At 51.9% G+C, this 57,671-nt stretch carries 50 protein-coding genes (1 of these 50 running past the window's edge); 34 read left to right on the top strand and 16 right to left on the bottom strand.

Annotated features, from left to right (window positions below):
* Nucleotides 1-1,269, top strand: partial view of an OFA family MFS transporter gene (locus tag P9J64_10725; protein MDG5468790.1) — the 3' portion only. The gene continues 45 nt to the left of window position 1, outside the view; the window shows 1,269 of its 1,314 coding nt (coding positions 46-1,314); its start codon lies beyond the left edge, outside the window; its stop codon occupies nucleotides 1,267-1,269.
* 236 nt (nucleotides 1,270-1,505) lie between these two features.
* A complete protein-coding gene (locus tag P9J64_10720) occupies nucleotides 1,506-2,261 on the top strand; it encodes a lipopolysaccharide kinase InaA family protein (GenBank protein MDG5468789.1) in 756 nt (251 codons plus the stop codon).
* Between the two features lie 30 nt (nucleotides 2,262-2,291).
* Here P9J64_10720 and P9J64_10715 read toward each other — a convergent pair whose 3' ends face one another.
* Nucleotides 2,292-2,654: a hypothetical protein gene (locus P9J64_10715; GenBank protein ID MDG5468788.1), complete on the bottom strand. Its 363-nt coding sequence runs from the start codon at nucleotides 2,652-2,654 to the stop codon at nucleotides 2,292-2,294.
* 119 nt (nucleotides 2,655-2,773) lie between these two features.
* Here P9J64_10715 and rlmD point away from each other — a divergent pair, with 119 nt between their 5' ends.
* From rlmD to P9J64_10695, 4 genes are all read left to right on the top strand, one after another.
* Nucleotides 2,774-4,222, top strand: a complete 1,449-nt coding sequence (gene rlmD / locus P9J64_10710) for a 23S rRNA (uracil(1939)-C(5))-methyltransferase RlmD (GenBank protein MDG5468787.1) — start codon at nucleotides 2,774-2,776, stop codon at nucleotides 4,220-4,222.
* Entirely contained in the window at nucleotides 4,219-4,839 is a 621-nt protein-coding gene (locus tag P9J64_10705) for a YigZ family protein (GenBank protein MDG5468786.1), read from the top strand. Before rlmD ends, P9J64_10705 begins: the two co-directional genes overlap by 4 nt.
* Nucleotides 4,840-5,050: 211 nt before the next feature.
* The gene (locus P9J64_10700; GenBank protein MDG5468785.1) at nucleotides 5,051-5,422 is read left to right on the top strand and encodes a hypothetical protein; all 372 of its coding nucleotides are present in this window, start codon (nucleotides 5,051-5,053) and stop codon (nucleotides 5,420-5,422) included.
* A 66-nt stretch (nucleotides 5,423-5,488) separates the two neighbouring features.
* Complete coding sequence (locus tag P9J64_10695) at nucleotides 5,489-6,106, top strand: DUF2238 domain-containing protein (GenBank protein ID MDG5468784.1); 618 nt, start codon at nucleotides 5,489-5,491, stop codon at nucleotides 6,104-6,106.
* Nucleotides 6,107-6,208: 102 nt separating this feature from the next.
* Here P9J64_10695 and P9J64_10690 read toward each other — a convergent pair whose 3' ends face one another.
* The 8 genes from P9J64_10690 to P9J64_10655 all read right to left on the bottom strand — a co-directional run bounded on the left by P9J64_10690 (nucleotide 6,209) and on the right by P9J64_10655 (nucleotide 15,096).
* Complete coding sequence (locus P9J64_10690; protein ID MDG5468783.1) at nucleotides 6,209-6,595, bottom strand: hypothetical protein; 387 nt, start codon at nucleotides 6,593-6,595, stop codon at nucleotides 6,209-6,211.
* Nucleotides 6,596-6,655: 60 nt separating this feature from the next.
* A complete protein-coding gene (locus P9J64_10685) occupies nucleotides 6,656-7,435 on the bottom strand; it encodes an acetate uptake transporter (protein ID MDG5468782.1) in 780 nt (259 codons plus the stop codon).
* A 446-nt stretch (nucleotides 7,436-7,881) separates the two neighbouring features.
* Nucleotides 7,882-9,252, bottom strand: a complete 1,371-nt coding sequence (locus tag P9J64_10680) for a sigma-54 dependent transcriptional regulator (GenBank protein MDG5468781.1) — start codon at nucleotides 9,250-9,252, stop codon at nucleotides 7,882-7,884.
* A complete protein-coding gene (locus P9J64_10675; GenBank protein ID MDG5468780.1) occupies nucleotides 9,249-11,213 on the bottom strand; it encodes a cache domain-containing protein in 1,965 nt (654 codons plus the stop codon). The genes P9J64_10680 and P9J64_10675 overlap by 4 nt, the downstream gene beginning before the upstream one ends.
* Before the next feature lie 193 nt (nucleotides 11,214-11,406).
* Nucleotides 11,407-12,528: a THUMP domain-containing protein gene (locus P9J64_10670; protein MDG5468779.1), complete on the bottom strand. Its 1,122-nt coding sequence runs from the start codon at nucleotides 12,526-12,528 to the stop codon at nucleotides 11,407-11,409.
* A 19-nt stretch (nucleotides 12,529-12,547) separates the two neighbouring features.
* Complete coding sequence (locus P9J64_10665) at nucleotides 12,548-13,681, bottom strand: AI-2E family transporter (protein MDG5468778.1); 1,134 nt, start codon at nucleotides 13,679-13,681, stop codon at nucleotides 12,548-12,550.
* Nucleotides 13,678-14,211: a cyclic nucleotide-binding domain-containing protein gene (locus P9J64_10660; GenBank protein ID MDG5468777.1), complete on the bottom strand. Its 534-nt coding sequence runs from the start codon at nucleotides 14,209-14,211 to the stop codon at nucleotides 13,678-13,680. Before P9J64_10660 ends, P9J64_10665 begins: the two co-directional genes overlap by 4 nt.
* 12 nt (nucleotides 14,212-14,223) lie before the next feature.
* Nucleotides 14,224-15,096: a hypothetical protein gene (locus tag P9J64_10655; GenBank protein MDG5468776.1), complete on the bottom strand. Its 873-nt coding sequence runs from the start codon at nucleotides 15,094-15,096 to the stop codon at nucleotides 14,224-14,226.
* Nucleotides 15,097-15,237: 141 nt separating this feature from the next.
* On the opposite strand from P9J64_10655, the gene uvrC reads away from it, so the two are divergent.
* From uvrC to P9J64_10625, 6 genes are all read left to right on the top strand, one after another.
* Nucleotides 15,238-17,064, top strand: a complete 1,827-nt coding sequence (uvrC, locus tag P9J64_10650; GenBank protein MDG5468775.1) for an excinuclease ABC subunit UvrC — start codon at nucleotides 15,238-15,240, stop codon at nucleotides 17,062-17,064.
* 202 nt (nucleotides 17,065-17,266) lie between these two features.
* On the top strand, nucleotides 17,267-18,814 hold the full coding sequence (locus P9J64_10645) for an ABC transporter substrate-binding protein (GenBank protein ID MDG5468774.1): 1,548 nt from the start codon (nucleotides 17,267-17,269) through the stop codon (nucleotides 18,812-18,814).
* 74 nt (nucleotides 18,815-18,888) lie between these two features.
* Complete coding sequence (locus P9J64_10640; protein ID MDG5468773.1) at nucleotides 18,889-19,863, top strand: ABC transporter permease; 975 nt, start codon at nucleotides 18,889-18,891, stop codon at nucleotides 19,861-19,863.
* Entirely contained in the window at nucleotides 19,864-20,781 is a 918-nt protein-coding gene (locus tag P9J64_10635) for an ABC transporter permease (protein ID MDG5468772.1), read from the top strand.
* Between the two features lie 4 nt (nucleotides 20,782-20,785).
* Nucleotides 20,786-21,778, top strand: a complete 993-nt coding sequence (locus P9J64_10630; GenBank protein MDG5468771.1) for an ABC transporter ATP-binding protein — start codon at nucleotides 20,786-20,788, stop codon at nucleotides 21,776-21,778.
* A gap of 77 nt (nucleotides 21,779-21,855) precedes the next feature.
* A complete protein-coding gene (locus P9J64_10625; protein ID MDG5468770.1) occupies nucleotides 21,856-22,866 on the top strand; it encodes an ATP-binding cassette domain-containing protein in 1,011 nt (336 codons plus the stop codon).
* 75 nt (nucleotides 22,867-22,941) lie between these two features.
* Here the strand turns inward: P9J64_10625 and P9J64_10620 are convergent, their stop codons facing one another.
* The 3 genes from P9J64_10620 to malQ form a co-directional block, all read right to left on the bottom strand.
* Nucleotides 22,942-23,532 carry a YceI family protein gene (locus P9J64_10620; protein MDG5468769.1) on the bottom strand — a complete coding sequence of 197 codons (591 nt, stop codon included), beginning with the start codon at nucleotides 23,530-23,532 and terminating at the stop codon, nucleotides 22,942-22,944.
* Nucleotides 23,533-23,889: 357 nt separating this feature from the next.
* On the bottom strand, nucleotides 23,890-24,663 hold the full coding sequence (locus P9J64_10615) for a nucleotide-binding protein (GenBank protein ID MDG5468768.1): 774 nt from the start codon (nucleotides 24,661-24,663) through the stop codon (nucleotides 23,890-23,892).
* Between the two features lie 113 nt (nucleotides 24,664-24,776).
* Nucleotides 24,777-26,267, bottom strand: a complete 1,491-nt coding sequence (gene malQ, locus P9J64_10610) for a 4-alpha-glucanotransferase (GenBank protein MDG5468767.1) — start codon at nucleotides 26,265-26,267, stop codon at nucleotides 24,777-24,779.
* A 221-nt stretch (nucleotides 26,268-26,488) separates the two neighbouring features.
* On the opposite strand from malQ, the gene P9J64_10605 reads away from it, so the two are divergent.
* The 3 genes from P9J64_10605 to asnS all read left to right on the top strand — a co-directional run bounded on the left by P9J64_10605 (nucleotide 26,489) and on the right by asnS (nucleotide 31,647).
* Entirely contained in the window at nucleotides 26,489-28,375 is a 1,887-nt protein-coding gene (locus P9J64_10605; protein MDG5468766.1) for an ATP-binding protein, read from the top strand.
* 116 nt (nucleotides 28,376-28,491) lie between these two features.
* Nucleotides 28,492-30,078: a peptide chain release factor 3 gene (locus P9J64_10600; GenBank protein MDG5468765.1), complete on the top strand. Its 1,587-nt coding sequence runs from the start codon at nucleotides 28,492-28,494 to the stop codon at nucleotides 30,076-30,078.
* A 165-nt stretch (nucleotides 30,079-30,243) separates the two neighbouring features.
* Nucleotides 30,244-31,647 (top strand): asparagine--tRNA ligase, encoded by a 1,404-nt coding sequence (asnS, locus tag P9J64_10595; protein MDG5468764.1) that lies wholly within the window; start codon nucleotides 30,244-30,246, stop codon nucleotides 31,645-31,647.
* Nucleotides 31,648-31,663: 16 nt separating this feature from the next.
* Here the strand turns inward: asnS and P9J64_10590 are convergent, their stop codons facing one another.
* Nucleotides 31,664-32,575, bottom strand: a complete 912-nt coding sequence (locus P9J64_10590; GenBank protein MDG5468763.1) for a DMT family transporter — start codon at nucleotides 32,573-32,575, stop codon at nucleotides 31,664-31,666.
* Between the two features lie 164 nt (nucleotides 32,576-32,739).
* Here P9J64_10590 and proC point away from each other — a divergent pair, with 164 nt between their 5' ends.
* The 3 genes from proC (at nucleotide 32,740) to pyrC (ending at nucleotide 35,580) form a co-directional block, all read left to right on the top strand.
* Complete coding sequence (gene proC / locus P9J64_10585; GenBank protein ID MDG5468762.1) at nucleotides 32,740-33,564, top strand: pyrroline-5-carboxylate reductase; 825 nt, start codon at nucleotides 32,740-32,742, stop codon at nucleotides 33,562-33,564.
* Between the two features lie 253 nt (nucleotides 33,565-33,817).
* The gene (locus P9J64_10580; protein ID MDG5468761.1) at nucleotides 33,818-34,516 is read left to right on the top strand and encodes a tetratricopeptide repeat protein; all 699 of its coding nucleotides are present in this window, start codon (nucleotides 33,818-33,820) and stop codon (nucleotides 34,514-34,516) included.
* A 23-nt stretch (nucleotides 34,517-34,539) separates the two neighbouring features.
* Nucleotides 34,540-35,580, top strand: a complete 1,041-nt coding sequence (gene pyrC, locus P9J64_10575) for a dihydroorotase (GenBank protein MDG5468760.1) — start codon at nucleotides 34,540-34,542, stop codon at nucleotides 35,578-35,580.
* Nucleotides 35,581-35,701: 121 nt separating this feature from the next.
* Here the strand turns inward: pyrC and P9J64_10570 are convergent, their stop codons facing one another.
* Nucleotides 35,702-36,634 (bottom strand): AEC family transporter, encoded by a 933-nt coding sequence (locus P9J64_10570; GenBank protein ID MDG5468759.1) that lies wholly within the window; start codon nucleotides 36,632-36,634, stop codon nucleotides 35,702-35,704.
* A gap of 191 nt (nucleotides 36,635-36,825) precedes the next feature.
* Here P9J64_10570 and P9J64_10565 point away from each other — a divergent pair, with 191 nt between their 5' ends.
* The 13 genes from P9J64_10565 to P9J64_10505 all read left to right on the top strand — a co-directional run bounded on the left by P9J64_10565 (nucleotide 36,826) and on the right by P9J64_10505 (nucleotide 53,774).
* A complete protein-coding gene (locus tag P9J64_10565) occupies nucleotides 36,826-38,463 on the top strand; it encodes a fatty acid--CoA ligase (protein ID MDG5468758.1) in 1,638 nt (545 codons plus the stop codon).
* A 144-nt stretch (nucleotides 38,464-38,607) separates the two neighbouring features.
* Nucleotides 38,608-38,982 carry a rhodanese-related (seleno)protein gene (locus tag P9J64_10560; GenBank protein ID MDG5468757.1) on the top strand — a complete coding sequence of 125 codons (375 nt, stop codon included), beginning with the start codon at nucleotides 38,608-38,610 and terminating at the stop codon, nucleotides 38,980-38,982.
* Nucleotides 38,983-39,236: 254 nt separating this feature from the next.
* The gene (gene leuC, locus P9J64_10555; protein ID MDG5468756.1) at nucleotides 39,237-40,646 is read left to right on the top strand and encodes a 3-isopropylmalate dehydratase large subunit; all 1,410 of its coding nucleotides are present in this window, start codon (nucleotides 39,237-39,239) and stop codon (nucleotides 40,644-40,646) included.
* A gap of 3 nt (nucleotides 40,647-40,649) precedes the next feature.
* Nucleotides 40,650-41,291, top strand: a complete 642-nt coding sequence (leuD, locus tag P9J64_10550) for a 3-isopropylmalate dehydratase small subunit (protein ID MDG5468755.1) — start codon at nucleotides 40,650-40,652, stop codon at nucleotides 41,289-41,291.
* A 247-nt stretch (nucleotides 41,292-41,538) separates the two neighbouring features.
* Entirely contained in the window at nucleotides 41,539-43,269 is a 1,731-nt protein-coding gene (ilvB, locus tag P9J64_10545) for a biosynthetic-type acetolactate synthase large subunit (GenBank protein ID MDG5468754.1), read from the top strand.
* A gap of 27 nt (nucleotides 43,270-43,296) precedes the next feature.
* A complete protein-coding gene (gene ilvN, locus P9J64_10540) occupies nucleotides 43,297-43,782 on the top strand; it encodes an acetolactate synthase small subunit (protein ID MDG5468753.1) in 486 nt (161 codons plus the stop codon).
* Nucleotides 43,783-43,790: 8 nt separating this feature from the next.
* Complete coding sequence (gene ilvD / locus P9J64_10535) at nucleotides 43,791-45,494, top strand: dihydroxy-acid dehydratase (GenBank protein ID MDG5468752.1); 1,704 nt, start codon at nucleotides 43,791-43,793, stop codon at nucleotides 45,492-45,494.
* Nucleotides 45,495-45,570: 76 nt separating this feature from the next.
* Nucleotides 45,571-45,828: a hypothetical protein gene (locus tag P9J64_10530; GenBank protein ID MDG5468751.1), complete on the top strand. Its 258-nt coding sequence runs from the start codon at nucleotides 45,571-45,573 to the stop codon at nucleotides 45,826-45,828.
* A 362-nt stretch (nucleotides 45,829-46,190) separates the two neighbouring features.
* Entirely contained in the window at nucleotides 46,191-46,799 is a 609-nt protein-coding gene (locus P9J64_10525; GenBank protein ID MDG5468750.1) for a DnaJ domain-containing protein, read from the top strand.
* Between the two features lie 357 nt (nucleotides 46,800-47,156).
* Nucleotides 47,157-49,841, top strand: coding sequence for a pyruvate dehydrogenase (acetyl-transferring), homodimeric type (aceE, locus tag P9J64_10520; GenBank protein ID MDG5468749.1), 2,685 nt, complete (start codon nucleotides 47,157-47,159; stop codon nucleotides 49,839-49,841).
* A gap of 83 nt (nucleotides 49,842-49,924) precedes the next feature.
* Nucleotides 49,925-51,271: a 2-oxo acid dehydrogenase subunit E2 gene (locus tag P9J64_10515; protein MDG5468748.1), complete on the top strand. Its 1,347-nt coding sequence runs from the start codon at nucleotides 49,925-49,927 to the stop codon at nucleotides 51,269-51,271.
* Nucleotides 51,272-51,275: 4 nt separating this feature from the next.
* Entirely contained in the window at nucleotides 51,276-52,682 is a 1,407-nt protein-coding gene (gene lpdA / locus P9J64_10510; GenBank protein ID MDG5468747.1) for a dihydrolipoyl dehydrogenase, read from the top strand.
* 90 nt (nucleotides 52,683-52,772) lie between these two features.
* Nucleotides 52,773-53,774 (top strand): 4Fe-4S binding protein, encoded by a 1,002-nt coding sequence (locus P9J64_10505; protein ID MDG5468746.1) that lies wholly within the window; start codon nucleotides 52,773-52,775, stop codon nucleotides 53,772-53,774.
* Between the two features lie 160 nt (nucleotides 53,775-53,934).
* Here P9J64_10505 and P9J64_10500 read toward each other — a convergent pair whose 3' ends face one another.
* Nucleotides 53,935-54,231, bottom strand: a complete 297-nt coding sequence (locus P9J64_10500) for a hypothetical protein (protein MDG5468745.1) — start codon at nucleotides 54,229-54,231, stop codon at nucleotides 53,935-53,937.
* Between the two features lie 461 nt (nucleotides 54,232-54,692).
* On the opposite strand from P9J64_10500, the gene P9J64_10495 reads away from it, so the two are divergent.
* Nucleotides 54,693-55,181, top strand: a complete 489-nt coding sequence (locus tag P9J64_10495) for a hypothetical protein (GenBank protein MDG5468744.1) — start codon at nucleotides 54,693-54,695, stop codon at nucleotides 55,179-55,181.
* Nucleotides 55,182-55,330: 149 nt separating this feature from the next.
* The gene (locus tag P9J64_10490; protein MDG5468743.1) at nucleotides 55,331-55,897 is read left to right on the top strand and encodes a YSC84-related protein; all 567 of its coding nucleotides are present in this window, start codon (nucleotides 55,331-55,333) and stop codon (nucleotides 55,895-55,897) included.
* Between the two features lie 109 nt (nucleotides 55,898-56,006).
* Here the strand turns inward: P9J64_10490 and P9J64_10485 are convergent, their stop codons facing one another.
* Nucleotides 56,007-56,606 (bottom strand): trimeric intracellular cation channel family protein, encoded by a 600-nt coding sequence (locus tag P9J64_10485; GenBank protein MDG5468742.1) that lies wholly within the window; start codon nucleotides 56,604-56,606, stop codon nucleotides 56,007-56,009.
* A 212-nt stretch (nucleotides 56,607-56,818) separates the two neighbouring features.
* Here P9J64_10485 and P9J64_10480 point away from each other — a divergent pair, with 212 nt between their 5' ends.
* A complete protein-coding gene (locus P9J64_10480; protein ID MDG5468741.1) occupies nucleotides 56,819-57,466 on the top strand; it encodes a hypothetical protein in 648 nt (215 codons plus the stop codon).
* Nucleotides 57,467-57,671 lie beyond the last annotated feature (205 nt).

Below are 57,671 nucleotides of genomic sequence, written 5' to 3'. Positions count from 1 at the left end.
CTGGCCGGGACCGGCATCAACCTGGCGCTGGGCATCCTTTATACCTGGAGTATCTTTAAAGGCGCTATCGCAGAGTCAATCGCTGCAGGCGGAACGGGAGCCTTTACCTGGGACAAGGCCTCAATCAACGACCCTTACGCAACGGCCTGCCTTATGTTTGCTGTGGCCATGATTGTTGCCGGTAAGGTTCAGGACAAGTTCGGTCCCCGCGTTACCTGTATCATCGGTGGCCTGATGGTTGGTACCGGATTTATGTGGATCTCGCAGACCACCGACTACTGGGCATGGATAGTCGGCTTTGGTTGCATGGCCGGTATGGGCATCGGCTTCGGCTACTCTGCTGCCACCCCGCCTGCTTTGAAATGGTTTCCTCCTGCCAAGACCGGCCTGATCGCCGGTATCGTTGTCGCCGGCTTCGGTCTCGCGTCAGTCTACATTGCTCCTCTGGCTCAGTATCTGCTCGGTGCCTACGGTCTGCAACAATCGATGCTTTACTTCGGTTTTGGTTTTGTCGCCATCACCTGTTTCTTCGGCATGTTCCTCGCCAATCCTCCCGAAGGTTATGTTGCTGATCCGAATGCTGCTAAGTCTACGGCCAAAGCGGTCGTTACAGAGGATAAAGCGCCTTCAGAAATTCTCAAAACGGCCAAATTTTATACACTCTGGACCTGTTTCTTCATCGGCGCTGGTGCCGGTCTCATGGTCATCGGTAGCGCTAAAGGCCTGGCCAAGGCCAGTATGGGCGAGATGGCCTTCCTGGTTGTGGCCATCATGTCTGTCGGTAATGCTGCCGGTCGTATCGTCGCCGGCGTGGTCTCCGACAAGATCGGTCGTGCCAACACTTTGGTTATCATGCTCGTCTTCCAGGCGGTCCTGATGTTCCTGGCTATTCCGGTGATTGATGGTACTTACAACAACCCATTGGCAATGCCTCTGCTGGTAACCTTCATGGTCTTCAACTACGGGACCAACCTGTCGCTCTTCCCGTCCTTCGCCAAGGACCTCTGGGGTGCCAAGCACTTCGGCATGAATTACGGTGTCCTCTTCTCAGCCTGGGGTGTTGGTGCCTTTGCACTGGTACGCGTCTCCGAGATGCTGCGCGTCAAGACCGGTGGCTTCACCATGTCTTTTGCTGCTGCCGGTGCTCTGCTGGTTGTCGGTGCCATGCTCGCGGGCACTTTGAAAACCCGCAAAGCCGCAGTTCCTGCACTCGAAGGTGCTCTCGAAGGCGAGGAAGATCTGGTTCTTTCGAAAGCCAGCAACGAATAATTCGTTCTCTACCGTTTGCAAACCCTCCTTCAGGATCAAACGGCCACGGCCCCGCCATTACTGGCGGGGCCGTTTTGATTTGGGCGATAAATGTCTTGTGTGAAACCAGGGGTTGTCTGGCGGTGAATTTGGTTTTCAGAGATTTCTCGAGTTGACATTCTGGTCACTGCCAAGCAAGCTAGGGCCTGAGCTTTTTCGACATCCGTGAATACCGATACAAGCAAGGCTGGTTCCCAATGATCAAAAGAAAAACCTGGACTGTAACCGAACCCTGGCGAAACACCTCAGCAGGTGAGGCCTTTTCATCATTCGATAAGGTCTTTGCCTTGTCAGGAACACCTGTTTCCCAGGATAAGGTAAGCCTTGTCTTCTGCGTCTGCATCGATGGGCAACGCTACTATGTAAAGCAATATCACTCCACCAAGGGGATCCGCAGTTGGTTTGGTCTTTCTCGTATTCGACAGGAAGCCCGCAACCAACTCTGGTTCAGTCGCATCGGCTTGCCGGCGGCACAGGTTGTGGCTTATGGAGAGGAGCATATCTTAAGCCGTACCTTTCGTGGTGGCCTGATTACGGCGTCTATCGATGACACCAGGGATCTGGCATGGATGGCGACTAACCAGCCGGACCTTTTTAAAAGTCGGCCATGGGTCAATCAGGTGATCAACCAGGTCGCCGAAATTACGCGGACTCTGCATCAGCACCACTTCTGTCATAATGACCTGAAGTGGCGCAACCTGCTGGTCTCGCAACAGTTGGAGAGCCCGCAGGTCTACCTGATCGACTGCCCGGTTGGGCAGCGCTTTTTCGGGCCTTTTTTCGACTCTCGCATCATTAAGGACCTGGCTTGCCTGGATAAAGTGGGCAGACGGGCTTTAAGCAGGACACAACGTCTCAGGTTTTACAAAGAATACCGTCAGTGTAAGGTTCTCTCCGCCAGAGACCGTGAAATCATCACAAAGGTTATCGTTTATTTCAAGGGGCGGGATTGAACGAATTCCAACGGCCTTTAATCCACTGACTCAATCCAGTACAATCCTCTTTGTTGCCCCTCCATAAGCATGCACTGAATCATGGGCTCTGACCGTGATCTGGTGAATATCGACCGGAATCTTCACTCCTGAGAGACTGCGGGTAAAGGGCTGCTCGTTGGTGTGCGGGTGAGCCAATACACGCCTGGCCAGAATCTCGCCGTCCGGAGCTATGATCTCCCATCGGTCGGCATAATGATCCCAGCCATGGGCCGCATGACTCACTGTCACATTGAAACGGTATGTTTGATTACCTGGGCTCTTGACTTCAACTGCAACGACATCTGCTTCACCACCAAAAACCGACCCGACAAAGCATAAAATAAGCAAAGCACAAAGAGTTGGATATCTCATATTTATCTCCTTGGCAGACATCTTTGCTATCATTGTAACAAATGACTCTGCACGACGCAGAGCAGCATTGACAGACCGCTGCTCTTACCGCAATATGACGGCTCTTTTCAGGAGATGCCATGACCGCCCAACCGCGACGCCCAAAATCGAAACATGTCCATAAGCCCCGCGCCGAAGAACTGACCTTGACCATTGAGCAAATTGATGAGGATGGTCTCGGCTTGGCGACCCATGAAGGGAAACGTGTGGTGGTATTCGACGCTCTCCCCGGAGAGAAGGTTGTTGCCCGAGTAGCGCATACCGGGCGGCACAGGATCATCGCCAGTACCCACCGTGTCCTGCAGCCTTCACGAGAGCGCGTGGCCAAGACATCCTGTCCGCATTATCGCTCCTGCCAGGGTTGTGCACTGTTGAGCTGGAAATATCCTGCACAATTGGAGCGCAAGTCCCAAAGAGTGGCTGACGCCCTGGCCACTTATCCCGAGCTTTATGATGTTCAGTTGGGTGAGGTCTGGGCTGCGCCCGAAACTCTTGGTTACCGGGCCAGCGCCAAGCTGGTTGTGGCCCGTAAGCGTGGTAAAGGTCAGGTTGGTATGTATCGACGTGGCAGCCACGATGTTGTCGATATTGCCGATTGTCCTTTGCATCATCCGCTGATCAACCGCGTTGCTGCTGTTGTCCGAGAAGAACTCGATCGTCGTAATATCTCCGCCTACGACGCCAACCACCGGCGTGGCCTTTTACGCTATCTGCTGGTACGGGTCAGCCCTTCTTATGATAAAGCGATGGTGACTTTTGTGACCAGTGAACGCAACTATCGTGAGGTGACCCATCTGGCCAAGTGGCTGCAGCGTAAGGTCCCGGAAGTGATCTCCGTGCATCAGAATGTGAACTCCAGCACAGGCAACGTGATTTATGGTCGGGAAACTTTCAAAGTCCTCGGCACCCCCGACCTGATTGACCAGGTCGGCGACGTGCGCTTGCGCCTTGGGCCGACTTCGTTTCTGCAGGTGCATCACGCCCAGGCTGCACGTATCTATCGACTGGTTCGTGATTGGTGCGATCTTCAGCCTGGCGAGTCGGCTCTCGACCTTTACTGCGGGGTCGGTGGTATCAGCCTGCATCTGGCCAGCCAGGCGCATCAGGTCCTGGGTATAGAGACTGTCACCGAAGCGGTTCGTCATGCTCAGGCCAACGCCACGATGAACGGCTTTAATAACTGCAAGTTTGTCGCAGGTGATGCCGAGGAAATCCTCGCTGATGATCTGCCCTTGACCGGCAAGCTCGGTGCCGTTGTTGTAAACCCGCCCCGATCAGGTTGCGCTCCACAGGTGTTGGCAGCGATTGCTGCCATGCAGCCGCGAACCCTAGTCTATGTCTCCTGTCATCCGGACAGTCTTGCCCGGGACCTCGCGCTTCTGGCTGAGCAGGGCTTTCGTGTCGAGCAGGTTCAGCCGGTCGACATGTTCCCGCAGACGCCGCATGTCGAGAATGTAGCCCGCTTGAAGTTTGTTGGCGTGAGTCAGCCTGTTAAGCGATCAGAGGCAAAACCAACAAAGAGAAAATGACACCTTCGCAAAGATATCCCATTCCCGCCGGTCGTTTCCGTAGTGAGATCGAAGTGGAGCGCAGTCGTTTTATCGCGACTGTGCAACCGGTGACTTCAACAGCTGAAGCACAAGCTTTTATTGCTTCCATCAAGACGGAATTCCCTGATGCCAACCACAACTGCTGGGCTTACCTGGTCGGCCCCCCGGAGAGCACTGATCAAGTCGGGTTGAGTGATGACGGTGAGCCGCACGGTGTTGCCGGCAAGCCGATGCTGGTTGCCCTTCAGTACAGTGGCCTCGGCGACACAGCGGTGGTTGTCAGCCGTTATTTCGGTGGTGTCAAGCTTGGCAAAGGCGGCATGGTCAAGGCCTACACGGCTGCGGTGAAGACGGCCCTGGAGCAGCTCTCCCGTGCGGAACGCGTTGCCTGGGTCAGTTTTCTGGCTACCTTTGACTATGCCCTGGTGACGCCCTTTGAGCGCCGTCTGGCAGAGTTTGAAGCAGAAGTCCTTGATATGGACTATGGCGAAAAAGTTGGCTGCCGGTTCCGCTTACCGGAAGAGAGCCGGGACGGTTTCTGCGAAATGTTCGATGATCTCAGTGCCGGCCAGGGACAGCTGAAATTGTTGGATTGATCCAAGGCCCCGATCTCGGCATGATTCGGACTCGTTTTCTGGATGGTCTGATTCTGTGGTGCGGTTCTCTTGGGAACAGAGGGCAGCGGACGTATAACCCTCTTGCACATGACCTGAAGCTCATCGGCCCAGTCGCGCTATGCAAAGAAGCTCAACCTGTTAGAATGATATTCGTTGATTCGATACTGACAATGTATTGAGGAATGTCATAATGAATTATCAAATGTCCGTCACTTTCATGGGCGGTTATGTTGAAGCGCGCTCCACAGGTGACAAGAGTTACCAGACCGCGGTGGCGCTCTGGAGCGAGATCATCAGGGTCTGTGATGAGCACGACTGCTACAAAGTCCTTGGTATAGGCGAGTCCACCAAGCCAATGTCAACCATGGACTCTATTAACCATACCAAGCTCTTCCAGGATTTTTTTATTACCCGTAAATACCAGATTGCCTGGGTCGAATTGAACCGCGAAGCTGTTGGCAGCATCAAGTTTCTGGAGACGGTTCTCCTTAATCGCGGTCTTCTCAATGGCAAATTATTTCATGACGTCGCCGAGGCAAAACGCTGGTTGCTTGCACAGTAACTTTCTGTCCTTCCGAAAACGCGATGTCTTTTATAGCAATATAATCGTTCGAGAAAGTCGATGCCCATGCGCTATCTCTGGTTGAGCCTCTTTTTTGTCACGCTGGTCTGGTCGGGCATCGGCCCCAAAGATTACCCGACCTGGGTTCTCGAGGTTTTGCCAGCGGTTATCGGCCTGGTCATTCTGGTCACAACCCGCCGCACGTTCCCCTTAACTGGTTTAACCTACGCTTTAATTCTCTTTCATTGCATCATCCTGATGGTGGGCGGGCATTACACCTATGCTGAAGTCCCTCTTTTTGACTGGCTTCGTGACGGGTTTGATCTGGAGAGGAATAACTACGACAAGGTTGGTCACTTTGTACAAGGCTTTGTGCCAGCGATCATCTCTCGCGAAATTCTGATCCGTAAGCAGGTCGTTTCCGGAGAAGGCTGGCTGGCATTTATTATTGTCTCTGTCTGTTTGGCGATCAGCGCATTTTACGAATTAATCGAGTGGTGGGTTGCACTCATTTCCGAGGCGTCTGCAGAGGCTTTTCTTGGCACCCAGGGTTATATCTGGGATACCCAGTCGGATATGATGTACGCTCTGACGGGGGCGATCATGGCATTGCTGTTGTTGTCACGATGGCATGATAAGCAATTAAAACGGTACGAGGAACGCTGGACGCGAGACGCGGTTTAAATCTAAGGAATTAACCCACAAAAAAAGCCATGAGACGATAAATGTCTACATGGCTTTTCTAGGTTATAAGGTTTCCGCGTTCCCCGTACCCCGTACCTGCTCCTAAGGCGCTATCGGCATGTCGTAATCGGTGATGACAGTATCCATCTTCAGCAGGAAACGGCCGAAATCGTTAAAGGTCATGCTGGCGGGTTTGACCAGAAAGAGGGCGACGATGCTGACGACGGCGGCCGCTGCGACCCAGTTGAGGACCAGATTACGCAATTCCCAGTTCGGCTCTTCAACCTCTTCGTTTTCAGTCTCTTCCTTCGCCGGCAGCTTCTCAGCCATCTGTTTCATGATTTTCCCGGAGCTGAGAAAAATCACCGCAGAGATCGCAAACTGGGGAAGGATCTCCAGTGAAGCGTGTCCGGTTCCCAGCACGCCGGCATAAAATGCCAGCACACCGAGCCCGAGCAGGGTCATCTGGCGGCTGAGCTTCGCGTTCATATGCTGAGAGTCTCTTTCCTTGTAGTCATGCTATAAAATTATCGACAACCTGCTTGTGTGTCAAGAACGTATCTTGTCTGATGCAACTGTGGGCTGGAACAGATGGATTGCCTCTTCCCCGATATGACGTAACCCAAGGTAGAGCCCCGGCAGGGAACTGGCCAGTCCGATCAATCCCGCGCTATGCAGGAGCGATGTGTTCTGTGTCGCGTGAGCCAACGCGAGGGTAAGCAGGAAAGCTGTCATCAGCGCGAAGACAACCCGGCTGATACGTACCAGCTGTTCCAACCCCTGGCAGATAATCAGGCTGAACATCCCCCACATGGCGAAATAACCCATCATCGGGATAGGACCAGGAACCGAGCCGTAACCTGCCCTTGGCAGGATGTCGAGCGCCAGAATTGAAAGCCAGAAGAGACCAAATCCGGTGAAGGCGATGGCACGCAGAGGATTGCTTTTCAGGGCGTTCAAGCCGGCCGAAATCTGGCCAACGGCGCCCAGCATGATAATGATTGCCAGTAAGTGAAGGTTGATTGACAGCAGTGGCAGCTTGTCTGCGGCATAGCATGCTGCCGTAACGCCATAACTGAAAAGACCGAGAACAGGAATGTTGTTGCAAATAGTCGCAGGTCTTGCCGGAGACGGCTGGTTGACAACGGGTAAAGCCGGTTCCTGCTCGATGAGACGGTCTGTTAATTCACGATATTTCTGGCAGGTGTCGAACTGGCACGAGCAGAACTTGATGATCATGCTGGCATCGTGGGATGAAATATAGCCGCAACCTACGTCGCAGGCATCCTCATCCAGATCAAAGTAGGGGCAGACCGCTGTGTCTTTCATTTTCGCCTCCTGCATCGGTTTTCATCCGATGGCATCTTGTGAAAAATTGGGCCCGGCCTTTCGGCAACACTGAAGCTCGGCCGGACCCCATTGGAGTCACGTGATCCTTAAAGAGCAAGGCGTATACCAAAATCAGCTCTGAAAAAATATTCCAGTACTAATCTAGTGATTACAGCGTGTTATGTTTGTTTTGTGTGCGAGGGATGTTTGCCGCTATGAACACTGTATTTGCAGATTTGCAAATATGATGAAATTCACTTTTGCATTTATGCAAACAGGACAACAGTGAAGCTTAAGCGCTACTTCGGGCAAGGAAAGCCCTTGTATGGTAGGTATGAAATGGTTTTACCCTCAGCCTCCAGCCTCCAGCCTCCAGCCTCCAGCCTCCAGCCTCCAGCCTCCAGCCTCCAGCCTCCAGCCTCCAGCCTCCAGCCTCCAGCTTGATGCTATTCAATGTCCTTCTTGTTGATACCGTATTTTTTGAGCTTGCGGTAGATGGTCGCCATGTTCATGCCGGCCTCAGCCGCTGCGTCCTCGACATTGCCGCCATGTTTGCGCAGCAGTCGGGTCAGGTAATCGGTTTCGAAGCTACTGAGTGCCGATGTGTAGTCTGCCTGGTCTCCCGATTGAACGGATTGATTTGTCTCTATCAGCTGTGCAAGCTCCGGCAAACCGATGTAGTTGCCGCTTGAAATGGCCATGGTTGCTTCAATGACGTTGCAGAGCTGGCGAATGTTGCCAGGCCATGCATATGAGCGTAAAGCGTCCATCGCTTCGGCGGTCAACCCTTTGAATTCGGTGCCGAATTTGACGTTCTGCTCTCGGATGAAATGGGCGGCCAGAAGTGGAATGTCATCCTTGCGCTCCCGCAATGGCGGCAAGTGGAGATTGATGACATTCAGTCGGTAGAAGAGGTCTTCACGGAAAATGCCTTGAGAGACTTCCGCGCTTAAATCAGAATTGGTTGCCGAGATAATCCGCACATCCACCTTGGTTGGGGTTGTGTCGCCCAGGCGGCAAAACTCCTGTTCTTGGAGAAAGCGCAAGAGGGTCTTCTGCATGCTCAAGGGCAGGTTGCCAACTTCATCGAGAAAGAGGGTGCCGCCATTGGCTGCGTCAAGCAGCCCTTTGCGGTTTTCCAAGGCTCCGGTAAAGGCTCCTTTGCGGTAACCAAAGAGCTCGCTTTCCAGAATGTTCTCGGGTAGGGCGCCACAATTGACGGCGATAAAGCGATGATTACGTCTGGATGAATTATGGTGTACGGCCTGGGCAATCAACTCTTTACCGGTCCCCGACTCGCCGGTGATCAAGACCGAGGTGTCGCGAACAGCTACTTTGCCCACCTTTTCCAATAACGCCCGGATGGAAGGTGCCGCACCGATAATGTTTTCAAAGGTGAATTGGCTTGAGAGATCCTCGCGCAGCCCGCGGTTTTCTTCGACAAGTTCGTGGTGTTGCAGCGCGTTTTTGACCCGGTAGATCAGCTCGTCGGGTTCGAAGGGTTTGGTCAGCATGTCGTAAGCGCCACGGCGGAGCGCCTGAATCGACATTTCTACCGTCGCATAGGCAGTGATCATGATGATCGGCACCTCCGGATCGCGATTACGAACGTGTTGCAGCACCTCAAGACCATCCATTTCCGGCATCTTGATATCGCTGATGATCAGGTCGTAATCGCCGGCAGCGAATTCTGCGACAGCCTGAACCGGTCGGGTGAAGCTCTTGACCAGGTAACCCTGGTCCTTGAGAACTGCCTCCATCATGCGACAGAGTCCTTCTTCGTTGTCGATCAACATAATGCGCTGAGGCGCCATCAGAATTCCTCCCGGAAAAGCGGCAGGCGAATAGTGACTGTCGTGCCCTGCTTCGGGCGACTGGTCATCTGGATGCTGCCGTGATGCTGTTCAATGATTTGCCTGGTGATCGCCAGGCCGAGGCCGGTTCCGCGATCTTTAGTCGTGTAGAAAGGTTCGAAAATACGCTCAAGGTCTGCTTCGTCAATGCCGCTGCCAGAGTCGGCGAAGGTCATCACGACATCGTCCTCTTCTCGATAGGTCCTTACAGTGAGTATGCCACCATCCTCCATGGCTGCTCCGGCATTGAGGATCAGGTTGATTGCCACCTGGCGAATCTGGTCACCGTCGATCAGAAGCTCTGGCAAGCCATCAGTAAATTTCCTGTCGATTTTCACGCCGTGCATATCGGTGTGGTTGGCAGCAAAGCTGACGATCTGGTCGAGTAACTGGTTGAGGTCGGTTTCAGCAAACTCAGGCTGCGGTGTCCGAGCGTAGTTAAGCAGGTCCTGAACGATCTTCTTGCAACGTTTGCTCTCACGTTTGATCTCGTGGATAAAGTGGTGATTTGGGTCTTCCGGGTCGAGTTTGTTCTCGAGGTAGCCGGCGTAGCCGAGGATGACACCGAGGGGGTTGTTGATCTCGTGTGCGACTCCCGATGAAAGGATGCCGAGAGAGGCCATCTTGCCCTGCTGAGCGAGGCTGGCTTCAAGTTCGCGGTTGCGTTGCAGGCTACTGGTCATGCGGTTAAAGGTAACGGCCAGTTCTCCAAGCTCGTCGCGGCTGGTGATCTCCATCTGGCGATGGAACTGACCACGTTTGATGTCGCGGATCACCGATGTCATGTGACGTATCGGGTCGGAGAGGATCTTGGCGGCCAGGAAAACCAGGAGAATGGCAATCGTGCCGACCAGCAGAGAGATAACTCCGAGGCTGCCGAGAATCCGGCCCTTGATCAGGTTGGTCTCACGGTAAAACTCATCTTCATAGGAACCGACGGCGACGATCCAGTCCCAGGGCTGATAGTGAAGGTAGCGGACGATTTTGCGCCGGGCCTTCTTCTCACCAGGGTTCTGCCAGGGATAACGGATCCACCCTTCGCGCTGTTTGCACATGCGTTCTATAAAGGGTGTACCGTCCGAATCCTTGGAGGCGTAAATATTTTCACCTTCGGCCTCGGGGTGGATGGTCAGCGTTCCCTTACGATCCATGCAGTAGATGTAGCCGGTCTGGCCGACCAGTTTGTCATTGATCCTGTTCTTGAGTTCTGTAAAAGCCTTTTGCTTGGCAGCGGGATTCTCGTAGGTCTCATCCAGATAGCCCCCGGTGGCGATAATCCAGTCCCAGGGCTCATAGTAACGATAGACGACCATCTTCTGACGGCCGACCTTGTCACCAAGCTCGGCATTCCGCCAGGGATAGATGATTGTCAGCAGTTTGTCTGGAGTTGTTTTCTTAGCCGCCTTGCACATGGCGCGGATGAAATGTCTGCCATCTTCATCTGTTTCGCTATAGACGTTTTCACCCTCCCGGGCAATGTGCACCGCCAGGTCACCTTTGCTGGTCATGGCGTAGATGTAGCCGGTCTCTCCAACCTGGACCCTCTTCAGGGCACTGCGAGCCGCTTGTTTGGCACTTTCGATATCAATCTCACCGTTGCGGAATTGTTTGTCCTGGGCCTCGACCATGCCGTAGGCGAGATTGGTCAGGCTGGCCAACTCCTGTTCGGTGGCGGATTTCTTGTCTTCACGGTAAACCTGGAATTGTTGATTGTGGGCATCGAGCAGGTCGATGGTGAAGGCGGCCAGATGGTCGAGATCGGCCATGCTGGTCTGTGTGATGCCGAGGTGTGCCTGACGGTATGCGATCCAGCCGACCACCGTGCCTACAACGAAAAGCGGGATCAAAACCAGCGGCAGGACGACGACAGTCATCTTCCAGCGGATTTTGAGGTTATTGACGAATTTGAAAAGGTGACGGCTCATAATCGCATTAACTCAGGTTTAGAAACGAGGCGATTATGAGGTATAAGATATGGAAAAGCAAGGGCGGTATCGTTCAGGAAGTGATAAGAGCAGGTGAAGGGTAAAGGGAGCAGGGCTAAAGGCTGTTCGCTCTTTACCCTGTGTTCCTAGCCGTGATCCCTTTACCCTTGACCCTGAACCCAAACCGTTAAAGTCAATAAAGTTCATACTTCAGCAAACGACATTCAATCGGACCATTATAGAGCACGATGCGGCGGGAGGCTTTCAGGCCGACTTGTTTGGCGAGGGTAAGGTTGCCGGTAAACACCCAGGCGGTCCAGCCTTTCCAGTTCTGTTTGAAGGTGTCGCCGATTTTGCGGTAGAAGGCAGTAAGCTCTTCTTCGTTGCCGAGGCGTTCACCATAAGGTGGGTTGCAGATCAGTGTGCCTTGTGAGGCGGGCGCTTCCAGTTTGGCAAAGTCGTTGTAGGACCAACGAATTATTGCACCGATACCGGCACTGTCCGCGTTTCGACGCGCCAGGTCAACGGAGCGTTTGTCCCGGTCACTGCCGAAGATTAAATTGGCCGGGAGTTCCCTCTTTGCTGTCTCGGCTTCTTCGAGCAAATTTTTCCAGAGTGCGGCGTTGAAATCCGGCCAGCGCTGAAAACCAAAGTCGGGAGAGAGCAGACCCGCTGCATGGTTGCTGGCGAGCTGGGCGGCTTCAAGGGGCAGGCTGCCGGAGCCGCACATGGGGTCGACAAAGGGAGACGTCTGATCCCAACCGGTCAGGGCTAAGAGCCCGGCGGCCAGGGTTTCCTTTAGTGGCGCGATCGTCGGGTCTCTTCGATAACCACGTTTATGCAGACCGGTTCCCGCCAGGTCGAGGCTGATGGTGCACTGGTTGCGTGCCAGATGCATATTAATGCGCAGATCCGGATCTTTCGCATCAACATTCGGCCTCTGACCGGTCCGATCCCTGATCTTGTCGACGATGGCGTCCTTGGTTTTCAGCGCGGCATAATGAGAGTGGGTGATCTCTGAATCGCGCAGCTTGGCTCCAACGGCCAGGGTCATCTGCGAAGTCATCAGCTCGTCCCAGTTGAGAGCATAGACACCTTCATATAGAGCTTCTTCGGAAGGGCAGGGAAAGCTGGCTATCGGCTGCAGAACCCGGTTGGCTGTGCGCAACCAGAGACAGGCTTTGTAGCCGTCTTTAAAGGTGCCGCTGAAATTGACGCCGCCGTTGCCAGGGACGACATCGCGAGTGCCAAGAGTGATCAGTTCGGCGGCGAGGACGTCTTCGAGGCCTTTTGTAGTCGTTGCAAAAAACTTCATTATTTACTTTCGATGGTCGTTAATGTGGTCGGTCGCTCTCGAGTGCGGTTTCCGGCAGGCGGAACGTCCGGCGGTAGGCGCGAATCTCAAGCAGGGTGATTTTAATGATACTGACGATCGGCACACCGATGATCATGCCGATAATTCCGTAGAGCTTGCCGCCGACGATGATGGCGAAGAAAACCAGCAACGGATGCAGGTTGGAAACTCTCGAGATAAGAACCGGGATCAGGATAAAGTTGTCGATCAAGACCTGGGCGATGAGGATGTAGAGGATAACAATCCACCAGAACTGACCACCCGCCCCAAGATCGACGAAGGCAATCAGAATGCCGGGGACCATGCCGATAATTGGTCCAATATAAGGGATCAGGTTGGTAACGCCAGCGAATATGCCGAGCATGGGCGCATAGCGAATGTCAGTCAGTGACAAACCCGCTGTTATGACCAGACCGATGATGATTGCCTCTATGATCCTGCCGCGGATGAAGTGCGCAAGCTGGCGACTGATCAGGTAGGAGAGGTCGCGGATCATTTCGAAATGCCGATTCGGTGCAAGGGCAACACAGGAGCGCATGATCTTGCGCCCGTCACGCAGGAAAAAGAAAGTAAAGAGCGGGACGATGATCGTCAGACCGCCGACCTTCATGGCGGATTGAGGCGTTTGCGTCAGGACGGCGGCCATCAGCTGTTCTGCCCAGATGCGGACCTTGGTCGGGAACGCATAACCTTCAATCAGTGGGAAGCGTTCGTGAAGACCTGTCATGAGGCTCTTTAGCGTATCGATTACCTGCGCAGTGTAGCGAGGGAAATCGGTCCGCATATTACTCCAGAACTCCTGCCAGTGTGGCGTCAGCCAGAGGGCCGCCAGCAAAAACAGTCCCAGGGCCAGAATGTAGACAATGAATATGCTGCCGGTGCGGGTACAGAACCTTTCCATCTGGCTAACCAGTGGATCGAGGAGAAAAGAGAGCACCAGCGACAAGAGGAGCGGCAGAAAAAGGACAGAAAAGGCCGCACGGGAAAGACCGGTCAGCGATGAAACCGATGAGTAGACCGCCAGACCACAGGCGATCGCTGCGCTGAGAACCAGGAAGGCCAAAGCCACCTGGCTACGAGTCCAGCCCCGAGGGCTTTGGCCGACACTGCTCATGTCTCGACATTCTCAGGAGAAATGTCTTCCCCCAGTTGATTCTGCAAACGCCGAATCTCCAGACTCGCTGCCTGCAGGCGTTCGCTGACGACCCGGGTCAAGCCAAGAAAGATACTGCTTGAGATGGCAGGCCTGCGTTCCGCCAGTTCCAGGATGTCAGCGCGAAACAGTCCGACCAGTTCGGTGTTCTCGAGTGTCCTGGCCGATGCTGTCCGTGGCGCAGGAGCCGTCAGGGTGGTTTCACCAAAGAAGTCGCCGGGACCAAGTCTGGCTAACTCCTCTTCCACACCATTCTGCTCCCTGGCGTAAATCTTCACCATGCCGCTGCGGATCATGTACATACCGGAACCAGGATCATTCTCTTCGAAGACGGTTTCGTTTGTCTTGTAGTTGCGCACGTGGACAATGTTTTCGAGGGTTGCTAATGACCTCGGCGAGAGTTCGGAGAAGATCGGCAGGTGCTTAAGGAAGTAGGCTAGGGATTCTTCGTCCAGTTTTTTGTGGAAAATATTAGTCCAGAGGGGATCCATCGGTTTCTCCTGTTATTTGACTTTGAGACGGGTCTGGATGTCCTCGGGGATCGGTTGGTTGAGCTGGTAGCCCTTGAAAAAGACTTCCAGCGTCTCCTGCAACTCAGGGCGGTTGATCGTGCGCAGCATACTTGTCGGCAGGACGAAGTTATCGACCTCTGCGAGAGTTGCTTCAAAAATATCTTCTACTTTGCCATCCGGGCTGGTGATCTGAAAACGCTCGGGGAGGTGTCCCCCGGTCACTGCGCGATAACGAATCTCAACGGTCAACTGCAGGCCACCCTCGACAGTAAGACTCATCTCGTTTACGGTGTTTGTCCGGGTGTCAATGTCAAAGGTCAGCGTGTTGATCTGTTTTTGTGGCAAACGCATGCCGCTGACATAAAAGGCTCCGTTTAGATCTGTTGGCTTGTTGAATGTGATTTCCAGTCGTTGAATCAACTGTTCGGCCAGGGAGACTTCGCTTGACTTGAGCTTGGCGTTTTTGATCAGTACCTGGCGTGCATCGGCTTGGTCCGCGGGCAGGATCATCTCGTACAGTTCAATCGCCAAGTTGGCGGAGAGACGGTTGACCATCTTTTCAACATATGGAGTCAGGGTTTCTTTTTTCGCAAAGACGAGCCCTTCTCCGTTGCGCTGCCAGAACTTGACGATGACAGGGGGGGCCGGTGGTTTGACGTCTTCCGGCATGCCAGCGGTCATGCTGGACATCATCTCCTCAATCCGTGATGTCTCCACGGTGACCAGGTAGTTCTGCAGCTCTGGTTGTGTGAGAGCGTTTGCTGCAACGACCTTTTCAAGAACGGTCAGATCGTCGTTGGCAAAGAGAATTGCCGGTGTGGTCAGAATCAGAAAAAGCAGAATCACGAGAGAGGATCGAAGCATATAAAATTACCTCCACAAAGAGCCGTTGGTTGACACCTCTTATAGAGCATTGATACCTTGAAAATACGAAGATGAAAAAGCGCTTCAGAATCAGCGTATCTTCAAGATAATCGATTGTTTAGCCAGTTGCAAGGAGCTTCTGTGACAACTTTTGACCTGCGCAGACAGCCGACCTCTGCCGGTGTTTACCTGATGAAGGATGATGCCGGGGTGATTCTCTATGTCGGCAAGGCAAAAAACCTGCGTGCCCGCTTGCGCAGTTATATGCAGGCCGAGCGTGATACCCGGCCGCAGATCAAGTTTTTGATGGAGCGGGCCGCGACCATTGAAACGATTGTCACCGACACGGAAAAAGAAGCTCTGATCCTCGAAAATACCCTGATTAAAAAGCATCGTCCGCGCTACAACATTCATTTGCGTGACGATAAAACTTTCGTTTCACTCCGTATCGATTTACGTGATGAGTTTCCGATGCTGGAAGTTGTCCGGCGGGTTCGTCAGGACGGCGCCCGTTATTTCGGACCTTTTGCCTCCTCATCGGCTTTACGCCAGACGCTCAAGGAAATTTATCGCATCTTCCCGTTGCGCCATTACCCGCCGGCCAAGTGCCGGCAGCGCGGCCGGCCTTGTCTCTTTCATCAGATCGGTCAGTGCAGCGCACCCTGTCATGGACATATCTCTTCTTCTGCCTATGGGAAACTCGTTGCTGGTGTTTTGGCTCTTCTTGAGGGTCGCCAGGGAGAAGTCGTTGAGCTGTTGCGCCAGCGAATGTCTCTTGCCGCGAGCGAGCAACGTTACGAGGAAGCGGCTTCATTGCGTGACCAGATCAGGGCGATCGATAAAACGGTTGAACAGCAGAAGTCTGTCCGTTACGGAGCCATAGACCAGGATGTGGTCGGCATTTTTCGGCAGGGTGGTGAAGTTGAGGTTGTGGTTCTCTTCTATCGTCAAGGCAAACTGACCGCCAGGCGCAATTATAACCTCAACTGGCAGTTGGATGAAGATGAGCTGCTGGCTGAGTTCCTCTCCCAGTTCTACGGGCGCGATGTGCCTGTTCCTGATGAAGTCGTCTTGCCGCTGGAGATTGAAGGGGGCGACGCCTTGTCGGAATGGCTCACAGAACGCCGTAGCCGCAAGGTCCAGGTTGTGACGCCGCAGCGGGGCGAGCGGCGTCACCTGGTTGAATTGGCAAACCGTAACGCCAAAGAGGCGTGGCAGGAGCGGGGGAGTCGAGAGGAAGCACGTCGTAGAGTCCTCGAAGAGGTCATGCAGCGCCTGCATCTTCAGAGAATGCCGCAGCGCATAGAGTGCTTTGATATCTCAACGATTCAGGGTCATGCGACCGTCGCCAGTATGGCGGTGGTCGTGGGCGGTGAACCTGTTACGGGAGAGTACAGACACTACAAGGTGAAGAGCGTGGAAGGGACCGACGACTATGCGGCCTTAAGAGAAGTATTGCTCAGGAGATTACAGCGAGGTATCGAAGAGCAGAAGCTCCCTGATTTTATCCTGATTGATGGCGGTAAAGGGCAACTGGGAGTCCTGGCAATGGTGCTCGAGGAGCTTGGCTTGTTCGATGTTGTCGATATCGCCGGAATTGCCAAAAGTCGTGTTAAAGCGAATGTCCGCGGGCGTGTCGTAGAACGCAGTGCAGAGAGGTTCTTCCTGCCGGGGCGAAAAAATCCCGTCATCTTACGTGGCGGCTCTGCAGCTTTGTTCCTGCTTGAAAGATTGCGTGACGAGGCGCACCGCTTTGCCATTACTCATCACCGCAAGGTGCGTGGTAAAGCGCAACTTCAATCTGTATTGTCAGAGATCCCTGGGGTCGGAGAAAAACGACAAAAGGCCCTGCTGAAGCATTTCGGAAGTCTGAAAAAGATCAAGGCGGCCAGCCTGGAGGAGTTAAGAGCGATGCCGGGTTTGCCAATACGGACTGTCGAAGAGGTTTATCATTTTTTTCATGGTTGAGTAAGTCGACTTCTACCGCAGCCATGGTTCGTCAGGAGCCGTGCCTGGATGAGCGGTCCCGGGTTTGACAAAGGCTATACCGTATTGTAGAAGTGATTAGGTCCCATTCATGCTTGGCCGCTGGCTGCAGGGGCTTGTTTCCGGTGTCACTGGCTTTGCTCACATTAATGCAGGTCTCAATTAATTTCAGGAGGCAATTGGAATGAAAAAGCATTTTATGCTCACATTATTGCTGGTCCTTGCACTGAGCGGTTTGGCTCAGGCGAAGACTTTGAAGCTGGCCATGGATGCCGACCCAGTCTCTCTTGATCCTCATATGCAACTATCCGGGGGAATGCTTCAGTATTCTCATATGGTATTCGATCCATTGGTTCGCTGGACCAAGGAGACAACCATTGAGGGTCGCCTTGCTGATAAATGGGAGCGTCTCGACGACAAGACCGTGCGCTTCCACCTGAAGAAGGGAATCAAATTTCACAGTGGCAATGAGTTGACTGCCGATGATGTCGTATGGACCGTCAATCGCTTGAAAGAATCTGTTGATTTCAAAGGGATTTTCGAGCAGTTCAATTCGCCGCTCAAGGTCGACAAGTACACGGTTGATATCGTCACCAAGGTTCCTTATCCACTGTTAGTTAGCACCGCCACTTACATCTTCCCGATGGATAGCAAGTTTTACTCTGGCAAGGACGACAAGGGGATGGACAAGGCGGCCATTAACAAAACGGGCTATTCTTTTGCCAACGACAACCTCTCAGGAACCGGCAAATATACGGTCTCTGAACGTCAGCAGGGCGTCAAGGTGGTCTTCGAGGCCTTCCCCGGATACTGGGACAAACAGTCTCCCGGCAACGTAGATAAGATTATTCTGACTCCGATCAAAAATGATGCGACCCGTGTTGCGGCACTGCTTTCCGGTGACGTCGACTTTATCATGCCGGTTCCACCTCAGGATATGGACAGGATTGAGAAATCAGACAATGTAAAATTGGTGACCATGAGCGGAACACGAATTATCACTCTGCAGCTCAACCAGAACCGTGTTGAAGCGTTCAAGAACCCCAAGGTTCGTCAAGCAATCGTCTATGCCATCAATAACGCAGGCATCGCCGAAAAACTGATGAAGGGGCGGGCGACCGTTGGCGCTCAGAACAGTCCGAAGGGGTATGCTGGACATAATCCGGAGCTGACTCCACGCTACGATCTGAAAAAAGCCAAGCAATTGATGAAAGAGGCTGGTTACGAAAAGGGTTTTGAAGTCAGCATGGTGGCGCCGAATAACCGTTATGTAAACGACGAGAAGATTGCCGAGGCGGCGGCTTCAATGCTCGGCAAAATCGGCATCAAGGTTAATCTGAAAACTATGCCGAAAGCCCAGTACTGGGATCAGTTCGACCTGCAGGTCGCAGACATCCAGATGATCGGTTGGCATTCAGATACCGAAGATACCGGCAACTTCTTCGAGTTCCTGCTCATGTGTCCGAACAAGGAGACCGGTTACGGTCAATACAACTCAGGCAATTACTGCAATCAAGAGGTTGATAGTCTGACACTTAAGGTGCAGGCCGAGACCGATGAGGTCAAGCGGACCGCTATGTTGCAGAAGATGGAAAGAATTGCTTACGATGATGCTGCTTTTGTGCCGTTGCACTGGCAGGACCTTTCCTGGGCAGGTAAGAAAAATCTTGGTATAGAATCGATTGTCAACGTCATGAATTTTCCCTACTTTGGTGACCTGGTCATCAAGTAAGCTGAGGTAGCAGAGTCACTCTCAAGGGGGAGTACCCGCAGGTGCTCCCCCTTGAAGTGTTTTGGAGATAAAAGATGATAGCTTTCATGATCCGCCGTCTGTTCCAGGCACTGATCGTCATCTTCATTATCAGCGTCATCGGTTTTGCCATCAAGCAAAGTGTGGGTGACCCGGTGCGCGAACTGACCGGGATTTCAGTTTCCGAAGAAGAACGCGATGAGTTCAGAGAGAAGCTGGGTCTCAACGACCCTTGGTATGTTCAGTATGGGCGTTTTTTCGGTGACGCTATTCAGGGAGACCTGGGTACCTCCTTCTTCTACAAGCGACCGGCTACCGAGGTTATCCTGGAGAAGGCGCCTGCGACGCTCGAGTTGGTATTGGTCAGCAGTCTGATTATTCTGTTTTTTTCCGTTCCGCTGGGGGTGTTCTCGGCGATCAAGCCGGACAGCCTGTTCTCGCGTGCCCTGATGGGAAGCAGCATTGTCGGGGTTTCGATTCCGGTCTTTCTGACCGCGATTATGATGGTCTATTTGTTCTCCATCAAGCTCGGCTGGCTCCCATCATACGGACGCGGAGAGTTGGTCATGCTTGGGGGCTGGGGGACCGGCTTGCTGACTGTGGATGGCTGGCTGCATATCCTGATGCCGAGCATCGCTCTAAGCTCGATTATGCTGCCGCTCTTTATACGTCTGATTCGATCGGAGATGATGGAGGTTCTTGAGTCAGAGTACATCAAGTACGCGTGGGCCAAGGGGTTGTCTCACCGGCGGGTCTGGTTCATCCATGCCTTCAAAAACACTCTTCTGCCGGTGATTACCGTTGGTGGAGTGCAGCTTGGTGTCACTATCGCCTTCACTATTCTGACCGAAACGGTTTTTCAATGGCAGGGACTCGGCTTCATGTTCATGGAGGCGGTTGAGCGCTCCGATGCGCCCTTGTTGGTCGCTTATCTGATGTTTGTCGGCATCGTCATGGTCGGGGTCAACACCATTGTTGATCTGATCTATGGGTTGGTCAATCCAACCATCCGCATCGCGGGGGTGAAATAGATGAATCGCCTCGACAAGTTTCGAGAAAGCTTCCTCTGGTACAGCTTCAAGCGCGATAAGGTCGCGATCGCCAGTCTGATAGTGTTGCTGGTCCTGGCTCTGACTGCAATCTTCGCCCCGCTGATTGCACCTTACAATCCCTACGATCCGGAAATGATCGATATTATGAATTCCGAGATTCCGCCGGCCTGGGAGGAAGAAGGGGTTGCAGAGTTCCTGCTCGGGACCGATTCCCAGGGTCGCGATATGCTTTCGACCATGATTTACGGAATGCGCATTTCTATCATCATCGGCCTTGGCGCTGTCGCTCTTCAGGCCATCCTGGGGGTTCTGATAGGGCTCTTTGCCGGGTATCATGGTGGCCGACTGGATGCTTTCTTCATGCGTGCCGCAGATGTCCAGCTCTCCTTCTCTTACCTGATGGTTGCTATCTTCATGAGTGCAATCCTCCAGGCCGTGGTCGGGGTCGCAAAGTTTGGCGAGATCGCTATTCCTTTCCTGGTCCTGGTGATCGGACTTTCGCAATGGCCGCAATATGCTCGAACCGTTCGGGCCTCGGTTCTGGCTGAGAGAAAAAAGGAGTATGTGGAAGCAGCCAGGGTGGCCGGGTTTACTTCGTCACGGATTATCCTCGATCAGATTTTCCCCAACACACTGTCGCCGATCCTGGTGCTCTCAACGATCCAGGTTGCAAACGCAGTCATGAGCGAAGCAGCTCTTTCCTTTTTGGGTCTCGGGATGCCGATCGATCGGCCGTCACTCGGTTCTTTGATTAACTCTGGGTTTGAACTTATCTTTAGCGGTGCTTGGTGGATTACTGCTCTGCCTGGCCTGTTGCTGGTGATTCTGGTGCTATCGATCAATATGCTCGGAGACTTCCTGCGCGATGTCTTCAATCCGAAGCTATATAAGGGTTAACAGTATGACGAGTTTGTTGGAAGTCAAAGACCTGGTTATCAAGTTTGCCCTGCGTAGCGGTGAGGTGACAGCCACCAATGGTGTCAGTTTCACCTTGGAAAAGGGGGAGCGGCTTGGGTTGGTTGGTGAGTCGGGAGCCGGCAAGTCGGTGACCGGTTTCTCGATCATCAACCTGATTAGCAAACCGGGCTACATCGCTTCCGGTGAGGTTAATTTTCTTGGTGAGAATCTCGCCAGGGTCAGCGATGAGCGGATTCGCAGTATCCGCGGCAACCGGATCAGCATGATATTTCAGGACCCGATGATGACCCTCAACCCGGTGCTGACGATCGGGACCCAGATGACTGAGACCTTACACCAGCACAACCCAAAGATGAATAAAGATGAAGCACGCAACATAGCCCTCGACAAACTGCGTAAGGTTCATATCCCTTCACCGGAAAAGCGACTTGACCAATACCCGCACGAGTTTTCCGGTGGCATGCGGCAGCGGATCATCATTGCCATCGCCCTGCTGACCGATCCTGAACTGATTATCGCCGATGAACCGACGACTGCGCTCGACGTGACGATTCAGGCAGAAATCATGGACTTGCTCATGGAGCTCTGTGAAACCGACGATATGGGCTTGATCCTTATAACCCATGACCTGGCGGTGGTTGCTCAGGTGACTCAGAATATTGCCGTGATGTACGCCGGGAGCGTGGTCGAGAAAGGCCCAACGGAACAGGTTGTCGCCGATCCACAGCATCCTTACACGCAAGGCTTGATTGCCGCTCTGCCGCAGAGCAGTGGTCACGGCGAACGCCTCAACCAGATTCCCGGCATGATGCCGACGCTTAAGAACATCCCTCCCGGTTGTTCTTTTAACCCGCGCTGTCCGCATGTGATGGAAGTATGCAGGCAACAGAGCCCGGGCTTAAGGCCGGGCAAAAATGGCAACCTGGCGGCCTGTCATCTGTATCCAGAGGAATCAGTCAATCCTTCTGCGGTGTAACTCTTGGGTGGCAGTCTTCCAGAATTTTTTGAAGTTTGCGTAAACTATGAACAATCGTTTAACGGAGTCGTAACACCATGACTGATGCCCTGCTTTCAGTTAAAAATCTTTATAAACACTTTGATATCTCCGGCGGCTTGCTTGACCAGATCACCTTTAGCGCCGGCAGGTTGCATAGACAACGGACTCTTGTCAAAGCGGTCAATAATATCAGCTTCGATCTGCAAGCCGGGGAGACATTTAGTGTGGTTGGTGAATCCGGGTGCGGTAAGTCGACTTTGGGGCGCACGATTATGGGCCTTTACCCTCCGAACGCCGGTGAGATCCATTATTCAGGCAATCGTATCGACAATCTCGACCACAAGAGGCTGTTGCCGTACCGCAAAAAAATGCAAATGGTGTTTCAGGATCCCTACGCTTCATTGAATCCACGCAAAACTATTCGTCAGGCTTTGGAAGCTCCGTTACGTTATCATTATCCGAGTTTAAATAACTCTGAAGTCAAGGACCGGATTGACGAAGTGATGATTCAGGTCGGTAGCGATCCCCAGTGGATCAGCCGTATGCCGCATGAGTTTTCCGGCGGTCAACGACAGCGGATTTCCATTGCCCGCGCCCTGGTCGTTGACCCGGATTTTATTGTTGCCGATGAGCCGATCTCCGCCCTCGATGTTTCGATTCAGGCACAAATCCTCAACTTGATGATGGATTTGCAGCAGCAGCGCAATCTCGCCTACCTGTTTGTTGCGCATGATTTATCGGTCGTTGAACATCTCAGTGACCGGGTTGGAGTTATGTACCTGGGCAGTATGTGTGAACTCTCTGAAACCGGCATCCTTTTCGAGAATCCACGGCATCCTTACACCCAGGCACTGATGAGTGCGATTCCGAAATTGGAAGGCGGGCCGAGTAAACATATTCGTCTCAAGGGAGAGGTCCCGACTCCAATCAACTTGCCTAGTGGTTGTGTTTTTCATGGACGCTGCCCCCATGCCAATGCACGTTGTACAGCAGAAAATCCTCAGCTTTTAAGCCTTGAAGATGGTCGGCAGGTTGCCTGTCACGGCGTGGAGGAAGGTCGTTTTTGAATTGTCGCGGGGGATTGGGGTATGGTGATGATAGGGGCAGGGGCGACAGGTTTGTCTCTGTCGCCCCTGTTTTTGTTATTCTTTGATTAATTCCACTTCGAGACTGATCCGAACCTCTTCACCAACGACAACGCCTCCGGCTTCGAGGGCTTTGTTCCAGGTGAGCCCAAAATCCTTCCTGTTGATTGTCGCCGATGCTGAAGCTCCACGTCGAGTATTACCCCAGGGATCGGTTATCGTCGGGCTAAACTCCTCGACATCAAGTGTCACCGTACGGGTTTCTCCATGCAGAGTCAGTTCTCCGTTGATTTGGGTCGGTATCCCGTTGGTAACGACAATGTCTTTGGATACGAAAGACATCACCGGGTAGGTGGCGACGTCGAAGAAGTCAGGACTGCGAAGATGGTCGTCACGCTTCTTATTTCTGGTGTCGACGGATGCCGTGGCAATCTCAACATTGACGCTTGATTTGCCAGGCTCCGCTTCGTCATAGACAACAGACCCCTTCACGTCGGTAAAGGTTCCCTTGACCCAGGAGATCATCAGGTGCTTGATCTTGAATTCTACGGCCGTGTGGGCAGGGTCAATTTTCCAGTTCTCGGCGAAAGATAAGTGGGGGATGAGTAATATTAAGACGATAAGAAATAATCTTTTAACGGTAAACATGATCAGAAACCCTCCAAGAGGTCGTGTTGAGTGAAATTACTATTTTTAGAATTATTACACTATAGGTAAGCTATTGGCAAGCTGAACGCCATCATGGGCTAACCCTGTTGCCGAGTAGGCTTTGCTGAAAATGGATGGCCTTGTTGCTCGCTATAAGGATGAGCTGGCAAAAATTCTTGAACAACAGAGACGCAGAGAACAGAGAGAAAAGAAAAAGAGGTGTTGATTCTCTCTGTGCCCTCTGTGGCACGAGAAAACAGAAGTGAACGGGTGGTGGGTCAGTTGTTACAGGAAAAGGACAATAAAAAAGGCCTCTGGGAGAACCCAGAGGCCTTCGATACGTCTAGTCGCTTTTGCTTATTCGACTGTCACTTCAGCATCTTCGATGATGACATCGTATGCGTAGCCGTAGCCAAAATCCTTGTCGATGACGACAACGCCGCTTACGGTCACGGTGTCGCCCATCTTGGCTGACGCGCTGGTGGTGACGGTCAGATCGCTGGTACCCTCTGCACCTGTGCCATCCTGAAGATGGATCCAGTTCTTGCCCATGATCTCGGGGGTAAACTTGACAACTTTGCCGCGTACAGAGACCGTCTTACCCGCAAGCTCAGCCTTCTTGGTGAACATATCTTCGACAGTGACGCCACCTTCCGCAACAGTAATCCCAGAGAGGTCAACAGTTGTTTCTTCAACAACAGTTTTGCCACCATCCATCGAAGGATGATCAGCGGGCATATCGCCGCTCATAGCCTGTGCGCCGCCAACCATAACGGATGGGACGAAGTAGACCATGTCGAAGGTGCGATCGAGGGTTTTGCTGTGGTAGTCAGGCATCGGCATGCCTTCAGGAACCACAACATCATCGCCAACCTGGACTGCAAATTGAGGTGCTGCAGCCCAGAACTGCTCTGCGCCGGTGTCAACCTGAACGTAGGTATAACCAGCGGCGTCCATGGTTTCAGTGACCTTGCCAGTTTTACCCGGAGCGGCTTCAGGTGCTGCTGCAGGAGCTGTTTGTGCAGAAGGTTTCGCTGCTTCTGTTGTAGGAGCAGGAGTGTCTTCACCGCAACCGGCGAGAAGGGTGAGTGAGAAAGCCGCGATGCAGAACAGAGTCATCATTTGTTTCACGAGTAAGGTCCTCCGATAGTTAAAAAGGTAATGTCCAGGCGATATGCCTGCGGGGTTAAAAGTTTCAAACACAATTTATATCTATATCACACCATTCAAGAGCTCAGCAAGCCCTACCGAACGATTGTGCGATGATATTTTTGTGTAAGGCAAAAAAGCTTTTCAGCGAGTTCCTCGGTTAGTACTTCAGGCTTCATCTGCCACTCCCAGTTTCCGGTTGCGCAACCAGGGGTATTGAAGCGTGATCCGCTGTCGAGACCAAGTATGTCCTGGCAGGGAATGATGCAGAGCTTGGCAACGCTGGACATGGCCAGGCGAATCAGCTCTTGCGGCATTTTCGGCCTGTTTAATTGGAGGTAGTCCCGAACCTGATCTTTCTGCTCACTTGAGAGCCCTCGCCACCAACCCAGCGTTGTGTTGTTATCATGGGTCCCAGTGTAGACCACGCTGTTGGCGACATGATTCTCTGGCAGGTAGGGATTGTCCGGCCCGGAATCAAAAGCAAACTGCAGGATTTTCATGCCGGGCAAGCCGAAGTCGTCACGGAGTTTTTCTACCGCCGGCGTTATGATGCCAAGGTCCTCGGCAATGATCGGCAAGTCATGACTGTGTGAGAAGAGTTTTTTAAAGAGTTCACGTCCCGGGACTTCCTCCCAGTGGCCGTTGACGGCGGTTGTCTCCGTTGCAGGGATCGACCAGCACGCCTGGAAACCACGAAAGTGATCGACCCTGACCAGGTCACTGCACTTCAGTTGGTGTTCGAAGCGTCTTTGCCACCAGTGAAACTCGTCATCACCAAGACGGTCCCAACGGTACAGAGGGTTGCCCCAGCGTTGGCCGGTTTTACTGAAATAGTCCGGTGGAACGCCAGCCACCGCTAACGCCCGACCTTTGTCGTCCAACTGGAACAGGTGCTGATTGGCCCAGACATCGGCTGAGTCGTAAGCCACAAAGATAGGAATATCACCAAAAATCCTAATGCCTTTGCCGTTGGCATAATCTTTCAGCGCTGTCCATTGCTCGGCAAAAACGAATTGCTGATACTTGTGTAACAGGCACCTTTGGGAAAGCTTTGTCCGATATGCCTCCAAGGTCTGTTGCTGCCGGGTGCGCAGGTCCTCTGGCCATTCAAACCATGCCTGCCCGGAGAATTTCTCCCGTAAGGCCATAAAGAGGCTGAAGTCATCGAGCCAGTCTGATTGCTCTATACAGAAAGTCTCGAAAGCTTCTCTTCGGGGGCCTTCGCAAGCTTTGAAAAAAACCTTGCCGGCTTCCAGAAGCAGGTCGTTTTTGACGTCATGTACCTGAGCAAAGTCCAATACCATGCTTTTTTTGGTGGCCTGGTCAAGGTGTGAGCACTCAAGCTCTCCGCTGTCAACCAGTTGTTGAAGGTCAATCAGGGCAGGATTTCCAGCAAAAGCAGAGAGAGCATTATAGGGAGAGTGGCCGTATCCGGTTGGCCCCAGGGGCAAGATCTGCCAGACACTCTGGCCTGCCTTGGTGAGAAAATCGATAAAAAGACGAGCCTCTTTTCCGAGGTCGCCAATTTTGAAAGGGCCCGAAAGGGCCGTTGGGTGCAGTAGAATCCCACTTGACCTTTGCATAAGATTATTTCTCCTGTGAGCGAATTATGCCACAGGTGATCGTTTGAACAAGGATGATTTTTTTGCAAAGTCACGTTTGGCAATAACGGTTTTCTGCCAAAAAGTTTATAGCTATTGGCTGTTTAAAAGAATTAATGTATATTCCTAATCGCTTGCTAATTTTTATCTGGCGCGCTGTTATCCTCCGTAATTGACATGATCCATGACTAACTGGGCCCCGCATGCTGCGCATCAAGCTTCTTCGCAATCTACTCTTTCTTTCTCTGGCAATTACGATTCTCTTGCCGGGCTACGAATATTTTGTTCTCCATCCCTCCTACAAAAATCTGTTAATCGAAGAAACGGAGAATGAAGCTGTACGCTACGCCAGTTACATGGTGAGAACACTCGGGCTTGAGAACCAATCTCTGATCAAAGACCGACTCCCAGAAGCTCTGGCTGAAAGCTTGCAGCCGGTCAAAAGAGATAAACAATTGCTCAAACTGCGTATTTTTTCGGCCCTTGGGGAAATTATTTTTTCTACAGAAGCTGATGAGATAGGCACCTTAAATGACAGAGCTTACTTTCGTGAGATTGTTGCCAAAGGGCAGGTCTACTCGAAAGTTGTTCAGAAGGATCGGAAGACTGCAGACGGTGTAACAACCAAGATAGATATTGTTGAAACCTATGTCCCCTTTATGGCGAACGATTCTTTTGGCGGTGCGATAGAGGTTTACTACGATGTAACCGACAGTATCGACAAGGTTCAGGCCATCTCTTTTCAGTCCATTCTTACGGCAGCGTTGCTGTCTTTGGTATTCATGGTTGCTATCTGCATCGCTCTTAAGCGGGCTTACCTGAGTTTTCAGGAGAGAGATGCTGCAGAGGAGTCCCTGAAGGTTGCCAATGAAGTCCTTGAGGAAAGGGTTAAGGAACGGACAGGAGAGCTCTCGGCTGCCAACGAGCAACTGATTGAGCAAATTGCCGAGCGGACCCAAGCGCAAATAGCTCTGGCGGGTGCAATGGAGGACCTCAAGGTCGATCGCGAGAAACTCAATGGTATCCTGAGCTCGGTTCCTGATGGTGTCGTCCTGACGGACAAGGCCTTGAATGTTTTGCATATGAACGCGACCGCAGAACGGATTCTCGACACACCACTTGAAAAAATCTTGGGACAGTCGATCAGCCAGATCAATAGCGAAGTCGATTTCCGCAAGAAAGTTGCACAGAAGCTCAATATCACTCATGGCCCACGTTCTTTTGACCTTGAATTGTCGAGGGAGAATTCAAGCTACTCAGAGATATACCAGGTCCGAGTGTCTCAGATGGTGTCTGATGAAGAAGGGTCTCAAGGCGTCATTCTGCTCTTGCGTGATGTCACCAGAGAGCGTGAAGTTGAAAGAATGAAGAGCGCATTTCTCGGCATGGCCACCCATGAATTGAATACCCCGCTGACAACAATTATCGGCTATAGCGAACTGCTTACGTCGCCAGAAACAGCAGACAAGTTCAGTGCTGAACAGAAGAAGGACTGTCTGTTGCTGATCCACGACAAGGCTCTGTCCTTGGGAGGGCTGGTCGATGATCTCCTTGATGTAAGCCGAGTGGAGTCTGGTCGTCCTCTCACCCTGGATTATCAGGAGTTCGACTTTGCCAGTATGATTCGTGAAGTTGTGGACAGCTACGATGGCGAAGAGGTCTTGCATGAATTTGTGGTCACTCTGGTGGGGGAGACTTCGCCAATCATTGCCGACCGGTTGCGTTTAAAGCAGGTTGTCGATCATCTGATCAGCAATGCTGTTAAATATGCTCCTGAGGGGGGACGTGTCAGTGTGGAGTTGAACCTGAACGACAATAAGTACGAACTCAACGTAGAAGACGAGGGGATAGGCATGGACGAAGGCCAACTCGTTCACGTCTTCGATCGTTTCTATCGCGCGGATTCTTCCGATACCGCGGTGCAGGGTGTCGGCCTGGGAATGAGTATTGTGCGTAATATCGTCCTGGCTCACCATGGTGATATCCAGATTGAAAGCCAACTCGGCAGGGGGACAAGGGTCATGGTCTCTCTGCCAAAGTCACCGCCAGGAGGACAGCTTGAAAGTCCCTTGCCTTTTTCAGCTTCTTAACACGGCCTTTCCTGATTGACCGTTTTTCAGACATGCGTTACGATTACCCCTAGTGAAACGGGCTTTATGCCCGTTTTTTCTGTCAATAGCTGCGACACACTATAGAAGAGGCACAGTTGAGCACCCATTTTTTAAAAGAGATCGAAAAACGCAGGACCTTCGGAATTATAAGCCATCCCGATGCCGGTAAAACCACCCTGACCGAAAAGCTGCTGTTGTTTGGCGGCGCTATCCAGATGGCCGGAGCCATCAAGGCTCGTAAGGCGGGTCGTCATGCCACCAGCGACTGGATGAAGGTAGAGCAGGAGCGTGGCATCTCGGTGACCACCTCGGTTATGAAGTTCGGCCATCGCGAGTGTGAGATTAACCTGCTCGATACCCCGGGACACCAAGACTTCTCTGAAGACACCTATCGGGTTTTGACCGCTGTAGACAGCGCCTTGATGGTTATCGACAGTGCCAAGGGCGTTGAGGCCCAGACGGAGAAGTTGATGGCTGTCTGCCGGATGCGCAATACGCCGGTGCTGACATTCATTAACAAGATGGACCGTGAAGGACAGTATCCACTCGACCTGCTTTCTGATGTTGAGGAGAAACTGCAGATAGAATGCGCACCTATGTCATGGCCAATCGGTATGGGTAAGCGGTTCAAGGGCGTTTACAATCTCTACCGTAAAGAGCTGCGTCTCTTTCGTCCGGGCGAAAAAAAACTTACCGAGGATGTTCGTGTCATTACAGACATCAATGATAGCCAACTTGATGAATTGCTCGGTAGCGCGGCCGATGAATTGCGGGAAGACATTGAGCTCCTCGAAGGCGCGGCCAACCCCTTTGATCTGAACGAATATCTCAAGGGGAACCAGACTCCAGTGTTTTTCGGTAGTGCGATCAATAACTTTGGTGTTGAAGAATTGCTCGATGCTCTGGTTGATATTGCCCCGGCCCCCGGTCCACGGCAAGCCCAGAGCCGCGAAGTTGCGCCGGAAGAGGAAGACTTCTCAGGTTTCGTCTTTAAGGTCCAGGCGAACATGGACCCGGCTCATCGCGATCGCATCGCCTTTTTGCGCATCTGTTCAGGGCGTTTTCAGCGCGGTATGAAAGTTCGTCATCATCGTATCGGCAAGGACGTCAACCTCTCCAAGGCGATCATCTTCATGGCCCAGGACCGGGCCAACGTCGAAGAAGCTTACCCCGGGGACATTATTGGTTTGCACAACCATGGCACGATTAAGGTTGGTGACACCTTCACTGACAAGGAAGTCCTCAAATTTACCGGAATTCCGAGTTTCGCTGCGGAACATTTCCGGCGGGTGAGGCTGAAGTCCCCTCTTAAGGCGAAGCAACTTGAAAAGGGTTTGAAGCAGCTCTCGGAAGAGGGCGCTGTGCAGGTGTTCAGACCTTTGATCAACAATGATTATATTGTTGGTGCCGTTGGTGTTTTGCAGTTTGATGTGACCATGGAGCGTCTGAAAACAGAGTATGGCGTTGACGCCATCTACGAGAGCGTGGATTTTGCCACGGCACGTTGGGTGGGGAGTGCTGACCCCAAAAAGATGGCTGAGTTTGAGAAGAAGAGCCAGGCGAACCTGGCTTTTGATGCGGAGGGTAATTTAAGTTACCTTGCCCCGAGTGAGTGGCGTCTCGGCTACGTTATGGAACAGTGGCCGGACATCGAGTTTTCTAAGACGAGGGAGCACGACTAGGTATTCAAATTTGAAAACAAAAACACCTGATGATAGATATTTTCTCTGCTGCAACGGGGATTGGTTGACAAGCCAATCCCCGTTGTTTATTTGTAAAGACTGCTATTCTGAAAAGTTTTGTATGAAAAATAACTTCTATCTCTAAGCAATGATATTGAGGTGTTTATGAAAAAAACAGATTGGCGTCAGAGCCGTTGCCGTGTGAAAGCTTTGCTTCAGGCTGAAGGGTCTCATGGGGAAGTCTTTGTCCAGGGTTGGCTGCGTACAGTTCGTTCCAGCAAGGGCGTCGCTTTCCTGGCGTTGAATGATGGCTCTTGCCTGGATAGCTTGCAGATTGTTGTCGGCAGTGATTCAAAGGCCTTTGAGGTTGCCAGTCGTTTAGGGACCGGTTCCTGTGTCGGTGTCCGCGGCCAGATGGTGGCGTCGCCAGGGGCGGGTCAAAGTTGGGAAGTCCAGGGTGATGAGATCCTTGTTTATGGAGACGTCGATGAGAGCTTCCCCTTGCAGAAAAAACGTCATGGCTTCGAGTTCTTGCGCACGATCGCCCATCTGCGGCCCAGAACCAACGCCTACGGTGCTGTTTTTCGTGTCCGCAGTCGTATCAGCCATGCTGTGCACACGTTCTTTCAGGAACGGGGTTTCGTGCATGTGCATACGCCGATCATCACCTCCAACGATTGTGAGGGGGCTGGAGAAATGTTCCGTGTGACGACGCTTGATCCGGAAAATCCACCGATGGCTGACACGCGCATCGCCTGGCACGATGATTTTTTTGGCACAAAGACCGGCCTGACTGTCAGCGGTCAGTTGCAAGCCGAGCTCTTTGCCACGGCTTTTACCGATGTCTATACCTTTGGGCCCACCTTCCGGGCCGAAAACTCCAATACCAGTCGTCATGCTTCTGAGTTCTGGATGATTGAACCCGAAATTGCTTTTGCTGATCTGGCTGACAACTGCCAGCTTGCTGAAGATTTTTTCCGCTTCATGGTGGCCTATGCGCTGGAACATTGCCGTGAAGATCTTGAGTTCTTCAACCAGTTTATCGATAAAGGTTTGATCGAGCGTTTGGAGAGGGTTGTCGGAACGGATTTTCAGACCATGACCTACACGGAAGCTGTCGAACGCCTGCAGCAGAGCGGGCAGGCCTTCGAGTTCCCCGTGGAGTGGGGGTGTGACCTCCAGTCAGAGCATGAGCGTTACCTGACAGAGAAAATCGTCGATGGGCCGCTTTTTGTGACCGACTACCCGAAAGGGATCAAGGCCTTCTACATGCGGAATAATGACGATGGTCGCACTGTTGCCGCCATGGATCTGCTGGTGCCGAAAGTCGGTGAGATCATCGGTGGCAGTCAGCGCGAAGAGCGTCTGGATGTCCTGGAACAGAAGATGAAGGACTTCGACATCCACCCGGAGAGCCTCGACTGGTATCTCGACACCCGTCGCTGGGGCAGCTGCCCCCATGCTGGTTTCGGTCTCGGCTTTGAACGTTTTCTGATGTATATCACGGGCATGGAGAATGTCCGCGATGTGATTCCGTTTCCACGCACGCCGGGGAACGCCAGGTTCTGACCCCGCTTGCTTGGTTCTAACCCTCGACTTTTTCGGCAACTCCGTGCTGGCGTGTTGCCCATAGCGACATAAAAGTATGCACTGCCAGGGTGGAGATGATCAATGCCCCGGCAACCAGGGTTGTCGCTTGCGGCACCTCGTTGAGCGCGAGCCAGACCCAGATCGGACCCAGGATTGTCTCGGTCAGTAAAATAAGGCTGACTTCCGGTGCCGGCAGATAACGTGGCCCCACGGTGATCAGGGTAAAAGAGACGGGCAGAACAATCCCGCCGAGAACGATCAGGTAGGTCATGTCGGTTGGCGATACAGAGAGGGGTTGTGCGCCGGCTAAAAGAGTGATTGGAACGACCATCAGGTTGCCGAGAAGATTCGCTGGAACCATGTTGACGGCTTTCCCTTTGCGCAGAACAACCAGGTTGCTTGCCCACATAAGGGTTGCTCCCAGTGCCAGTAAATCGCCAAACAGCAAGCCGCTTCGCAGGCTTCCAGAAAATATCAGCAAGATTCCCCCGAAACAGATCGTAATCGCAAGCCAGGTGCGACGAGCGATTCTGTCACGTAGAAAGAGCCAGCTGAGGAGGCTGCTGAACAGGGGGGTGGCTGCAAGTATAATCAGAGCATTTGCCGCTGCCGTGTGTCTGAGCGCATTGACAAAGAAGAAGGATCCTGTGGTTACGATCCCCGCGGAGAAGAGTCCTATACGCCCTATGTTGCGGAAACTTTGCACGAACTGTCGCCGATAGAGCACCGCGAGGAAGAGAGCTTGCATACTGCCCGTTAGCAGACAACGCCAGAAAAGCAGGGTCCAGACATCACAGTGGATCAATCTCACCAGAAGAGCGTCCGGGCTGAGGATCACGACTGCGGTAAAAGTGATCAGCAGCCCTTTTATGTGAGAAGAACGATCCATAGCGGTGATAAGTCGCATAGAAGAGGGAGAAAGGCAACTGCTTTCGATTTGACACGATTTCGGTCCTAATGTAGAAATGTCTTATTGTTTGATCCGGAATTCTTAGTCTCTACGATAAGTTATAAGATTGTGACGTGAAGTCAGTCAGATCCATTTTCACACTACGGAAAAGGAAATAAAAGGTGCCATTAACAACAGTAGGTAAAATAGGTTTCATCGGTGGCGGCAATATGGCCGAAGCCTTTATCAAGGGTTTGATGAATGGCGGCTTTCCGGCTACCGATATCCTCTTTTTTGAGCCGAATGAAAAGCGTCGCGAATTAATGATTGAGCGTTACGGGGTCTCGTGCGCTGTTGACAATATGGAGCTGGTCAACAAGAGCGACATTGTTGTTGTTGCCACCAAACCGCAAATTCTGGACAAGGTCCTGGAAGACATTGTTACCGTCTTTAATGATGAAAAACTTCTGATCTCCATCCTGGCGGGTATAACGACAACAACCTTCGAGGAGGGCCTCGGCGGTCAGGCCCGCGTGGTTCGAGCCATGCCGAATACGCCGGCTCTGGCCGGGCAGGGTGCTGCTGCTCTTTGTCCCGGTAAGAATGTAACCGAAGAAGATCGTCGTGTTGCCCAGCATCTGTTTGAAACCGTTGGTATCGCGCTCTGGGTGGAAGAAGGACAGATGGACGCGGTGACCGGGCTCTCTGGTTCCGGCCCCGCCTTTGTTTACACCTTTATTGAAGCTTTGACGGCAGGGGGCGTGCAGGAAGGTTTACGACTCGACATTGCTCATTCTTTGGCAGTACAGACCGTCGTTGGAGCGGCTCACCTGGTGAAAGCGACTGGCGAACACCCGGCGTTGTTACGCGAAAAGGTCTGTAGCCCGGCTGGAACCACGATTAGCGCCATCCGTGTTCTCGAAGAGCGGGGCTTGCGCGCAATGATGATGGAAGCCGTGGGAGCCGCAACGACACGGTCCAGGGAACTTGGCAAAGAAAAAAAATAACAGTTACTTTTTTGCCGCGAGAGGTCGATCAATTGATCAAGCCAATTGTCTGAATTGTTGAAAGGCCACCTGCGTATCCAAGCGGTGGTCTTTCCTTGTTTTACGGGTCTATAACCCAGACAAAGGGAATAGGTCTTTACACCAAAACAGTCAAAGCTGAAATCAAAAGACCGACGCAAAGACGCCAAGAAAAGCCAGGAAAGGCCCAATAGGGTGACTCTTCCCGCTTTTTTAGGTTTGACCCGGAGATTTTATGAGGTTCTTGTCCCATTTCACTGTTCTCTTGCTCTTGCTTGCTGTTTTAGTCCCAGTTGCCTTTGGCGGCAACGTAGAAGACGGCTTGGCCGCTGCAGAGTCTGGCAATTTTAAAACGGCTCATAACCTCTGGCTTGTCGAGGCTGAAAAAGGAAATCCTGTAGCTCAAGGCTACCTGGGCATTCTCTATCTCAAAGGGCAGGGTGTCGCGAAAGATGAACAGCAAGCTTTAAAGTGGTTCCGTTCCGCAGCTGATGGGGGTGACGCAACTGCGCAGACAAATCTGGGTGCGCTCTATATTCAGGGCCAGTCTGTTGAGGTAGATTACGACAAAGCTGTCCATTGGTTTCGACTGGCGGGTAATCAGGGTGACCGGAATGCGCAAAGTTACCTGGGGGTCATGTATGCCAGGGGACAGGGCGTGCAACAAAGTGATGCCCAGGCGGCAAAATGGTTTCATATGGCCGCCAGGCGTGGTGACTCCAAGGCTCAGCTAAGCCTTGGCGTGATGTATGATGTAGGTCGCGGTGTTTCCCAGAATCCTGTGGTTGCCTGTGCCTGGTATTCTTTGGCGCTGGAAAATGGTGAGGCCACTGCCCAGAGGGCGCTGGAGACGACCAAAAAGAAGATGACAGAGGTCGAGATAGAGATTTCTGAGCAGATCGCCGAGCAACTCCGTATGGATATCGGGCGTTAAAGTGAAAGAAGTGTAAAACAGTGATGACAGAGATTACCATTCAAAAGCCTGATGACTGGCACCTGCACTTTCGGGATGGCGACATGCTGGCGGAAACGGTTCCTGCCACGGCTCGTTGCTTCCAACGCGCAATTGCAATGCCCAACCTGGTGCCACCAGTGGCGAATACCGAGATGGCTTTAGCCTACCATGAACGGATCAAAAAAGCTCTTCCCGCTGGCAGCAGTTTTAAACCTTTGATGACTCTGTATTTGACAAATGGCACTGGCGTGGATGATATTCGTCGAGCAAAAGCCGCAGGGATCGTTGCCGCCAAACTTTACCCGGCCGGGGGTACGACAAATTCAGATGCCGCTCCCAGTGACCTGGCAGCCATGACCCCGGTGTTTGAAGTGATGCAAGAGGTTGGGATGCCCCTGCTGGTCCACGGTGAGGTCACTGACGCGCACATTGATATATTTGATCGCGAAAAAGCATTTATAGATCGTCACTTACAAAAAATCGTGCAGGATTATCCCGGTTTGAAAGTGGTGTTGGAGCATATCACCACTGCGGAAGCCGTTCAGTTTGTGGACGAAGCCCCTGAAAATGTTGCAGCAACCATCACTCCCCAGCATTTGCTGCTAAATCGCAACGATATGCTGGTCGGAGGGATTCGTCCCCATAACTTCTGCCTGCCGGTCTTGAAACGCAACACCCATCAGGAAGCACTGCGAACTGCCGTGTCCTCTGGGTCCAGTCAATATTTCCTCGGCACAGATTCTGCTCCCCATGAGAAACATCGTAAAGAAAGTGCTTGCGGCTGTGCCGGATGCTACTCGGCCTGGAGTGCCCTCGAACTTTATACCCAGGTGTTTGAAGAGTTGAATGTGCTTGATAAGTTGGACGACTTTGCCTCGCGTCATGGTGCAGACTTTTACGGTCTGCCTCGTAACCAGGAAACCGTGACATTGGTCAAAGAGACCTGGACTGTGCCGGAAGAGATTGTCTTGCCGAACGGGAAACCGATTGTACCTTTTTTTGCCGGACAGGACGTTCAATGGAAAGTTAAAACCAACGCTTAGGTTCAATCCACTGTTTTCGCACTGCTCTTCTCAAGCTGTCCCTTTTGTCTGTTGTTTTGAATTCCCCCGATTCGAAGATTTAGGCCTTTTCTGCTTCTCTCTGTCGTCGATGACGTGAAGCTCAGAGATGTTGAATCAACATATAGAGCAATGGCAGACTGACAAACGCCAGGACGAGGCCAAGGCCAGCCAGAGCGACTGCAAGCTCAACACCCATGCCGGCAGCCGCGGCGAGGGCACTGGCTGTAACCATCGGCGGCATGCCCGCTTCGAAGATGGCAATGTCGGCAGCAAAACTTTCTATGCCGAAGAGACGGCAACCGAGCAGGGCGAACGCCGGTGCGACCAGAAGTTTGATGGCGAGGCCAGTGCCCAGTGGACCAAGCGTGGTTGGTCTCAGGCGTAGTGTCATTTGAAAACCGATGGCCGTCATAACGAGTGGTGTTAAGGTCCCGGATAGACTCTCCAGGATGTCTACCATGGCTTCCGGGTAGCTCATGTTGCGGAACAGTAGACCCGCCACCAGGGCCAGAGTGGGTGGAAAGAGCAGGGCCCGTCGCACCATGATCTTTGCGCCACTTTTCTCGCCACTGTAGTAAGCCAGAATCGCCGAGCCGTAGGTCGCGAAGATCAACATGGTGCCAATCTGGTCGTAAAGAATCAGGTGCGGAATGCCTGCTTCGCCGAAGAAGGCATTAACCATAGGCACACCCATGAAGGAGGTGTTGCCTAAGGGAACCACCAGCATCAGGACTCCGGTCGTGGGCCGTGACCAGTTGCATCGCTTTGCGAGAAGCAGGATGATTGCTGCGGAAATCAGCAGCATGCACCAGGGGACGATGGCCGCGACGACCGTCTCGCCGGTAAGGGAAAGACCGGGTGCTTTGAGCAGGATGACTGCCGGCAGAGACACGTAGAGCGCAAACATGTTGAGCGTTTGCGCTGTGTCATTCGGGAAGGCTTTGATTCTGCGGAACAGAATGCCCAGTGAAACAAAGAGCCCGATCAGGATAAAATTTGCCAAGAGCTGCTCCGTGGTGAATTCCAGTTGCATGAAAATAACTTAAATTGTGCGACATTGCCAGCCTGAAAGATCCACTCAAATGTAAGAAAATCATTGACATGATTCAGACGGAAGCAACGATTTCTCCTTGCCCTTTCTGGTGTTTGTGGGAAGAATGTAACACTTCTTTTTTTCGCCCCGTTGACCTCTATCCTTCTTCTCTTGGTTGCAAAGGAGTTTCCGTGAATGACCTGCTGATTGAAAGAACCTCTTCCGCTTATACCTATCCGTTGTTGATTAAAAACCTGCTTGCCTACCCGGTCGTCAATAATCCCGACCAGGAGATTGTCTACCGTGATCAATTGCGTTTTGATTATCGGACCTTGCGCGAACGGATCTGTCGCCTCGCCAATGCGCTGACGAAGTTGGGAGTTAAGCCGGGCGACACGGTGGCGGTTATGGATTGGGACAGTCATCGTTACCTTGAGTGCTTCTTCGCAGTACCGATGATCGGCGCCGTTCTGCATACCATCAACGTGCGCCTCTCCCCTGACCAGATCCTCTATACCATCGATCATGCCGAAGATGACGTGATCCTAGTGCATAGTGATTTTCTGCCGATTCTTGAAGCGATCAAGGGGCGGATCGATACCGTACATGACTATGTTTTGCTGACTGATGATCCGGTGACGCCTGAAACTCACGTGCCTCTTTGTGGCGAATACGAAGCTCTCCTTGCTGACGCCTCAACAGCTTTTGATTTCCCCGACCTTGACGAGCATACTCGCGCGACGACCTTCTACACCACCGGCACCACCGGTATGCCGAAAGGTGTTTATTTCAGCCACCGTCAGCTGGTGTTGCACACTCTCGGTGCGTTGGCGGCTATAGGGACCCCGAAGACCCAGGGACGATTGCATCAGCAGGATGTCTATATGCCGATTACGCCGATGTTCCACGTGCATGCCTGGGGGCTTCCGTATGTGGCGACGGCGCTCGGTGTCAAGCAGGTTTATCCGGGGCGTTACGCTCCGGAAATGTTGCTCAATCTGATCAAAGTAGAGGATGTTACCTTCTCTCACTGTGTCCCCACCATTTTGCATATACTCCTCAGTCACCCGGATGTAGCGTCTGTTGATTTGAGTCGCTGGAAGGTGATCATCGGGGGCGCAGCCATGCCGCAGTCTCTTTGCCTGGCCGCGCTTAAACTCGGTATTGATATCTTTACCGGCTATGGGATGTCAGAGACCTGTCCCGTTGTTGCTCTTGCGCATGTTCCGGAAGATCAGCTCGACAAACCGCTGGAAGAGCAGGTCAAGATTCGCTGTAAAACAGGTCGTGCGATACCTCTGGTCGGCATGCACATTGTCGATGAAGAGATGAACCCTGTGCCCGATGACGGTGAAAGCACCGGCGAGATCGTGCTGCGTGCACCCTGGTTGACTCAGGGTTATTTAAAAGACCATCATAATTCAGAGCAGCTCTGGCGCGGAGGCTTCCTGCATACCGGTGACGTCGCCAACAAGGATACTAACGGTTACTTCAAGATTACTGACCGGGCCAAGGATGTTATCAAGATTGCCGGCGAGTGGGTCTCCTCCCTTGAGCTTGAAGACCTGATCGCCCAGCATGCGACTGTCAGCGAAGTTGCTGTAATTGGTATGCCTGATGACAAATGGGGCGAGCGACCTCTGGCGTTGGTGGTTCGCGGTGAATCCGAGCCGAACGAGAAGGAGCTGGTCTCTTTTGTCAAAAGCTTCGTCGATTCGGGTCGCCTGACCCGACATGCCATGATGCTGAAAGTTCTGGTTGTCGATGAGATCGATAAGACCAGTGTCGGCAAAATTGACAAGAAGCTGTTACGCAAGAAGCATCTATAAAGCTTCTGAAAGCGCCCGCCGGAAAAAACAAAGGCAACTGCACTTGTCATCTATAAGCGAGAGCTGTTAAAGTTGGGGAAATGAATCAGATTGAAAGGGGTTATGACGATGCATAATAAGCGTTTTTTTATTTATCTGACACTAATGACCAGCGTATTTCTTTTTGCTGCCTGCTTCGCCGCGATGGCCGCCTCGGTTCCAAGAATGACTGTTGATGAGCTCAACGAGCATCTGGGCGAAGCGGACTATCTGGTTCTCGATGCTCGCTCCGGCGGCGACTGGGCGAACTCGGAAGTGAAAGTTTCCGGTGCCGAACGTGTCGACCCCAGAAGTGTTGACCAGTGGGTCGACAACTACGACAGGGAGAAGACGGTCGTTCTCTATTGCGCTTGAGGTAATGAACATACGAGTGCCAGTGTGGCACTGAAAATGATGGAAAAAGGCTTTACCAAGGTTTATGCCCTTAAAGGTGGTTGGCGCGAATGGCAGAACAGGCAGTTTCCCGTTGAGCCGAAATGAATCGGCCCGTCTGCAAAAGTTGATTAATGTAAGGGGCTTTCCATCGGGGAAGCCCCTTTTTACATCTTCAAGGATACCTCGGTGAATTTGTTTGTTGAAATATGACAAGATCAGTGATAATTCTGTCATGAGATAGGGTAAGTAGAATGATAACTGATGTTTAGCTTATATATTGACATAGGTACAGTATGACTCATAATTACAGTTCTTGTTCCCTTTGTAGATAAACAGTCATTTAATCAGGAAAGCATGTCATGAGTGCAAAAACCCTTTACGACAAACTCTGGGAGCGTCACGTCGTTCGCTGCGATGATGATGGGACCTGTCTTCTTTATATCGATCGGCAGCTGGTGCATGAAGTGACCTCTCCCCAGGCGTTTGAAGGCTTGAGGCTGACCGGACGCAAACCCTGGCGTGCTGAGGCCAACCTGGCCGTTCCCGACCATAACGTCCCCACCACCGACCGCTCTCAAGGCATCTCGGACCCCCTGTCACGTTTGCAGGTTGAGACCCTTGATGCCAACTGCGTTGATTTTGGTATCGAAGAGTTTGCTATGAACGATATCCGCCAGGGCATTGTGCATATCATTGGCCCCGAGCAGGGAGTGACGCTTCCCGGGATGACCATCGTCTGCGGTGATTCACATACCTCGACACACGGTGCGTTGGGCTCTCTAGCCTTCGGTATCGGCACTTCAGAGGTTGAGCATGTTCTGGCGACGCAATGCCTGATTCAGAAGAAGGCCAAGAATATGCTGGTCAGTGTGGATGGCCAGGTTGGGCCGGGAATCACGGCCAAGGACATCATGCTGGCGATTATCGGTAAGATTGGCACTGCCGGTGGTACAGGCTATGTTATCGAATTTGGTGGCGATGCGATCCGCGCCCTGTCGATGGAAGGTCGCATGTCGGTCTGTAATATGTCGATTGAAGCCGGCGCCCGAGCAGGGATGGTTGCAGTTGATGAGAAAACCATTGCCTACGTTAGGGGTCGTCCTTATGCGCCAAAAGGTGCGGAGTGGGATCAAGCTGAAAGCTATTGGAAATCGTTACAGAGCGACCCCGGCGCCGAGTACGACGAGGTTGTTCACCTTGACGCCACATCGATTCGGCCGCAGGTGACCTGGGGAACTTCTCCCGAGATGGTGACTTCCGTTGATGGTTGTGTCCCGGACCCGGCGGACGAACCCGACCCTGTCAAACGTGAAGGCATGCAGGCCGCCCTCACTTATATGGGGCTGGCCGCAAACACCCCTATAACTGAAATATATCCTGATACGATTTTCCTCGGCTCCTGCACCAACGGGCGCATCGAGGATTTGCGGGCTGCAGCAGAGATTATTAAAGGCAATAAGATCGCAGCCAATATCAAGCGGGCCCTGGTTGTTCCAGGCTCTGGTCTGGTCAAACAGCAGGCAGAAGCAGAAGGCCTGGATAAAATCTTTTTACAGGCTGGTTTTGAATGGCGTGAGCCAGGATGCTCGATGTGTCTCGGTATGAACGATGACCGTCTCGCGCCCCAGGAGCGCAGCGCTTCAACCTCGAATCGGAACTTCGAGGGCCGACAGGGACAGGGCGGACGAACCCACCTGGTCAGTCCGGCTATGGCCGCTGCGGCTGCGATCGTCGGTCACTTTGTTGATGTCCGCACTCTGGAGGTGTGACCCATGGATACCTTTTGTAGATTGAATGGATTGGTTGCTCCTCTGGATCGCTCCAATGTTGATACCGACGCCATCATCCCGAAGCAGTTTCTCAAGTCGATCAAACGCACCGGTTTCGGCCCGAACCTCTTTGACGAGTGGCGCTACCTCGATCATGGTGAGCTCGATATGGATTGCAGTCAGCGTCCTCTCAAAACTGATTTCGTGCTCAATCAGCCTCGCTATCAGGGCGCAGAAATCCTGTTGACGCGTGATAATTTTGGCTGCGGTTCGTCGCGTGAGCATGCTCCTTGGGCTCTTTTCGATTATGGCTTCAGGGCTGTGATTGCCCCGAGCTTTGCAGAAATTTTTGCCAACAACTGTTCCAAGAACAGTATCCTTCCGGTTGTTCTCCCTGCCGAAACGGTCGCTCGTCTGTTCGATGAAGTTGAAGCGACTCCTGGCTACCGCTTGATCGTTGACCTTGAGAAGCAGCAAGTGATAACGCCCTCCGGTGAAGCTTTCGAGTTTGCGGTGGATGCGTTCCGCAAAGAATGTCTGTTGAAGGGGTTGGATGACATCAGTCTGACCTTGCAGCATGTCGAAGCGATCAAAGGTTTCGAGGCAAAGAAGAGAGTCGAGGAGCCTTGGTTGTTCGGTTCATAGCCCAAAAAAACAATAAAACCATTAAGGTCTTGTTTGCCGCAGATAAAATCTGATGTAAGAAGATGAAAAACAAATAAAGCCTAAAGTTTTGGGCTTTGGTTAATGTCATAAGTGGTTAGCTTTTGAATTTATCCGCGTTGATCAGATTTTATCTGCGGCAAATTAATGGTTTAGATCCATAAAATGATTTTATAGTCTGTATTTTATAATAAGAGACATAAACAGTACCCCAACAGAAGAGGTCGCAATGAAAGGAACAGAACTGGTTTTAAGGGCATTGCATGCCAAAGGTGTGAAATACATCTTTGGCTACACGGGCGGCGCGATCATGCCGATCTTTGATGAAATGGAAAAGCAGAAGCTTTTCACTTTTGTTATGCCTCGTCACGAGCAGGGCGCGACTTTCATGGCCCAGGGCCTGTCGCGCGCATCACTTTCGACCGACACGCCACAAATCGGTGTCTGTATGGCAACCTCCGGACCGGGAGCCATGAACCTGGTCACCGGAATCGCAGATGCACATATGGATTCCGTGGCGATGGTCTCAATCACCGGTCAGGTCGCAACAGGTGTTATCGCCACGGATGCTTTTCAGGAAAGTGATGTGGTTGGCGTCATGATGCCGATCTGCAAGCAAACCTACATGCCGTTGACCACTGAAGAGGTCGAAAAAACAGTTCACGAGGCCTTCTACGTTGCGACGACCGGACGTTTTGGCCCGGTCGTTATCGATCTTCCCAAAGATGTACAGATCCAAAGTGTTGATGAGAACTATTCGTTCAACCCGAAAACCTTTCGGCCGAAACTTCCTGGTTTTTACTACCATCCCTCGCCGGAGCGAGAAGTTGTTCACCAGGCGATCGAGATGATGAATCGCAGTGAGCGACCGGTCATGTTCTGCGGGCACGGCGTCATCTCCAGCAATGCTGGCGCAATGCTTCAGGAGTTTGCAGAAAAAACCAATATCCCGGTTGCCTTTACCCTGCATGGTCTGTCGGCAATGCCGGTTGATCATCCTCTGAGCCTGGGAATGATGGGGATGCACGGTACGGTTGAAGCGAATCGTGCCATTATGAACGCCGATCTGATCATCAGTTTCGGTATGCGGTTTGACGACCGCGTGACCGGTAAACTGAATGAGTACGCCAAGAATGCCGATGTCATTCACGTGGAGATCGATCCCTCCGAACTCGACAAAAATGTCGCTACAACGGTTCCTATTAACGCCGATGTCGCCCGGACCCTGCATGTCATGTTGCATGACCCGGAGTTGGTCTCCAAACCACGCCGCCGCTGGTTGAAGGAAATCGAGACGAATCGCCAGGAAACCGTTGCTGAGGTTGAGGCCGAGGTCGCCGCAGGTGTTGGTGATGGCGGCAAGCTCCTGATGAAGACCATCATCCGACGTTTGTCAGATATTACCGAAGGCAAAGACATCATTGTGCCCGATGTCGGTCAGCACCAGATGATGTCAGCGCGTTACTACAACTTCCAGACCAATAACAGTTGGTTCACCTCCGGTGGTGCCGGCACGATGGGTTGTTCTTTGCCGATGGCGATCGGGGCTAAACTGGCAAGACCTGACGAACGGGTCTGGTCGATCAGTGGCGACGGTGGTTTCCAGATGAATATCCAGGAACTCTGTACCATCATGGAACACGACACAGATGTCAAAATCATGATCCTGAATAATGGCTACCTTGGAATGGTTCGTCAGTGGCAGACCCTTTTCTTTGACGGCCGTTACGCTGGCACACCGATGATCAGTCCGAATTATGAATTCATTGCCAAGGCTTATAATCTGCCTTATCAGAAGGTCACCGAGCTTGACCAGGTCGATGCGGCGATTCGTACCGCTATCGATCACAACGGGGCTTACCTCCTCGAGTTTGTCTGCGACCCTTCTGAAGTGATCCTGCCGATGATCCCTTCCGGAGGTGGCTTTGGAGACATGATCGTATCGCGGCCTAAATCTTAAGCTTGATGCTTTTTACGGGGATATAAAATGACAGTTAAAAAAATGAAAAGAAGGGCCATTCTGGCCTTCGTTCAAGATAAGCCGGGCACTCTCAACAAAATCTCTATGATGATTCGACGCAAGATGTACAACGTTGACACCTTGACGGTTTGTAAGGCCAAGGCTGCGGGAGTCAGCCGCATGACCATCACCTTGCGTGAAGATGATGAGGCCAAGGTGTTGCAGGTCATACGGCAGCTGGAAAAATTTACCGAAGTGATCCGGGCCAAGGAGCTGGATCGCGAGCAGAGTTATTGGCGCGAAGTTGCGGTCATCAAGTTCGAGCTCGAGAAGAAAACTTTGGAAAAGCTGCAGAAGAAATACCAGATTGAAATCCTCGATGCTCAGCCACACGATATCTACATCGTTCAGATAGCAGGGCCAACGGAGCGGATCGACAGTTTCTTGAAGGATGTTGGCTCGGAACATTTTATTGAAATAGCAAGGACCGGTGTAACAGCAATGGATAAGTGAGGCAGTCGATGAAACGTCGCAGCGAAGAAATAACCGGTCGTAAGGACGGTGCAAAGTGGGTTGAACGGACCGCTGCGAGGACCATGCTGCGCGCGGTTCGTTTTACCGATGAGGATTTTGATAAACCGATCATTGCTTTGGCTGTGCCATACACCAACGGTACGCCTTGCAATGATCACGTTCGGGCGCTCGGTGACATCGTCCAGAAGGCCATCGAAGTCGCGGGCGGCAAGGCGATTATCTTTGGCACTCCGGTCGTCTCTGATGGCATCTCCATGGGCACCGAAGCGATGAAATATTCGTTGGTGAGCCGCGAGGTGATCGCCGACAGTATCGAACTGATGACCGAAGGTTACCGGGTGGATGCCGTGATCACCCTCTCCGGTTGTGATAAAACCATTCCCGCTGCACTGATGCCGATCGCTCGCAACAACCTGATCGGCCTGACCCTCTACGGCGGCAGTATCCTACCTGGTGAATACCACGGCAGGGCTCTCAATATCGTCAGCGCGTTTGAGGCGGTCGGTGCTTACTGTGCCGGTAAAATCGATGCTGAAGAATTGCATGCGGTTGAATGTCATTCATGTCCCGGTGCCGGTTCATGCGCAGGTATGTACACGGCCAACACCATGGCTTCGGCCATCGAAGCTCTCGGTATGAGCCTGCCCGGCTCTGCTTCCAATCTTGCTGTTGATGAAGGCAACCAGATCTCTGTAGAAAAACGTGAAGATTGTGCCCGAGTCGCCCAAGCCGTGGTTGGTCTGCTGGAGTCCGGTATCAGTGCCCGAGACATTATGACCCGCGAGGCGTTTGAAAATGCCCTGACGGTGGCCTGGGCTCTCGGTGGCTCGACCAACGCGGTTTTGCACATTCTGGCCCTCGCTCATGAAGCAGGAGTCGCGTTAACCCTTGCGGATATCGAAGAGATTACAAGCACTGTCCCGCTGATCGGTGACTTCAAGCCCTTCGGTCAATACGTGATGAATGACCTACACAAGATCGGCGGTTTGCCGATGGTGATGAAGACCTTGCTTGAAGCCGGTTATCTGCATGGTGATTGCATGACAGTGACCGGGAAAACCCTGGCAGAAAACCTCGCCGATGCACCGCTAAGACCCGAAAATCAGGACGTCATTTACAGCCCGGAACATCCTTACGCACCACCCAATCGCCATATCCGTGTCTTACGTGGCAATCTTGCCTCCGAGGGCTGTGTGATAAAGCTCAGTGGTAAGGAGATGACTCAATTTTTCGGGCCGGCACGGGTGTTTGAGCGTGAGGAAGAAGCTCTCGAAGCCATCCTTGCAGGAAAGATCAATGCCGGAGATGTTGTCGTTATCCGTTATGAGGGCCCTAAAGGTGGCCCCGGCATGCGCGAGATGCTATCCCCCTCGGCGGCTTTAATGGGGGCGGGACTCGGTAAGGATGTCGCACTGGTTACCGATGGCCGTTTCTCCGGCGGCACCCACGGCATTATGATTGGTCACGTAGCTCCGGAAGCTCAGGTCGGAGGACTTATCGCACTCGTTCAAGAGGGGGATATGATTACTATCGACCTCGGCCATGGCGAGCTGAACCTCATGCTTGAGGATGAGGAAATCAGCAAGCGCTTGGCGCAGTGGCAGGCTCCCGAGATTCGTTATGCTCGCGGTGTTCTGGCTAAATATGCCAAGCTGGTCTCTTCCTCGTCTTGTGGCGCTGTGACCAGTTGACAGTTGTTTTTAGAATTCACCCGTTTTTAATGAATATCAGGGCGGCCGGATACTTAGTGCTCAAGGGAGAATGCATATGAAAACAATCAAGGTTGTAGTTGAAAGATGGTTGGAAGTCCCTGATGAGTGGGAACTTGTCGAACCTGAGCACACCGGGCAGATTCACCTTGAAACAGACAGTCATTGCTTGATTCCTGAGTTGACCTGGTTGGGCCTTTTGGACCAGTCGGAAGAAACTTGCGGCTGGGAAGAGATTGAGGGTGAGGATAAGGACAAGCTTGGCAATATGATGGTTGGCGGATCAAGTTCCCTTGAATATCAAGATAATGAGTAAGCCCGCTTTTGTGGGTATAGTCAGATCTGGTGGTTCGGTTCAACCTGATCGTCTGCAACTTTCATCTGGCCACCTGTAGCAATTCTGGGTGGCCGTTCTTGTTTACACCAAAAGGTCTGAATTTAAACGTCCAGTTGAGCTGATCTGTTAATCCAGCTGTTACAAATTAGCAACATATAACCAATAGATGACTTGTTTGGTCATGTATTGATGGTATAAAATTAAAATTAAATAAAGACTTTGTTGCTGGTTCGTTGCGTAGCTAAAATAGCGACACTCGTCTCAACCGGAGACATTTTCATCGAGTGTAAATGAATCCCCTTCTAATGGGATAAAAGCGAAAAATTTAAGAGGTCCTCATTATGGGCGCAAATGAGTTTGTTGATTACTACGAGTTGCTGCAATTGAGTTCCAATGCTGATGCCGAAACCATTGAACGCGTATTTCGGCATCTGGCCCAGAAATTCCACCCTGATCACAACAACTTAACGAACAAAGACCGATTCATTCAGATCATTGAAGCCCACCAGATACTTATAGATCCTGAAACCCGCGCCGGATATGACGTAAAGTATAGAGATTACTGGAACCGCAAATGGCGGCTTGCGTCGGTGGCCAGCGATATGTCCGAGCTCGGCGACGACAGGGTCGCTCGTGAGCGTATCCTTTCCTTGTTGTATGTTCAACGAAGGCGCAGCATGAAAAGCCCTGGGTTGGGGGAAGTTGAAATTTCACGACTTCTTAACACGCCTCTCGAATTGACTGAGTTCCATCTGTGGTACATCAGGACAAAGGGGTGGGTCGAACGTCTCGATACAGGTCATTTGTCAATCACCGCAAAAGGTGTTGATCAGGTTGAGCAGAGTCGCTCCCTAAGCCCGGAGAAGTTGATTGAAGCTCATGACCTTCCAGACGACACTGCGCAAGGCCGGAAGGCAAGTGAGGAAGGTTTGCGGGCAGCAAATGAGTAACCACAGCCGCCCCGTTGACGGAATATCCCTTCCTTTTGGTGGCGATGTATAGAAAGCCGTTTAGTCCTCAACGTTATGATCGCCACGATCTGTATCCTTGTGGACATTCTACGATCAGAGACGCTCTTTTCTCAGTCTTCTTCGAGACAGCCCTTATTGAGAAAAAAGTCCTTTGTAGGTCCGATGCTCTTTGCTTTTGTTCCAGTATCTGCTTTGAATGAAATCCTTTTTTCGCGTTTCAATTGTAGCTAAATATCAAATGTCAGGTACATTTTAACGTGTAGAAAAATTTGAAATATTACTTCATTGATAGCGTGCTGTTTATACGCTTTCATTATATATGAGGAGTTGGAACAGATGACTTCAAATGATCATAAAATTACTGATTCTTTACTCGATATTGAGAATGCCGAGTGGCGTGATTCACTCGACTATGTTTTACAGACGCAAGGCGAGGAGCGGGTCCAGGAGTTGCTACGCCTGCTGCAGGTGCGGGCTCAGGAGCAGGGGATCAGCGTTCCTTTTACCGCCAACACCCCTTACATCAACACCATCCCCAGGAATCAGCAGCCGGTTTTCCCGGGCAACCGTGAGATCGAGCGACGTATCAAGTCAATCATCCGCTGGAACGCCATGGCCATGGTGGTTCGTGCCAATCGCGAGAGCAGCGGTATCGGTGGCCATATCTCCACATATGCCTCGGTTGCAACCCTCTGGGAAGTTGGTTTCAACCATTTCTGGAGAGGGCGCACAGACGAGTTTCTCGGTGACATGGTTTATTTCCAGGGGCACGCCGCACCTGGGGCCTATGCACGGGCCTTTCTCGAAGGGCGCCTCAGCAGTGAAGATTTGAGTCGTTTTCGGAATGAGCTGGCTCCCGAAGGCGGTCTTTCGTCTTATCCTCACCCCTTCCTTATGCCCGACTTCTGGGAATTTCCGACGGTCTCCATGGGCCTGACCGCAATCTCTGCGATCTACCAGGCCCGTTTCAATCATTACCTGGTTGATCGGGGTTTGCGCAAATCAAGCGGTCGCAAAGTCTGGGCAATGCTCGGTGACGGTGAGATGGATGAACCCGAATCGCTTGGCGCCATCACCCTGGCGTCACGGGAGAAGCTCAACAACCTGATCTTTGTCGTCAACTGCAACTTGCAGCGCCTGGACGGCCCTGTACGAGGCAATGGCAAGATTATCCAGGAGCTGGAAGCAGCTTTCCGTGGTGCCGGCTGGAATGTCATCAAAGTGATCTGGGGCGACGACTGGGATCATCTGCTTGAAAAGGATGATACGGGCCTGCTGGTCAAGCGCATGGACGAGGTCCTTGATGGTGAGATGCAGCACTTCACTCTGAAAAAAGGTGATTATGTCCGTGAAAAATTTTTCGGCAAATATCCAGAATTACTCAAATTAGTAGAAAACTATAGTGACGAGCAACTGGGACGCCTGACCCGTGGTGGCCACGACCCTGACAAGGTCTACGCTGCTTACCAGAATGCAATCTCTCAGGATGAAAAGCCAACCGTAATCCTGGCGCATACCATCAAGGGTTATGGTCTCGGAGAAGCTGGTGAAGGAAAAAACATCACTCACTCGCAGAAAAAACTCAACGAGGACGAGTTGAAAGAGTTCCGCACCCGCTTCAATATCCCGGTCAGTGATAGCGAGATTGCCGAAGCTCCTTTCTACAAGCCGGCTGAAGACAGCCCGGAAATGGTGTATCTCAAGGAGCGGCGTGCAGCTCTCGGCGGTTCATTGCCGAAAAGATTCTCCGGCCAGGCGCCGATCGCCTGCCAGACCGATGGTCTGATCCGCGAGTACCTTGATGGCTCAGGTGATCGTGAACTGGCAACGACCATGGCTTACGTGCACCTGCTGGCCAAGCTGTTGCGTGATCCGGAGCTCGGTAAGTTGATCGTGCCGATTGTTCCTGATGAAGCGCGGACCTTCGGCATGGAAGCACTCTTCAGACAGGCAGGTATCTACAGCCACGCAGGGCAACTCTATGAACCGGTCGATAAAGGGAGTCTGCTACATTACAACGAGAAGAAAACCGGTGCTATCCTTGAAGAAGGCTTGAGCGAGGCTGGCTCCATGGCCAGCTTTATCGCCGCGGGAACCTCCCATTCCAGCAACGGTGTACAGACTATTCCTTTTTACACTTTTTATTCAATGTTCGGTTTCCAGCGGGTTGGTGACCAGATCTGGCAGGCTTGCGACAGCCGCGCCAGGGGCTTCCTGATCGGTGCGACCTCGGGTCGAACCACCCTCGCCGGAGAAGGTCTGCAGCATCAGGATGGCCACAGTCATGTATTGGCGATGACGCCCACCAAGATCAAGGCCTATGACCCGGCCTTTGCTTATGAATTGGCCGTGATCATTCATGATGGATTGACCCGTATGTATTGTCATCAGGAGGACCTGATCTATTACCTTACGGTGATGAATGAAACCTACCTGATGCCGCCGATGCCGAAGGGTAAGGGTGTGCGCGAAGGTATCATCAAGGGCATGTACAAGTTCAAAGCCTCGAACTTGAAAAAGAGCAAAAGCAAGGCACATTTGCTCGGCAGCGGTGCCATTCTCAACGAAACGATCAAGGCACAGAAAATCCTGGAAGAGGAGTATGCGGTTGCTGCTGATGTCTGGAGTGTGACCAGCTATAAGGAGCTTTACCAGGATAGCGTTGAGTGCGAGCGTTGGAACCTGCTGAACCCGAAAAAGAAAGCCAAGGTCCCCTATGTCGGCACTCTTCTCGCCAAGGAGAAGGGTGTCTTTGTTGCGGCCTCGGATTATATGAAGCTTCTTCCGGCGGCTGTATCAGCCTGGTTCCCTGCACCTTTGTATTGCCTGGGAACAGATGGCTTTGGTCGCAGCGACAGCCGTGAGAGGCTGCGTGACTTCTTTGAAGTCGATGCTCGTTATATTGTGGTAGCGACATTGAAACAGCTGGCTGATGCCGGCGAGGTTAGCAATGACGAGGTGGCTAAAGCCATCGCTGATTTGAAGATTGATCCAGAGAAGTTAAACCCCCATGTCGATTAATACGGCATTGCCCTCAAACGGAAACTGTCCCTCTGTTGTAAGTGGATGCTGTTTGCGAATCACGAGTCAAATTGAGGAAAACTATGAAACACGAGATTAGAGTTCCTGCCGTTTCAGAAGGTGTCACTGAAGGAACCGTTGTTAATATCACAGTTGCTGTCGGCGATAGCGTTGAAGTAGAGCAGACTCTGCTGGAGTTGGAGACTGACAAGGCGGTTGTCGAGGTCCCCTCGAGCCACGCAGGTAAAATTACCGAAGTTCTGGTGGCCGAAGGTGACCGTGTGGCGATTGGTGCGGTCATTATGGTTCTGGAGTCGTCCGGGGGGGACGAAGAGGTCGAAGCCCCCGAGATAGACAGTGAAGAGAGCCCCGCACCTGTCGTTGAAGCAGAACCGGTCTCTACGGTTGTCACTGAACAGGCAGAACCCGCTGAAATCCAGGCTTCTTCTACACCGCCGCGTGATGAGCTTCAGGTTGATCTGAGCACTGTACGACGCAACGATCTTGTTGCTCCCGCGGCTCCTTCCGTGCGGCGATTGGCGCGTGAGCTTGGCGTCGATATTTACCAGGTGCAAGGCACGGGCCCCGGCGGACGTATCAGTGAAGATGATGTGCGCAATTTCGTTCGCGAAACCATGCAGCGCATAACCGGGGGAGGCTCAGTTCCGTCGGTGGTTGGAGAGTTCCCAGGGCTGCATGCCCAGCGGCCATTGCCCGATTTCAGCCGTTGGGGGGCGATCCGTCGTGAGCCACTGTCTCGGGTTCGTGAATTGACTGCCGACTCCATGGGCTATGCCTGGTCGACGATCCCCATGGTCACTCAGTATGACAATGCTCAGATAACAGAGATCGAGGCGTTTCGCCAGAAGACCAACCAGCGCGCCAATGCTGAAAATCGTTTGACCATGACAGCCATCATGGTCAAGGTCTGTGCTGCAGCGCTTAAGGCGTTTCCGGGTGTCAATAGCAGCCTGGACCTGGCAAATAAAGAGCTTGTGTTGAAAGATTATGTGCATATAGGCGTTGCTGTTGATACTCCCGGTGGCTTGCTGGTGCCTGTGATTCGTGATGCCGATCAGAAAGGCATCGAACGACTCGCCACGGAATTGAACGGACTTGCCGAGAAGACCCGTGAGCGCAAGATCAGTCCCGCCGATATGGAAGGTGGAACTTTTACAATCAGCAACCTCGGCGGGGTTGGGGGGACTTCTTTTACGCCGATCGTTTATGCCCCGCAGGTGGCGATCCTGGGGATCTCGACCGCTGCAATGCAGCCGGTGTGGGATGGCAACCAGTTTGTCCCGCAACGGATCATGCCGCTTTCTTTGACCTATGACCACCGCGTTGTTGACGGTGCCGATGGTGCCCGTTTCCTGCGCTGGATTTGCGAGGCACTTGAAAACCCTCTGAACCTGGTCATGAAAGGATGATGATGTGAGTAACACAGAAAAGATCCCCACCAGTGCGCAACTGGTTGTTATAGGAGCAGGACCGGGTGGATATGCAGCCGCCTTCAAGGCTGTTGAACTGGGCTTGAATGTCACCCTGATTGACCCGGAGGCGAACCCGGGAGGCGTCTGCCTGCATCGTGGCTGCATTCCGTCGAAGGCTTTGCTCCACGTTGCCAAACTGGTTGCAGAAGCTGAAGAAGCTACAGAAATTGGCGTCACCTTCAAAAAGCCTCAAATAGATCTTGACCGGGTGCGTAGCTGGAAAGACGAAGTCATCGGCAAGTTGACCGGAGGTCTCGGCGGAAAAGTCGTAAAACAGAAGATCACCTATGTTCGCGGTATGGCGAAGTTTAAGGACGCGCACACTTTAACTGTGACAGCCACTGCCGGAACCACGGGTGAGATGTCGTTCGAAAAAGCTATCCTCGCCACCGGTTCAAGACCAATCATGCTGCCGGGCGTGGCGGCTGGCAGTAGCAAAATTATCGATTCAACCGGCGCCCTTGAAATCCCGAATATTCCCTCTTCGCTGCTGGTTGTCGGCGGTGGCTATATCGGGCTGGAGCTCGGTTCTGCCTACGTTGCTCTCGGCAGTAAAGTCTCGGTTGTGGAAATGACCGCTGGTCTGCTGCCGGGCTGTGATCGTGATCTGGTTTCAGTGCTGAAAAGACGGATTGACAAAAAATTTTCCGAGATCAAGTTGAATACCCGTGTCACCGATTTGAAAGAACAGAAGAATGGCGTGATGGTCACTGTTGAGGATAAGCAGGGACAAGCGACCAAGAGCCTTTTCAGTAAAGTTTTGATTGCCATTGGCCGTAAACCTAACAGTGAGAACCTGGGGCTTCAAAATACATCCATAAAAGTCAACGAGAAGGGCTTCATTCAGGTGGATGCCCAGATGCGGACAGACGAAGAGCACATCTTTGCGATTGGTGATATTGCCGGTGAACCGATGCTGGCACATAAGGCTTATGCTGAAGCAAATGTTGCTGCTGAGGTGATTGCGGGCAGAAAAGCTGTGTTTGACCCACGCGCGATTCCGGCTGTGGTTTTTACCGATCCAGAGATTGCCTGGTGCGGCTTGACCGAAACTGAAGCACGTGAACAAAAAATCAAGATCAAAACGGCTAAAATGCCCTGGCGCAGCAATGGGCGTACGCTTACTCTCGGTCGCGATGATGGCATGACCAAGCTGATCATTGATCCGGACACCGATCGCTTGCTCGGCGTGGCTATTGCCGGCCCCGGCGCGGGGGAGTTGATCGCTGAAGGGGTGCTGGCGTTGGAGATGGCTGCGGTCAGTGAAGATCTTCGCAAGTCGATTCATCCGCATCCGACTCTCTCCGAGACGATCTACGAAACGGCTGAGATGCTCTTTAAAGGTTGAGCGGGGACACTTCAATGGAAGTGTCGCCGCTTTGAAAATTTGACCAAAGTCATTTCTTTGATACTCAATTCGGAGTATCTTCAACGCATCATGAATAAAATAATCAGTTGGAAAAAAGCTAGTCACTGGCGGTTGACGATCCAGTGGCTTTTCCTCGGCTGGTGCCTCTTCCTGGGCATCCAGTTCGGCCTCTTCGTGCGGCACTTCGAAACGGCAGGGCAGGCGGGTTATTATTCTCGCCCCCCGGGAGTTGAGGGTTTTCTGCCGATCGGAGCACTGGTGAGCTTGAAAACCTGGTTGTTCACAGGTCACTTTGACACCATTCATCCTGCGGCACTGGTGCTCTTTTTGACCTTTCTGGCCATGGCGTTTTTGACCAAGAAATCCTTCTGCTCTTTCATTTGCCCGGTCGGCACTCTTTCTGAGGCGAGCTGGAAAGTTGGCGTTAAGCTGTTTGGCCGAAATCTTCGTATCTGGCGTGGTCTCGATCTTTTTCTGCAGTTTGCCAAGTACGCGTTGCTCTTCTTCTTTGTAAAATTGATTCTCTTCGGCATGCCGGTTGTCGCAATGAAAGAATTTCTCAAAGCGCCTTACTGGGCGATTGCCGATGTAAAGATGCTTCATTTCTTTACTGGAATGTCGATGACCAGCATGGTGGTGATCACCCTGCTTTCGCTGTTGTCTGTTTTTTACAAAAACTTCTGGTGCCGTTACCTCTGCCCTTACGGCGCGCTGCTTGGCTTGCTGAGTATGCTCAGCCCCTTCAAGGTCTCCCGCTACCCGGATAAGTGTATCGATTGTGGTGCATGCAGTCGTGCCTGTCCGGCCCAGATCGACGTGCAGCACAAGGTGCAGATTCACTCACCAGAATGTACAGGTTGCCTGACTTGTGTCAGTCATTGTCCTGAAAAGGGCGCACTGTCGATGGCGTTCTGGAAGCGACCTGTTCCGGGGGTCGCGTTCGTTGTTATCGTGATGGGGCTTTTTGGTGGTGGAGTATTAACCGGCATGCTGACTGATCATTGGCAGACGAGCTTGAGCTACGACGATTATCTTCAGCTGATTCCGTTGGCTTCTCGATTGGGACATTAGAATAAAATTTCTTCTTGATAGACGAGGTGCAGATTCTCTGCGCACAAAAATTAAGGGCACCGACGTTCGGTGGCCTTTTCTGTTTAATCTGTAAGGAGTAGAGAAAAAAGTCCAAGCGCTTTCCGCTGGCTGTTTTACCTCAAGTCGAGAGTTTGGGTGATCAGATAGACTGACAACCTTTCGGGAGGTTAAAGTCTGTACCTGCAAATTGAATGTTTTCTGCACTGTCACTGCGTGGCGGGGAAACAGCATGAACGCCACCACAATCTGTGCATTGGCCCACAAATGTGGTCAGGGTGAAGCCCGCGCCGCAACCCTGGCAGACAGCCATTAAACCGCCGTTAGGTATAGGCTGATTTCTTAAACTTCCACCATGAGCCTGGTAGACAAATTCAACCAACTCTCTGCCTTCGGCAAAAGGCCCTGTGTTGCCGCCTGTGTTTGAACAACAGCCCATTTTATAAACTCCTTTGTCTAAGATTTTTCTTTGTTAGAGAATAGTGGGTTTTTTGTGTCGATTACGAATCGTAGCTCAAATCAGTTTTCGAAAATATGACTCAGGTCAACTAGCCTGTAATTGCGATGAGGAGAAATAAAAGCAAAAGCCCAGGTTCGTGGGCCTTTGGATAATGATTCAACCTTGTCTGTTAGACGGCTTGCGGCTCGTACCTTTTTACTAACTTCAGATACTTTTCTTCAAGCCCAGGGCTATGTTTCTCTTTAAGCAAGACTCAGGTCAAATCATGGTAGATGTTGTCAGGTATGTGCTAAGGAAGAACAGAGAGAACAGCTGTGAGCGGTTTTGTCCCGTGCCGTTGTTGCTGCTTGTTGATAAAATCATGAATCGCGGTACTGTTTGAATGTTGATGGCGCCCCTCTCTTCTCAAAGAAGTGCGCTGTTGGAGTATTTCAAAAATTTTGAAGTCTGCTTCTGATAAGGAGATAAATATGTGTCGAGTATTGGTTTATGTTTTGATGCTTTGTCTTGTCCTTCCTCTGCCCGTTCTGTCTGCCCCGAACCCGAATGAAAATGCACTGGATAATGCGTCTGACAACGCACGTTTCAATCGTGAGGATGATCTGCAAAAGGGCAAGCGAGACAAGAGCCCAGGTCATGAAGATGAAGAGCATGGACGGTTTGGAAAGATGCATGATGATGACGATGATCTTGATAAAGGGGACAGAGAAAGCAACCAAGAAAGAGATAGCAAGCAAGAGAGAGATAGCAAGCAAGAGAGAGATGCCAAGCAAGAGAGAGATGCCAAGCAAGAGAGAGATGCCAAGCAAGAGAGAGATGCCAAACAAGAGAGAGATGCCAAGCAAGAGAGAGATGCCAAGCAAGAGAGAGATGCCAAGCAAGAGAGAGATGGTAAGAAAAGCAAGGGTGGTAAAAATAAGAAAAAATAATCAGCAGACATCGATAACGGATTATTCTCGATGCCTGTTTATTCGTTAAAGGATAATTGTGCCTGGATTGAATATTTCAAAATCCTCGCTAAAGTGTGGTCAGAATGTCACTTTTTAGATCTGATAAATCATGCAAAAGGAGACCCTCCATGAAGACAACACTAAAGATTCTGATGATCGGGCTGCTCATTGCTTTGTCCTGTGCAAGTGTCTATGCCGGTGAGTATGAGGACACCAAGAAAATGTTCGTTGATGCCGGCATTGCAAATATGTTTGACAGCGCCCACGGCTATGCACTGTTTCCGACTATTGGCAAAGCTGGTTTTTTAGTCGGGGGTGCTTACGGGAAAGGGCGTGTTTATCAACAAGGCAAACACATTGGCAATACGACAATGACCCAGGCGACCGTTGGCTTTCAACTCGGAGGAGCGGGTTTCAGCCAGGTTGTTTTCTTCCAGGATAAACGTGCTCTTGAAGAGTTTACAAAGGGTAATTTCGAATTCGGTGCAGAGGCACAAGCCACCGCAATAACCGCTGCCGCTGGGGCCTCCGCCAATACTTCGGGGAGTTCCGCGACCGCCAGCGGAGGCAAAAATAATGCTTCCACGACCGGCGCCGGCTACAACAAAGGCATGGCGACATACACCATTACGAAAGGTGGCCTTATGTATGAAGCCACGGTTGGCGGGCAGAAGTTCAGCTACACCGGCCTTTAATAAGTATCGCAATATCCGTGAAGCCTATATGATTGGCCACCTGAACAGCGTCGGGTGGCCATTCATGATTTGTTCGCCACTTTTCCAGCCCTCTCTACCAGCTTAAGTTTTATGATTTTGGGAGTGCCCAATTGTATTGGATTGCCAGCAAACGGACCGAAATGACTGTGCCTGCAGATAGGAGTGCTGCGACCGGGCGAGCCGTGCCGACAGTTTCCAGGGTAACAAGAAGCAGTCCACCGGCAACGCAGGCTGAAGCGTAAATCTCACGGCGGAAAATCAATGGCACTTGGTTGGCAAAAAGATCACGAATGACGCCCCCTGCTGTTCCTGTCATCACCCCCATCAGAATGGCTCCGAGCAGGCCCAGATGAAAGTCAAGGGCCTTGGTTGTGCCGATCACAACAAAGGTTCCCAGGCCGATGGCATCAAAATATAAAAGCGGTTTCTCAAAAGTCTTGAACTGTACGCGGTTGGCAAAAACGATCAGTGAGACGACAATGGCGATGTAGATATAGCTTTCATTTTTCAGGGAGAAGGGTGGAATGTCTCCAAGTAGCAGGTCACGCAGAGTCCCGCCACCGACAGCGGTGACCACTCCAAGGACCAGTACACCAAACAGGTCCATATGTTTGCGCACTCCGACCCATGCCCCGGACGCAGCAAAAGCAGCAGTGCCGATCAGGTCAAGGATGTAAATGATGTTCATGGTCGTTGCCTCATATTTATAGGATAGCTGTTTGTAAGGCAGAGACAACCTGTAATTTCAAGTGTTTTAAACTGCTGACAAATCTATGTTTCTTGGGGCCGGAGAGACGGTGATAAATCTTTTGCGTCTACCCGCCGGTTAGGATTGATGCAGAAGGTCGATTCAAGTACACTCTCAAATTCAACCTACAATATTTCCCCGGAGTAAATACTATGATTCTCGGTTTTGCCGGTAAGGCGGCGACTGGAAAAACTACGGCTGCAAAGCATGTGGAGCCCTTACTCAATAAAGAATGCAAAATCATTCCTATGGCGATGGTGCTGAGAGATGAAGTGGAGGCTTTTCTTCGTGCTATTGGCGCAGAGGAGTCGGTGCCTTTGGTCTATGGTTGCCAGGATGACAAGGTTCGGGTCTTTTACGTCGACGAGAAGAAGGCTCTGCAAGAATGTCCCAAGTGGCCACATTTCATTTCGGAACACCAGGAGATTCAGGATCGCCCAGGTCAGACGGCGGTCACGGTGAGACGCATCCTGCAGTGGTGGGGCACTGAATATCGCAGAGATCAAGATCCTGATTACTGGACCAAAGCCTGGGGGAGAAAAATATCAGAGTATGACGTCGAACAGATGTATGTGTTGGTAGACGACGTACGTTTCATGAACGAGTTGAACGTTATCAAGGAACATGGTGGTCTCATCGTTAAAATTGAGCGTCCCGGCTTCGATGGTGCGAATAACCATGCCAGTGAGACCTCTCTGGATGATTATACCGCCTGGGATGGCAAAATCCTCAATGACGGAACTCTGGAGGAGTTTAGACAGAAGGCCGAGGTTCTTGTCGCATCGTTGGTTAAAGTGTAGTAGGTCAAATTTGATTTTACATCCATTGTAAGATCAAGTTGAGTGCAGCAGTGGGGGTTGCCTCCATTTTTTTATTTATCAGGGGTACTGAGAATTTCTCTGTGTGTCAGAAATGCATGCCTAATTTTAGGGTATAATTATTTGCTCTGGCTAATAACCTTCCGAGGTAGGGAGGCTTCATTTCAAAGGCCTATTGGGTTTGGCT

The organism is Deltaproteobacteria bacterium IMCC39524, assembly GCA_029667085.1.
GTDB lineage: Bacteria > Desulfobacterota > Desulfuromonadia > Desulfuromonadales > BM103 > M0040.
The sequence above is the reverse complement of the archived record's forward strand: the minus strand, read 5'-3'. Positions and strand labels throughout refer to the sequence as shown.

What these genes read in the sequence shown, in the direction of transcription:
- P9J64_10695 (MDG5468784.1), top strand. Translation starts at nt 5,489, where the DNA reads ATGCGCTATCTCTGGTTGAGCCTCTTTTTTGTCACGCTGGTCTGGTCG.
- P9J64_10590 (MDG5468763.1), bottom strand. Translation starts at nt 32,575, where the DNA reads ATGCGACTTATCACCGCTATGGATCGTTCTTCTCACATAAAAGGGCTG.
- P9J64_10675 (MDG5468780.1), bottom strand. Translation starts at nt 11,213, where the DNA reads ATGAGCCGTCACCTTTTCAAATTCGTCAATAACCTCAAAATCCGCTGG.
- ilvB (MDG5468754.1), top strand. Translation starts at nt 41,539, where the DNA reads ATGAAAGGAACAGAACTGGTTTTAAGGGCATTGCATGCCAAAGGTGTG.
- P9J64_10480 (MDG5468741.1), top strand. Translation starts at nt 56,819, where the DNA reads ATGATTCTCGGTTTTGCCGGTAAGGCGGCGACTGGAAAAACTACGGCT.
- P9J64_10490 (MDG5468743.1), top strand. Translation starts at nt 55,331, where the DNA reads ATGAAGACAACACTAAAGATTCTGATGATCGGGCTGCTCATTGCTTTG.
- P9J64_10645 (MDG5468774.1), top strand. Translation starts at nt 17,267, where the DNA reads ATGAAAAAGCATTTTATGCTCACATTATTGCTGGTCCTTGCACTGAGC.
- P9J64_10485 (MDG5468742.1), bottom strand. Translation starts at nt 56,606, where the DNA reads ATGAACATCATTTACATCCTTGACCTGATCGGCACTGCTGCTTTTGCT.
- P9J64_10655 (MDG5468776.1), bottom strand. Translation starts at nt 15,096, where the DNA reads ATGCTTCGATCCTCTCTCGTGATTCTGCTTTTTCTGATTCTGACCACA.
- P9J64_10505 (MDG5468746.1), top strand. Translation starts at nt 52,773, where the DNA reads ATGAATAAAATAATCAGTTGGAAAAAAGCTAGTCACTGGCGGTTGACG.
- P9J64_10670 (MDG5468779.1), bottom strand. Translation starts at nt 12,528, where the DNA reads ATGAAGTTTTTTGCAACGACTACAAAAGGCCTCGAAGACGTCCTCGCC.
- P9J64_10665 (MDG5468778.1), bottom strand. Translation starts at nt 13,681, where the DNA reads ATGAGCAGTGTCGGCCAAAGCCCTCGGGGCTGGACTCGTAGCCAGGTG.
- P9J64_10690 (MDG5468783.1), bottom strand. Translation starts at nt 6,595, where the DNA reads ATGAACGCGAAGCTCAGCCGCCAGATGACCCTGCTCGGGCTCGGTGTG.
- P9J64_10625 (MDG5468770.1), top strand. Translation starts at nt 21,856, where the DNA reads ATGACTGATGCCCTGCTTTCAGTTAAAAATCTTTATAAACACTTTGAT.
- P9J64_10715 (MDG5468788.1), bottom strand. Translation starts at nt 2,654, where the DNA reads ATGAGATATCCAACTCTTTGTGCTTTGCTTATTTTATGCTTTGTCGGG.
- asnS (MDG5468764.1), top strand. Translation starts at nt 30,244, where the DNA reads ATGAAAAAAACAGATTGGCGTCAGAGCCGTTGCCGTGTGAAAGCTTTG.
- P9J64_10620 (MDG5468769.1), bottom strand. Translation starts at nt 23,532, where the DNA reads ATGTTTACCGTTAAAAGATTATTTCTTATCGTCTTAATATTACTCATC.
- P9J64_10700 (MDG5468785.1), top strand. Translation starts at nt 5,051, where the DNA reads ATGAATTATCAAATGTCCGTCACTTTCATGGGCGGTTATGTTGAAGCG.
- pyrC (MDG5468760.1), top strand. Translation starts at nt 34,540, where the DNA reads ATGACAGAGATTACCATTCAAAAGCCTGATGACTGGCACCTGCACTTT.
- P9J64_10660 (MDG5468777.1), bottom strand. Translation starts at nt 14,211, where the DNA reads ATGGATCCCCTCTGGACTAATATTTTCCACAAAAAACTGGACGAAGAA.
- P9J64_10515 (MDG5468748.1), top strand. Translation starts at nt 49,925, where the DNA reads ATGAAACACGAGATTAGAGTTCCTGCCGTTTCAGAAGGTGTCACTGAA.
- P9J64_10685 (MDG5468782.1), bottom strand. Translation starts at nt 7,435, where the DNA reads ATGAAAGACACAGCGGTCTGCCCCTACTTTGATCTGGATGAGGATGCC.
- aceE (MDG5468749.1), top strand. Translation starts at nt 47,157, where the DNA reads ATGACTTCAAATGATCATAAAATTACTGATTCTTTACTCGATATTGAG.
- leuC (MDG5468756.1), top strand. Translation starts at nt 39,237, where the DNA reads ATGAGTGCAAAAACCCTTTACGACAAACTCTGGGAGCGTCACGTCGTT.
- ilvD (MDG5468752.1), top strand. Translation starts at nt 43,791, where the DNA reads ATGAAACGTCGCAGCGAAGAAATAACCGGTCGTAAGGACGGTGCAAAG.
- P9J64_10640 (MDG5468773.1), top strand. Translation starts at nt 18,889, where the DNA reads ATGATAGCTTTCATGATCCGCCGTCTGTTCCAGGCACTGATCGTCATC.
- P9J64_10630 (MDG5468771.1), top strand. Translation starts at nt 20,786, where the DNA reads ATGACGAGTTTGTTGGAAGTCAAAGACCTGGTTATCAAGTTTGCCCTG.
- P9J64_10720 (MDG5468789.1), top strand. Translation starts at nt 1,506, where the DNA reads ATGATCAAAAGAAAAACCTGGACTGTAACCGAACCCTGGCGAAACACC.
- P9J64_10525 (MDG5468750.1), top strand. Translation starts at nt 46,191, where the DNA reads ATGGGCGCAAATGAGTTTGTTGATTACTACGAGTTGCTGCAATTGAGT.
- P9J64_10570 (MDG5468759.1), bottom strand. Translation starts at nt 36,634, where the DNA reads ATGCAACTGGAATTCACCACGGAGCAGCTCTTGGCAAATTTTATCCTG.
- leuD (MDG5468755.1), top strand. Translation starts at nt 40,650, where the DNA reads ATGGATACCTTTTGTAGATTGAATGGATTGGTTGCTCCTCTGGATCGC.
- ilvN (MDG5468753.1), top strand. Translation starts at nt 43,297, where the DNA reads ATGACAGTTAAAAAAATGAAAAGAAGGGCCATTCTGGCCTTCGTTCAA.
- P9J64_10635 (MDG5468772.1), top strand. Translation starts at nt 19,864, where the DNA reads ATGAATCGCCTCGACAAGTTTCGAGAAAGCTTCCTCTGGTACAGCTTC.
- P9J64_10580 (MDG5468761.1), top strand. Translation starts at nt 33,818, where the DNA reads ATGAGGTTCTTGTCCCATTTCACTGTTCTCTTGCTCTTGCTTGCTGTT.
- P9J64_10705 (MDG5468786.1), top strand. Translation starts at nt 4,219, where the DNA reads ATGACACCTTCGCAAAGATATCCCATTCCCGCCGGTCGTTTCCGTAGT.
- P9J64_10605 (MDG5468766.1), top strand. Translation starts at nt 26,489, where the DNA reads ATGCTGCGCATCAAGCTTCTTCGCAATCTACTCTTTCTTTCTCTGGCA.
- rlmD (MDG5468787.1), top strand. Translation starts at nt 2,774, where the DNA reads ATGACCGCCCAACCGCGACGCCCAAAATCGAAACATGTCCATAAGCCC.
- P9J64_10530 (MDG5468751.1), top strand. Translation starts at nt 45,571, where the DNA reads ATGAAAACAATCAAGGTTGTAGTTGAAAGATGGTTGGAAGTCCCTGAT.
- malQ (MDG5468767.1), bottom strand. Translation starts at nt 26,267, where the DNA reads ATGCAAAGGTCAAGTGGGATTCTACTGCACCCAACGGCCCTTTCGGGC.
- P9J64_10500 (MDG5468745.1), bottom strand. Translation starts at nt 54,231, where the DNA reads ATGGGCTGTTGTTCAAACACAGGCGGCAACACAGGGCCTTTTGCCGAA.